The organism is Alcanivorax sp. (assembly GCF_040118815.1).
In the GTDB taxonomy this organism is placed as follows: Bacteria; Pseudomonadota; Gammaproteobacteria; order Pseudomonadales; family Alcanivoracaceae; genus Alcanivorax.
In genome coordinates this window covers 57,672-115,342 of record NZ_JBEDTC010000021.1, presented here as the reverse complement: position 1 = coordinate 115,342, position 57,671 = coordinate 57,672, and the positions used below count along the sequence as shown (strand labels likewise).

Sequence of the window (57,671 nt, the reverse complement as noted above, 5' to 3'; positions counted from 1 at the left end):
TTCCCGTCTGGCCTTGGTAGGGGGCGCCGTTCTGGCTCTGCAAGGCTGTGGTGTTATCTACAAAACCACTGGTGATGTCCTCATCAGTTTCGGGCGTGCCGAATTAGTGCCCTACATGATGACCTACGACGACGTACGCATGGCGTGCGTTACTGGCGAAGCACAAACCCCCTTGTTGATGTCTTTCCAACGCGTTGGCTCAACCCCCGAAAAACTGGGCACCATGGTCTTCACCACCGCTGGCACCTGCGCTGAACAAATCGCGATAGAAGCAGAGCTTCGTTATATGCGTTCAGTGAAAGACGGACGGGTCAGCGAAGCTCAAGATGCGCGTATCGAGCAAAAACGCTGGTCCGCCGTCGCCGCCCAGCGCCAATTCAAGGCATACAACCATATGGTTGAGTCCTTCGGTAACGTCAAGGACGGTGAATGCCCCAAAATGAAAACAGATTTCGACGAAATGGTGTGGATGGTTGGCAACATTTCTGGCGTTCAGGCCGTGCTAAACGATGGTGCTTCCGATGGTGCGGTAGGTGTGCCACGCGATATCGCTGCCAAAGTCGAGCGCAACATGAAGTGTCTGGATAATGACAAGTGGTGGGGTGTTCCACGCGGTACCCGTGCTGCCGTCTGGAACCTTCTGCCAATGCTGGCTCCACCTAACGCCGATGCGTGGGCAGAGCTTGAAGCGTCTGCCAAATCAGGCTTCGACAGCGGCATCCGCTTGGGCAGTGCCCTGTATGCCATGAGCGCGTTTAGCAAAGGCAATGACGAGCGCCTGCGTAAAGCTGTTCGAGACTACGCAGCCAACGACAACAACCTTGACCCTGACTACGCTCTCTTGGATGCCATTGCCGGCTTCATCATTCTGGGCATTTCAGACCGTGAATGGACCGAAAACACCGGTAAACGGACCCCGATTGGTGGCATTGGCACCTTCTGGGATGACCAATCCAAATCCGGCTCCTCTGTAAATATTGACGATTTGCTTTAAGCCTTTTGCGGCCTTCGGGCCGCTTTTTGATTCAGTTTAGAAGTAACCAGGAGACAATCATGCGCTACATTAAGGCGTTAACAGCCACCGCCACTGCCGTTCTGGCACTGACGCTAAACCCCGCCCAGGCTGCCGAGAAACGCACAATGTGCGTATTCGATATTATCGGCGCTAACGGCGACATTTATAACATCATGAAGGACTACAAGACCGCTGCCTTGGATTGGGGTGTCGATCTTGAGCTCAAGCCCTACACCGATGAAAAGATTGCCTCTGAAGACCTGAAGGCAGGGCAATGTGACGCGGCTGTATTGACGGGTATCCGTGGCCGTCAGTTCAACAAGTACACAGGCAGCATGGACTCCATTGGCGCCATCCCCAGCTATGACGCCATGCGCACCGTTATGACGGTACTCGCCAGCGGCAACCCGTCCATCAACGACAAGCTGGTTTCCGGCCCCTATGAAGTGGGCGGCATTGCACCTATGGGGGCGGCCTACCTGTTCGTGAAAGACCGCACCATCGATACCGTCGGCGAACTGTCCGGCAAGTCCATCGCGGTACTGGAATACGATACCGCGCAGGCGAACATGGCGTCCCGCGTGGGCATGTCCCCAGTAATGTCAGATATCACTAATTTCTCCGGGCGCTTCAACAACGGCTCCGTGGATATCTGCTTTGCACCGATTGCGGCCTACTCTGCCTTGGAACTGTATAAGGGCATGCAGCCAGACGGCGGCATCATTGATTACGTCCTCGGCCAACTGACGGCTCAAGTGATTCTGAAAAAGGACAAGTTTCCCGCCGACTTCGCCGCGCAATCGCGCACATACATGCTGGGCCAGTTTGACCGTGCCATGCGAGTGATTGAAAATGCCAACAATGAAGTAAACAAGAAGTGGTGGATTCGCATCCCTGAGGCCGACAAGCTTCGTTATGACGAAATGATGCGCGAAGCTCGCATCGCCCTCACCAAAGACGGCACTTACAGCAAAGACATGATGTCTCTGTTGCGCAAGGTACGCTGTAAGCATGAAGCCTCTCGCGCGGAATGCGTAAACCCTGTCGAATAAGCAGTTCTGTATGATCCAACGGGGCTAGCTTGGCCCCGTTTTCCCTAACAACCAGAGTTTCTGATACCCTATCTCCGGGTACCAGGTAAACAACACGTTTACACCGTTCTGGAAATGTGGGGGGTTAAGGCATTGATTCCTCTGATGCCCTCACCTCTATGGCTTTCTCAGCGGTAAAACAATAACCGGGTGCACAATGGATAAACCTTCTCTGACTGTTGCAAACCGTTCCATGGCGGAATGGTTATCCTCCCTTCCCACCCTGATTCTTCTTCTGCTGACTATTTTTCTGGCTTCCGGCGAAGTCATTCACTCTCAGCTTTTGAAAATCGGCGAAAATACCTGGGACGGCTACTACTTACTGCGTGGCGCGGGCATGGTGGAACAACCCACCTGTAATCGTGATCCAGACCTGGATCAGGAACTTGAAAAAGCCATCAAGCAGAAAAAACAGCAAATGGCTGACGACCCACTCGCAGGCATCTTCGGCACAGATGTCGATGAGACTGCGCTGCGCAAGTCGCTGGAATCGTCCAGGACGAACTGTCGCGGCAAGTGGGAGCGTTTCGAGCTTATTCAGGAGAAGGCCACCCCCGGTGTGATTGCCTTCCGGACCCTGGAAGGCGGCGTTGCCAAAGTGGTTACTACTCTGGGTAACTACAAACGCCTGCTGCTTTGCCTGTTGGTGATGATCTGTGCCGCGACTGCCACACTGACCCGCCATCATATTTCGCTGCGCCCGGCACACACTCGAAAAGATCACTTTGTGTCCAGCGTGGGGCAACTTGCCGCCAACGTCATGCTACTCATGTCTGCCTGGCTGTACCGGGGCGAAGAAGTCAGCGCCATGGCCGATGGCGTTCAGGTTAACCACTTCTACCTGCACCAGTTCTGGATAGGCGGCTTCCTGCTGCTATCTATGGCCGCCCTGTACCAGCTGGTCCGCCCGCCCAAAGATCTGCAAGAAGGCGGCACCTGGGGCAAGGCGATGCTGACCATTCCCCTGTACAGCTTCATGTGTCTTACCGCCGGTGCGCAGTTCATCAGCCAAGGCTACTACCACGGCATCAGCGTCTATCTCGGCATGATGATGGAGCTATCTACTCTGTTCCTGAGCCTGGCACTGTATATCTGGATTGGTATGTTGTTGCGCCAAACCAAAATGGCGCATCTGGTATTCGACGTGCTGCGCCCCTGGAAAATGTCCCCGGAACTGATGTGTTTCGTGGTGCTTGCCGTTGCTGCCGTTCCTACTGCCTATACGGGCGCATCCGGTATTTTCGTTATTGCTGCCGGTGCCACTATCTATAATGAGCTGGTTCGTGCTGGTGCTCGAAAGCAACTGGCCCTGGCGGCCACGGCCATGTCCGGTTCCATGGGTGTGGTGCTACGTCCCTGTCTTCTGGTGGTAATTATTGCTGCCCTGAACAACAGTGTGACCACCGACGAACTGTTCACCTCCGGCCTGAAGATCTTCGGCCTGTCGTTGTTCCTGTTCTTCATCTACAGCCAGTTCGCGCGTACTGCCCCGGCACGTATCGCACCTTTCTCAGAAGCCGTTCCGCAGAGCCTGAAACGCCTGCTTCCCCTGCTCCCCTATGTCATTCTTATGGGCACAGTGGTCGTGGTGTTCCGTGATCTGCTTGATACCCAGCTGAACGAGAACTACGCGCCGATCATTCTCCCGGTGATGCTGCTGAGCATCCTCGCGTATGAAAAGCTGAGCACCAAAAGCCTGCATTTTTTCTCTGTCATCCTGGTGCCACTGCTGGTGTATTCCTGCTACAACCTGTGGATTATCAACAGTGCACTGGATGCGGGTGCCATTCCTACCGGCACCTCAGCCGCCGATCTGGAAAGTCTGTTCTGGAGTCTCTTCTGGCGTAACGCCATTCTCGGTGCGGCCCTGATCGTGCATTACATGGTAAAAACACCGGATATGGATCCGCATTACCAGCCGGAACAAGGCGTGGGCGACAAGATGGAAAACTCCTTGCGCTTTGCCACCAACGAAACCACTGGTCACATTGGCGCACTGCTGATGCTGATGGCTCTGTCGGTTAGTGTCGGCGGCATCATTGAGCGCTCCGGTGTCATGGAAATGCTCCCAGAAACTTTCCCAAGTATCTGGCTGGCCATGACTCTGTTGGTGGTCACCATGGTCATTATCGGCATGATCATGGACCCCTACGGGGCGGTTATCCTGGTGAACGCCACCATTGCGCAAATTGCCTTTGATAACGGCATTGATCCATTGCACTTCTGGATGATCACCCTGGTGGCCTTTGAGCTGGGTTATCTGTCACCGCCTGTGGCGTTGAACCACTTGCTGACAAGGCAAGTCGTCGGCGACGAGGAAGTGGAATCGGCCAAGGTACCGGGCGGCAGTTTCTATCGCCGCTACGAGAAGTTCTTGCTGCCAATCGCGGTGATGCTGACTGCCCTGCTGATGGTGTCTTACCTGCCGCTGCTGTCAGACTCACTTCACGAGTTCCTGTTCCAGAAGATCCAGGCCGGCGCTCATTAACGCTAGCTGAAACCACTAAAAAAGGGCCCAGACGGGCCCTTTTTTAGTTTTAAATCATGCGAAACAAACGATACTGTTTTCCAGCACTGTGTTTCTGCCCAAGCAAGCAGTACCCCCCCACTTAACCCCCACAGACTATTTTCTTTACTCTTGCGGCTTTCTTCCCCCCCCCTAACACGGCCCCAAAACTCGACTGACTCGACAAGTCTCAACGCAATACCCAAGATCAGGGACCGAGCAATCATCTACCTGTGAGTAGTCAGTTTCCTATCGTCCCAAAATAACTGATAATGTAAGGTGCGTGTATCTGTCAGGGAGATAACTGATGAGCAAAACGCAGGAACCCCAAGCTTCACGGCAAACCGAACCGCTTCCTAAAACAGCCAAGCCCGCACTACTCTTCTTGTTGTTTCTGGCCGGAGTGGTTGCCACCATGGCCACCGCAGCTTACGTTGTTGACAGAATGATTTACGGGTAAGTCATATGGCTACAACAATGGACAACCGACGTCACCCACGGATCAGCCGGGAAGAGAACCTGTCTCTTACCTTGCTACCGGCCGGATCAAGCTCCGTTGACCCGGAAGATCGACTTTATTTAACCACTCACGACATTTCTTTGGCCGGCATCAGCGTAGAGCTTCCTGCACCAATCAAACCGAATACAGATGTGGAACTCTGGGTTGCCCTACTCGAAGGGCATGGCACCTACCATATTTATGGCACCATCGCTTGGTGCGCAGCACCGGAAGGCCACCTACTTGCCGGCGTCGCCTTGGATCTTGAACGGGCCGATGGACGCCTGTGGGCAGCGCATTTTGATACCAGCGGCTACTTTAGTGACTGACAACCTGTTTCAACGCGGTCAGCACTACCAGCAGTTTCGCCCCTCCTACCCCGACACCCTTTTTGAATGGCTCAGCGCCCAAAGCCCCACCACCGATATTGCTGTGGATGTGGGCTGTGGCAGCGGTCAGGCCAGCCGCGGCCTGGAGCCTCATTTTAAGCAAGTCATCGGCACCGATATCAGCTTCCGACAACTTCAGGCAGCACCGACTTCAGCCGCGGTATTCATAGCGTCCCAGGCACATCAACTTCCCCTGGCGGATGCCTGCGTGGACCTGATCACTGTCGCCCAGGCCTTTCACTGGTTCGATCAAACCGCGTTTTTTTCTGAAGCTGAGCGAATCCTGAAACCCGGCGGGGTGATGGCATTGGTCAGTTATGGTCTGTGTGATGTGAAGGGCCTAGAAGGTAAGGTCAGGGCATTCCATGATGGCGCCCTGGGCCCATGGTGGCCGGCGGAACGCGCCGATGTACTGGCTGGCCATCCACATGCGCAGCTGCATTGGCCAACCTTGCCCTTTGCGCAGACCACCATAAAACGGGAGTGGTCCGTAGAAGCGTTTATCGGTTATCTAGATACTTGGTCCGCGCTGGTGCGGGCCGCCAGAGCCGGGAAGCATCCGCTCGCCCCATTCAGTGAAGAATTACGCAAACAGTGGGGCCCGAACACTCGAACCGTGCACTGGCCTTTACGGGTGCGTGCCTGGCGAAAGCCGGGCGCCCAGTGAAAGATAATCGCAGCGGCAAGCCAGAACCGAATCAGAGTTCGTTGGGGAAATGTTCGGACAACAGGCCAGCCAGCCGATCCAGCCGCCGGCGCCGTTTGGCCATCCCGAATACGTTGAGAAGGCGGGTTGCCCAGGTCAACGCCGTTACCAGCGTATCGCCGCCGCGCCGGGGAATCACATGCACGTGCACGTGGGGCACATGCTGATTGGCTTCACGACCATCGTTGACCACCACGTTGTGCGCTTTGACCGCAAGACCGGCACGCTTCTGCGCCACAATAGTCCGCCGCGCCAGATCCATCAGATGGTGCGTCACGCCAGCGTCCAGCCCTTCCAGCAATGGGGCGTGCTGGCGCGGAATAACCAGGCAATGGGCTTCACGGATCGGGAAGAGATCCAGCATCACCAGGGCTTGCTCATCTTCGTAAACCACGCTGGCGGGCAACGTGCCCGCCTGGATCTGGCAGAAAATACACTGGCTCATTGCTGAACCGGCATGGCCGCTTGTTTGCGCCGCTGCCGCCACAGCTCAAATACCGCCACCACCAATGCCACCACCAGCATGGCCAACAAGGGGCCACCGGCGCGCCACAGGCTCACATCTTCCTGCGCCAGGCCATCGAACAGGCTGACCACCCAGGCCGGGGCCCATTCGTCATGCTGCGGAGAGACAGACCAGGGGGTCAACAACAGGGCCGTCAGCAAGGTACGCAGCGGCACCTTGCCCCAGGATGAAAGCGGCCGCGTCAGCCACCACCAGACAAACAATACGCCGATGCTACCGATCAGATAGGCGAACCAGCCCCATAGATATGCTTGTGTTGTCACAACTTCTCCTACTCGTGTGATTGAACCCACTGCCAGGCCCACGCCTGCATTCAGCCGATCCAGTGAACAATATGCTCTTCCCAATCGTCTTCCGGCACAAGTTGCTCGGACACCACGCGCCCGGCCACGCTGATTCCGGCCTGCTTCACGCTGTCTGCATCGCCGCTAAGGAGCGGGTGCCAGGCAGGCAAAGGCTGGCCATGGGCGCGCAGGCGATACGCACAGGTGGACGGTAACCAGTCCGTATCCCGGGCAATCGTTTCGGTCACCTGGATACAGTCAGGCACCCGTTCAAAACGCTCTTGATACACCCGACACTGGCATTTTTTGCTATCCAGAAAACGGCACGACAGATTGGTAAACGCCAACTCGCCGCTGTCTTCATCTTCCAGTTTGACCAAACAACAACGGCCACAGCCATCGCACAGCGCTTCCCACTCGCGGGCATTAAGCTCGCCCAGCGGCAGGGTCCAAAACTGCGCGCGCAGTGGCAGGCTCTCTTCAGGCATCACGTCCAGCCGGTTTATCCGGGTGGCCATCGGCCATAAACAGGTCTTCATCCGGCGGCGGCGGCATTTGCAGGTAAAAGCCCTGCTCACGAATCTTGCCCATCACCTGCGCCACATCCGCACGCGCCAGGGGCCGCTCCGGGTTAAGGATCATATCGGTCACATGCTCGGCATGACCAAACTGGCCCATCAATATGTCTGGCACTTCTTTCAGGCCTTTCTGACGATCCACATACAGGTACATGCCGCTTTTGCGACGACTCTTGTAGATCGAACAAAACAGCTTGCCTTTCAACACGCCCTCACTCACTACAACAACTCCAGCAGGGGTTGGGTGACGATCTCATTGCGCCACCCGGTCAACGGCTCCGGCACCCGGTCAGGGTGACGAATAAGGGCTTCCAGCCAGCGCCGACGCATCAAAACGTCGGGTTTCATGTCCATCTCTTCAGCAATTAGGCCCACCCGGTTGCGCAGGGTTTTAGCGAGTTTTTTCTCGGTCGCATCCGGCGGTCCCGGCAGCGGGTCCGGCGGGGTTTGTTGGCGCCCCTCGTCCATCAATGCCAACAGCGCATCGCCATCCCGGCGAATCTGTTTCGGGTGAAAGCCCAGATCCGCCAGCAACCCCCGATCGCTACGGTTGGCGCGAGCCAAATCCAGTAGCTGGGCATCTTTAAGCACAAAACTTTTCGGCAGGTTCCGCTCACGGGCCATGCGATCGCGCCAAGGCGCCAGGGCAGCCAGCACCGCCAGGCTTTTCCCCTCCAGCAGGCCAGCCCCCTTCACGTTGCGCCAGGCATCCTGTGCCGGTGTGACACTGCGGGCATGGTTCAGCAACCGCGCGCACTCTTCATCCCACCAAGATCGGCGGCCGAGTTTTTCGAGCCGTTCGGCAAGAATCGCCGCCACGTCCGGCAGGTATTTCACATCATCTTCGGCATAGTGGAGCTGCTCGTCACTTAACGGCCGTTTCAGCCAGTTGGTGCGCGTGGCCCCTTTAGGCAGGTCGACTCCCAGCAGCATCTGCACCACTTTCTGATAGCCCCATTGCATGTCTTCACCGGTCAGAGCCGCGGCAATCTGTGTGTCTTCGATGGCTGCCGGGTATTGGCCAGTAAAGGTGGCAATGGCCTCCAGATCTTCCGAGCAGGCGTGCATGACCAAGGTGTGCTGCTGGAATACCGGTGATAACGTGGGTCCAACCACCCGGGTGGTATCAATCAGGCGAATCTGTTCGCCGTCGTGCACTTGTACCAGCGCCAATTGCGGCCAGAAGGTGCGCTCGCGCATGAATTCCGTGTCCAGATACAACGGGGAGCCTGCTGCCAGCCCGCCCTGCCATTCGCTGATTGCCTGATTGTCCTCGCACCACAGATACGCCATTTTTTCGCCTTATCGGGGAAATGGGAAAGCCTTTGAAGGGGCTTTCGCAGGTCATCGCTGCCCATGAAAAGGGCGAAATAGCCTGCAAAAAAAGACACAGGCCTTGCCTCGCCGGCAGCGATAACAGAATTTGCGACGATTATACGGGCTGTGGCGCTCAATTTCCCGGCGCATTTCTGCTACTCTTTGCGCCGCATTGAAATCGCACAGGAATGACGCTAATGAGCACGAAACTGGTACTGGTCCGCCACGGCCAGAGCGTATGGAACAAGGAAAACCGCTTCACCGGCTGGAAAGATGTGGATCTCACCGAGCAAGGCCGCGAGGAAGCGCGCACTGCCGGCGTGCTACTGAAGGAAGCCGGCTTTGAGTTCGATGTGGCTTACACGTCGGTGCTCAAGCGCGCCGTGCGCACCCTGTGGAGCATCCTGGACAACATGGACCAGATGTGGATCCCGGTAATCCGTGACTATCGCCTGAACGAGCGCCACTACGGTGCCTTGCAGGGCCTGAACAAGGCGGAAACCGCCGCCAAGTACGGGGACGACCAGGTGCACATCTGGCGCCGTAGCTACGATACGCCACCGCCGAAAATGGAGCGGGACGACGAACGCTACGCCGGCAACTTCCGGGTGTACAAGGATCTGAGCGAAGCACAGATCCCCCTGTCAGAAAGCCTGAAAGACACCGTCGATCGCTTCGTGCCCTACTTCGAAAGCGAGATCAAGCCGCAAATTGAAGCCGGCAAACAGGTGCTAATCTGCGCCCACGGCAACAGCCTGCGCGCACTGGTGAAATACCTGGGCGACATTTCCGACGAGGAAATCGTCAAACTCAATATCCCCACCGGCGTGCCGATGGTCTATGAGCTGGACGACAACCTGAAGCCCATCAAGAACTACTACTTGGGTGACGCGGAAGAAGCGGCGAAAGCCGCGGAAGCAGTGGCCAATCAGGGTAAGGCATAAGGGCGCTAGACGCCTGACGCTAGAGGCCTGACAAAAAGCCCGCTCCGGGAAACTGGAGCGGGCTTTTTGTGTCCTTCGCATTTCACTGGCACGGTACCGGCCTGCTGTCTGCTGCCGTGGGAGCTTGCCTACAAGCGATATCATCGCCTACAAGGAGACAATCTACAGTTGTTGCGGTACCTCCCCATCGTCACCCTGATCCTGCCGCCCCGCTTCCCACGCCGAACGTAGCACCGAGTCCTCATAGGGGTTCGCCGCCCCCCACCAGTCGGTGAGCTGGCCGCGTTCATAGGCGACGTCCACAGTATCCTGTTCCGATGTCAGCGGCGCTCGCGAACGGGCCAGCCAGCGTGTGACCAGCCCTTTCACATCATTGGAGACCACCAACAGGCTGGGCACCAACAACAGGCTCACCAAGGTGGCAAACAGCACCCCAAACGCCAGTGATACCGCCATGGGGATCAGGAAGCGGGCTTGCACGCTGGTTTCCAGCATCAGCGGTGCGACACCGGCAAAAGTGGTAATGGACGTGAGCATCACTGGCCGCAGACGCCCGCTCACTCCCCCAATCACCGCATCGCGCAGTGCATACCCTTTTTCCTTGAGTTCATTAATGGCATCGAGCAATACCAGATTGTCATTCACCACCACCCCACTCACCGCGATGATCCCCACCAGTGACCACAGTGTCACGCTGTAGCCCAGCAAAAAATGCCCCATGAATGCCCCGACCAGACCAAACGGAATTGCGGCCATCACCAACAGGGGTTGGCCATAGCCCCCGAACAGAATGGTGAGCAGGAAAAAGATGGCCGCCAACGCAATCAAATAACTGATGGACAGATGTGACAGAAAATCCTTGATCGCCGCTTGCTTGCCCGCCACAGTCCAGCCGGCTTTATCGTCAGCCGCCATCATTGGATCCAGCAGTGATTGCCGCAGCTCGGCCATGACTAAAGCCGGAGACGTGGTGTGTTCATCCACAAAGGCACTCACCGTGGCACTGCGGCGCCCATCGTAATGGCTGATCATGGCCGGCGCCTGGCGGCGCGATAGTGAGGCTACAGCAGCGAGCACAGTCATTTCATCGTCCGCCAGTTGCACCGGCATCCGTTCCAAGTCGGTAATCTGACGGCTGTCGGCCTGGGCGAGACGCAACATCACCGGCACCTCCTGATCCTGTTCAAACCAGCGATCCAGCTCAATACCGTGGAACGCATTGCGAACCTGCGCGCCTACCTGCTCGGCCCGCAAACCGGCCCGCTCACCTTCATCGCGAAGCTTGATATCCACGATGGTGCGCTGCGCATGCAGGTTGTTGGCCACCTCGTGAACGCCCTCCATGCGCGTCAGTGCCAGCGCCGCCTGTTCACTCATGCGTTGGAGGGTGCCCAAGTCAGGGTGGAACAGATTGAGATGAATGTCCGGTTTCACCTGCATCAGGCTGGCATGGAACTTCACCGACAGCGCATCGGCAATGACACCGTGTTGATCACGCCATAAACGAGCGATTTCACGCGGCGGCAGGACACTGGTGTCGCCGCTGACCGCCAATGTCACCCGCACCCGATAACGGGCCCCCGGATCGCGGGCATTGGAGGTTTTCTGGCGCACCCCCTGCTCGGCAAACACCGCATCAATCTGAATCGGTGCATCGCTTTCATCGCCGCCCGACGCTTCCGCCAACTGCTGCGCCAGCCCATGGGCAGAATCTTCCAGCTCTCGCACTTCCCGGGCCAGGCGCGGATCACCGGTTCCCTGTGGGAACACCACTTCCGCCATTACCCGGTCTCCTTCCACCCGGGAAAAAAGCACCATGGTCAGCCAACCACTATTGACCAGCGCACAACAGAAAATGAACAAGCCCACGAACACCACCACCAACACATACCGCCAGTGCAGGCAGCCGCGCAGTATGGGCCGGGCTCGCCGGTCCAACCAACGCTCCAGGCCATCGTTGAGTCGCGTGGCCAGCTGTTCCGATTTCAGCCATAGCCCACGCGCCGGACGGTCGTGGCTCAAGTGGGCCGGCAAAATCCACAGGGACTCCACCAGCGACAGCAACAAGATGGTCATCGATACGATGGGGATGACCCGCATCAATGCCCCTTCCGGGCCAGGCAGGAACAGCAAGGGGGCAAAGGCAAAAAGCGTGGTCATTACCGCAAACAAAATCGGTTTCGCCACCCGTTGTGCCCCACTGATAGCGGCTTGCCTGCCGGTCAGCCCCTGGCGGCGCTGGTGGTCGATGCTTTCGCCCACGATCACCGCATCATCCACCACAATCCCCAGCACCAGAATAAACGCGAACAGGGAAATCGTGTTGAAGGACTCGCCAAGCAACGGCAGCATGGCGCAGGCGCCGAGCATGCACACGGGGATCCCCAGCGCGACCCAGCCCGCCAACCGCAGCGTCAGGAAGATGGCCAGCATAAATGTCAGCAGTACCAGGCCTTGCAAGGCATTACGCCAAAGCAGGTTCGAGCGCTCACTGAACTGGCGAGCATCGTCACTCCACACCTGCAAGCCAACACCGGGAGGCAGATCCGCCTTAGCCAGGTAGTCACGTACAGCCCCGGCCACATCCAGCACGTTCTGATCGCCAACCCGGTACACATCCAATGCCACCGCCGGTTTGCCATCCAGCCAGGCGGCCTGGGTGTCTCGGGAAAAACCGTCCTGCACCTGCGCCACATCGCCCAGGCTCAACAAGTCCCCCTGCTCCGACTGGCGGATCACCAGTTGCTCATACGCCCGGGCATCACCGGGTTGCTCGCCGGTCTGCAGCAGCCAGTCGCCCTTGTCGCTGCGCAACACACCGCCGGCGATGCGCTGCACACTCTGGCTGGCTGCAGCCGCAATACCATCCAGCGTCAGCTCGTAGCGATACAGGTCATCACGGGAGACCAGCACCGCCATTTCCCTTTCTGGCAGGTTTTCGATATCCACGCTGGAAATGGCATCGTGATTGAGCAGCTGGCGACGAACCCGGTTGCCCAGCTGATACAGGTCCGTGCGCGACAGCGAGCCACTGAGCAGCAACCGCACCACCCGATTGCGAACAATCAGTTCCTGTACACGGGGACTGGCCGCACCCTGGGGAAGATTTTCCAAGGCATCCAACCGTGTGCGTATTTGTTCGAGCACATCGCCGGTATCGTGACCTTCCAAGACATCCAGCTGTACTGTGCACAGACCTTCGCGAGACTCGCTGATCAGCTCGGTGCCACCCTCCACATCGTCAATCGCCGTCTCCACCGGTGTGCACACCAATGACTCCACCGTTTCCGGCGTGGCTTGCGGGTAGGCCACATAGATGCCGATCCGATCAAGCGGCACATTGGGGAGGGTTTCCTGTCGGGTATGGGGAATCGAAAACAAGCCTGCCAGCAGCAGGGTTATCATCAACAAATTGGCCACCGCCCCATTACTGGCAAACCAGGCAATGGAACGATTCATGGAGTCTCCACGCTACGATGGGCCAGCTCGGCCTGACGCGGTTGCGGTTTAATACGCATGCCTTCCAGCAATTGCAGGTCGCCGGCCAGCACCACCTCGGCCTCGCTGGTTACGCCATCATGAAGATAGAGGTTTTCGCTATCCTGATGGAGAACGGATACTGACTGACGACGCAAACGCTGTTCATCGTCCAGCACCCAAACAGCCTGATCCCCTGCCTGGGCAGAACGGGGTAACACGGCCACCGCCGAGGTAGCCGCACCATGCAGCTCCGCCTGCACCAGCACGCCAGGTTCCAACGGTAAGGCTTGGCCCGCATTGGAAACCTGCACAATCAGGTACATCATCTGGTTGCGGTTGAGGCCGCCTTCCCGGCGCACAACCTTGCCCTGCCAATGCCCGTCTCGGCCCGCAAAACGACCGCTAAGACGCACGCTGACAGCTTCAAGGGTCGTATCATCACCGGGCACAATACCCAGCAACGCCAGCCAGTCATCGCGTACCGGCAAACGAATTTCCACCTGGTCTTCCTGATACAGCTGGGCCAGCTTGCTGCCAGCCTGCACATGCTGCCCGGCCATCACCTGCACCGCTTTCAAGCGTCCACTGATGGGGGCCCGCAGTTCGGTTTGCTCTTGGTTACGCTGTGCCTGACGCAAGCCTGCCTGGGCAGCGCTGAGGCGACTTAGCGCTTCATCCAGTTGCGGCTCGAAACGTCCCAACGCCGAGGCGCGCCCAGAGGCACCTGACACTCGCGCTTTGGCTCGTGTTTCCGCCAAATGCAGGCGCGCCGCGTGTACATTGTTTTGCCGCGAGGTGACTTCCAGCGCAAAGGGCTCCGGGTCCAGCTGCAGTAACAGCTCCCCGGCATTCACGCGCCCGCCATCGGCAAATGCTGCTGACACCTGCTGGATTCGACCGGATACCTCAAGACTCAGCGGCAGTTCATGACGTGCCCTGACCTGCCCCTGACTCAACACCGGGATCACCACATCACGCCAGTCCACCTTTACGGTATCCAACGCCAGCACATTCACCTGGGCTTTGATTGGTGGCGCCGCCGGTGGTATCCGATAGAGAGACCAAACCGCCAGCGCCATCGCCACGATGGCAAGTATCGCCACCAATGCCCGCAAGCTAAAAAAACGAAAAACGGCAGGCCCGCTCATTCAGCCACTCCCAGTCCATTAACCCAGTGTTGCAAGCAGCGTTCAGCCTCGCTTTGCTGCGCCCCCAGGGAAGGATGGAGTTTCAACGCCAGACTCATGCATCCATTGACCACAATTACACCATTCGCCACCGGGTGGGTGGGGCTGCCCGGCCCGCAACAGGCAAACACGGTATCGTCGTTCATGCCCGCCGAGGCAAAGTTCATCTGCCATTCGCCCAGACTGGAAAACGACCCCAAATGCTGAGGGCCGTTCAACAATCTTTCGCACAACCAATTCACACCACGCTGGCCAATCCAGCGGCCAATGCGAGCAAGATGCCAATAGCGCCAATGCACATTCGCCTTGAGATGAGCACGGATGGAACGGTCGATACGCTCCGGCTTATCGTCCTCGGCAACCGTCATATAGAAAGCGCTGGATAGATTCATCTCCGGCTGGGGGCCCGCCAGGCTATTGCGCATGTTCACCGGGAAACACCAACTCCCTGGCTGACCTGTCTCTAACAGGGTCGCGGAGATAGACCGATGCAGAGCAAGTAACAAGAGGCTGTTCACCGACACTTTCTGCTCGGCAGCGCGCTGATAAAGCGCTTTCGTTTGCTCGAGGCTCAGCCACTGCACCACCGGCTCACGATGGTCTTTGCCAGAAATCGATTGCTGCCGCCACTGTGGCGTTGCCGCCTGACGTGATTCCGGCGACCCCTGCCAACGGCGCCAAAACCCGGGAGCCTTACGTTGACGGGATGACGCTGTTTGTGGCGACTGCATACCCAATTGGCGAGCCGATACTTGAATCCCAGCGGCGCCATCGTAATGCCGGTGACGCAGGGCCACGGTACGTCGATCGCCGCTGGCAGGATTGATGAACATGAACTCGATCCGGTCATCCACGCCCAAGCGAGCGCGGGCCCGGTACCACATACCGATATAATCCGTCGACGTTGCCATCACAGTCTGGCGATCTCCACGTACCATGGCCGATGGCTGTCCAGCTGCTCGCGGGGGTCGCCATCATAGCTCACCAAAAAATGTTCACTTAGCAGCAGTCGGCGTCGGTAACGGGCGGCAACGCGGGCCAATGGATCATTGGCGAAGAAGCCACATACCAGTGCGTCGTACTGGCCATGGAAATGGCTGACCGCATAATCCAGCAATAACTGCAGCCATTCCGGGTCGTCATTTTCCACCGCCACGCTGTGCAGCGTCAGGTAGGACAACACCCCCCCTGGTGGCGGCAGACGCATTCCGCCGCGCAACATGCTGTGGGAGTTATACAGGTGTCGCAACAACCCCATGCCGCGGCTATAGCCCAGCACCCGAGTCTGCTTGATGGCTTTCTGATCCCAAAAACCCACCACCCCCTTGAGCTCGTCGCCGATCCACAAACAAAGAAAGTTATTGGGTCCCAAGCCGTAGCAATAGTCGTCGCCTTGCAGACGATCCACATCCCAGCATGGGAAAAACTGTTTCTGTTGGCCGACTTTCTTTAGCAGTGCCGCAATGGCGGGGAGATCTTCCGCGCAGCTTTGACGTACCGACACTTCCGACGGCGGTTTTACCCGCCGGGAACGGGTATAGAGCATACTGGTTTCAATGGTTCCTGCCGGGTAATACACCGGCAAACCGGCACGGCCACTGGCCACCGTAGACAGAGAAGCGTCGTTGCCCCTGAGCACCGTGGTTTGCATCCATTCGCCTTCCGCCAGCTGCTTGCGCAGATGCCGAAACATGCGATGCAGAATCATGCCATTTCTGAATTCCGGCGCGATGCGCAGATCATGGGCATAACGAATGGGACGCACCTGGCCATTAATCCAGAGATTACGCCAACCCACGTTATAGACTGCCCCCACGGTTCCCTGGGCATCACGGGGTTCTGCCACCCATACATCAGGTTGCTCACAGGTTACCCGTGCGCCACGAAAATAATCCGGCTGACGTTCGAAATTCAGGGTAATCATCCCCTGCTGGGGTGTCCCCTGCAGCAACGACAAAATGGCATCATTGTCGGCGTCACAGGCAGGCCGAATCTGATAGCTCACAGCGCCGGTTCCCTGTCTGCTACCGCAGGGACTTTCGTCAATGCGGACAACCACGACGGCAATGGCCCAGGCCAGTATTGCAGGGACTCCATCTTGATATTGCCTTCGATCATGCCGCGCTCTCGGCACTGCTGCAGATAGCGCTCGCGCATGCCCGGATGCACAACACATCGCAGCGGCTCAAGCTGACCCAGATTGCGGGCCAGTTGGTAGTGGAAATGCTGTTGCAGCTGGTCTTCCACTTTTTCGGCAATCGTCCCAGGCCGGTCCGCCTGCCCTTCCAGCAACAATAGATAACCCGGTTTCCCCTGCCCGGCATCATCCACCGCCACAGTACACACCGGCGTTACCGCATCTGGTAGTGACAGCGACGCAATCGCGGTATCCAGTGCCGGAGCAGTGAGCTTCTCCCCCACAAGGTCAGTGGTGCCGGCACGCCCCAGGAAAGTCAGCACAGGCACCCCCTGGTTGAAACCATCCACTCGTACCAAGTCTTTCAGTCGGTAACGCAATAACCCGCTACCGGTGCTCAGCAAAGGCATTACCTCCTGGCCGATCTCCAACTCCCAAGGGGCATAGACACAACCGTCGTCCGGATTCTGGAATTCATACACATGGCTTTGGTAGGCAAGGGTGTGCCGGCCCTGATATGGGATCGTTACCACCCCTTCTGTGGCCCACAAGCCCTTACCCTGAAAGCTCGCCTGGGGAAGAAGCTCGTGGAGCTGTTTCGCCCACGGGCCGGAAGCGGCGGTGTCCCATGCACTGACCAACGCCAGCGATGGCCAAAGCGCCCGAAAGAAATCCGGGTTCAAGGCGCCATCCCATTCGCGCAGCATCGCCGCCGCCTTTGGCGACTTGGGGCAGCCGGGATTTTTCACCCCCGCCATGCGCTGCCCCCACTGGCCACTGGCAAGCACATCAGCCAGTTCTTCCCGCCAGCGCGCCATGTCTTTCAGCATTCCCAACCCAAAGGTAGGACTCCAGATAGACATCATCGAAAGCGATGGGTCCGCCGCCAGCCAGGCAAGGGTCGCAAACAGGGAATCATCGGAGGTTCGAGCCAAAGACACATTCTGCGGCACCGCTTGCGTCGCCCCTGCCAGTAGCCGTTTACCCAACGACATGAGCTGCAGATCATCGTTGATCTCCTCGCTCATACTTTCCCGCAATGAGGTGGGCACCCAGGACATGGACCAGTAATGGCGCCCTTTTAACAGGCGCGGAAATTGCCTGTAAAGGTCGACCACCCAAGGGCTAATCGCGTTATCCAGCTCCCCAAGAAACTGTTTGGTATAAGGGACCCATTTAATTGCCGACGTCGATCCGCTGGTTGGCTGGAAGCGACTAACCGGGGAGCGACTTAACCCCTGCTCGCCCAGAGTACGCTGCCCTTCAATGGCCTGACGCCAGTGATCGTAATCGGTCACCGGTTGCGTTGACGTAAATTTTTCCCAACTCATCCCTGCCAGCAAACCCGTCTGCTGGGCCATTGGCGTACCCGCCACCTGACTCAAAAGCCGGGACAGGTTTTCCCGCTGGACCTGTTGCAGGGACTGGCGCGAGGAGGCAAAGCGGCGTTCACCGGAACCGGTGGCCAGCTTCAATAATCGATGACCGAACATTAATACCCCATTGATCCTAGTTATTGGCCGCTATAGCAGGCACCGGCGTCCTTCGCTGCTTTCTTCGCAACTTACCCAGAAGCGCAAAAGGGTATTTAAAAATGAGGGCATAGCTGACTTCACCGATGCAGGGCAATTCCGTGCCCCGCTCCCAGGAGGGGTTTCGCTTCTCGAAAAAATGAATCTTGTCATTCTGGGCGCGCATTTCATCGGAAATAGTCGCCACATTGGATTTCAGGTGAGTATAACCCTCGCCAAAATCCAGAATGCGTTTATTTGAGCAATAATAGGGTTTGAAAAGCTGATCACAGTAGTTGTCTACCAGACCCTCAAGCCTTTCACAGTGGCTCGTGGAATTCGGGTAATAGTTATAAAAATTATTCGCCATCAATAAGTAGGTTTTGTAGCCCTTGGAGATTAACAACCAGAACATGGGCCGGAAGGGATGGCGCAACTTTTCACGAATAAGACGCAGGAAGAAAGCCACTTGAAGTGCTTTACTGCCCCAGTACTCCTGCTCAATGATCGTATCCCCGCTAAAAATCCCTTTGACGGTTTTGTTTCCTGCACGAAGGTCCAAGGTTTTCATGGTAGAGAAACCGACAATCCTTTTTGAGGCCCGATCCTCAACCAGCAACACCCCATTTTTTTCCGACAAGTCATCACAAAATAGTTCAAGACCAACATTGTCGTAGTACCCTGAATACACCTCATACATTCGCCGTATCATTGGTACTGATACTTTAGAGATAGGAACATAGCGCGCTTTCAATCTGTGACTCTTTTCCCTTTGCATTACGGCACCCCCTGTTTATTCTTGATGTGAAAGCCGGCGCAATCATGGCCAGCAATGCTCACTGGCTTAATAGTAAAAACGGCCATTTTTTTGTTAAAAATGGCAAAATCTTTTTTACTTATCGCTAAGGTGTTTTTTTTGTGAAATGCCTTTATGCAACTTTGAATCATTTGCCCTGTTGTTAATCGAAAATGAACCCATGAAAAACCAGGGACGAGCTTTAGACGTTCCTCTCGTTTCCTCTCATTACGGTCGACATTATTTACGATTCGTACAAACTCACGGAATAACTGGCACGTCAGTGCTCGAAAATTCCGGCCTTGATTTGAATACCGTGAACGATCCGGACACCCAAATGACCATTCGCCAGGTCTGTCACGTTCTGCGCAAGGGCAGCATTCTGCTAAACGATGTCACCGCGGGATTTCGATTTGGTCAGCAACTGGATCTTCACGGCCACGGCATTTTAGGGTTCGCCCTGCTGCGACAACATGACCCTCGAAAGCTGGCAAGAATGGTCGTCCAGTACCTTCGCGTGTCCATTCCTCTCATGGATATGGATATTCAGTTCACTGGCGACATCATTACTATCGGTCTGAGTGACGCTTGGGATTACGCAGAACTAAGACCGACCATTATCAGCATCTACATGGGCAGCATTTATTCACTGGGCACGCAAATTTGCCGGGATTTCACCTTTGAATGTGATTTCCCTTGCCCGGACAAATCACTCAGCTGGAACAAGCTAGCTGACAATGTGGCCATTCATTTCAATCGCCCGACTAACCGAATTGTCATGTCGATCTCGCCGCATCAGCCCAGAATCGATGATGCCAGCATGGCCAACTTTCTCGCCACCGCCCGCTCCCGAAAACAGCTGGATACAAACGACAGCCTGCGAGTAGTCAACCTGGTCAGGCAGTCGATCCTCAATGACCCTGGGCGCAACAGCTCTTTGGAAATCATCGCTGAGAAGCTGGACATGAGCCCCCGCTCATTACGCCGGCATCTATCCGTGGCTGGAACCGCGTTCAGTGGTATTCGCAACAAGGTGCGGGAAACCTTTGCCACCCGATACCTGAAAGAAACCTGCATGTCCCTGGAAAAAATTGCCAGCCTGCTTGGTTACAGCGATCCATCCAGCTTCAGCAAGGCCTACCGAAACTGGACCGGGCGCAACCCGGGAGACGTTCGTCGCCAACATCGCGCCTGACTCAAGCCCTGATTGACCCGAACGCCTTTAAGCACGACATTAAAGGCATTGCGCTCTCGCACGACGTCCCTAGTATCGAAATGACTGCCCATCAGCAGAGATACCAGCAATAACAAACAGGAACCCACTGATGAAGAAGCTGTTTACCGCCGTTCTGGCCATTTGTGCTTTATCTGTGCCGTTTACCACACAGGCAGAGACCATTAAACGCAAAATCTGCGTATTCGATATTGTCGGTAATGTAGGCCCGGTAATGGGCGCCATGAAGGACTGGAAAGCCGCCGCGCTGGATTGGGGCCTGGAAACCGAGCTGGTGCCCTACACCAACGAAGCCATTGCTGCTGAAGATTTGAAGGCCGGTGTATGTGATGCTTCATTGATTACCGGCATCCGCGGCCGGGCATTCAACAAGTACGCCGGCACCGTCGATTCTATTGGCGCCATCCCTTCCATGGATCACATGAAAGTAGTTTTACAGGTTCTCTCCCATCCCCAGAGCGCAGACAAACTGTCACAGGGTTCGTATCAGATCATGGGGATTGCACCCGCCGGTGCTGCGTATGTGTTCGTGAACGACCGCCAGGTCAACTCACTGGCCAAGGCCGCCGGCAAGAAGGTCGCCGTGCTGGAATATGATGAAACCCAGGCCAAACTGGTTTCCCAGGTCGGTGCCACACCCGTTGCTTCGGACATCACCAATTTTTCCACCAAATTCAACAATGGCGTAGTGGACGTGATTGCCGCGCCACTGATCGCCTACAACGCGCTGGAGCTGTACAAGGGCCTGAGCCCTGACGGTGGCATCATCAACTATCCGCTGGCCCAACTGACCATTCAGCTGATCGCCAAAAAAGACAGGTTCCCTGCGGACATGGCGCAAAAATCCCGGGAGTATTTCTACAAAAACCTGCACCGCATTACCGATCAACTGGACAAAGAAGCCGAGCAGGTAGCCGAACACTGGTGGGTAGAAATTCCCGACGCAGACAAGGCCGAGTACGAAGTGATGATGCAGGAAGCCCGCAATCAGCTCCGCGATGAAGGCTACTACGACCAGAACATGCTGACCCTGCTGCGCAAGGTTCGCTGCAAGATGGAACCGGCACGGGCGGAGTGCACTTAAAGGGAGACGCACCACGCTGCATGCATCACGCAAGGCACGCTTAACAACAAAGAGGCCGCGCCCAAACTCATGGACGCGGCCTCTTGCGTTTCAGATTGCGACACTCTCGGTCCGCGCTGTTGCGTGCAGCATGAAGCGTGTCGCGTCTCTTAAAGTCCCATCTGTTTGGCAATCACCTCATTCATGATTTCATGGGTGCCGCCGCCGATGGAGAGAATGCGGTTGTCGCGGTACAGGCGTTCGACAATCGTGCCGCGCATGTAACCGCTGCCGCCGAAGAGCTGCACCGCATCATAGGTCACCCGATCGGCACAGCGAGTGGCCACATTCTTCGCCATGGACACATCCAGCACGCAGTTTTCACCGGCCGCGATCTGAGCCGCCACCCGGTAGGTAAACTCGGTGCTGGCTTTTACGTCCGTGGCCATTTCCGCCAGCTTGTGGCGAGTGACTTGGAACCCGGCAAGGGGGCGGCCAAAGGCTTCCCTCTCCTTCACATATTTCATGGCTTCATCCAGCGCCAACTGAGCGGTGCTGTTAGCTGTCACAGCCAGGATCAAACGCTCCATCTGGAAGTTACTCATGATGCAGTAGAAGCCACCATTTTCTGGTCCAATCAGGTTTTCCGCCGGCACTCGGCAATCTTCGAAGAACAGCTCAGCGGTATCCGACGCCCACCAACCCATTTTTTTCAACTTGCGGCCCACCGTAAAGCCTGGTGTGCCCTTCTCGATCAGCAGCAAACTGATACCGCCGTACCCCTTATCCCCGGTGCGCACCGCCACGGTGTAATAGTCCGCACGCACACCACTGGTGATAAAGGTCTTGGCACCGTTCACCACATAATGGTCGCCCTCTCGCACCGCACGAGTTTGCAGGTTCGCCACGTCAGAGCCGCCATTGGGCTCAGTGATCGCCAGAGCGGAGATTTTGTCACCATTGATCACCTCGGGAATAACCCGCTGTTTCATGACATCACTGCCCCACTTCCAGACCGGCGGCAGCCCAATATCCAGTGAGCCCAGGCTTGCGCAAAGCCCGCCCGACGAGCAGCGCACCAGCTCTTCGCAGGCGGCAATCTTCATAAAGACATCTTCGCCCGTCCCGCCAAATTCTTCCGGGGCGTTGATGCCAAGAATGCCCGCATTCGCCGCCGTCTTGTACAACTCGCGGGGAAACTCCCCGGCCTCTTCCCAATCATCCACCGCCGGGAGAATTTCTCGTTCGACGAATTTTCGGACGGTATCGCGCACCATCTGGTGGGTTTCATTGAAATAGTTCAGGGCGCTCACAGGGCCTCCTTTCGTTCGTTAATTGCGCTCAACCTAGCGCTTGCTTGGTTGATAACATAGCATGAATTCACAGCAGGCTTCACGCGACACGCACAAAACGAAAAATACGGAAAGATGACTCGTCAAAGCAAAAAGGTGAAACGGCCAATCCGGCGGCCAGACAGCGGGTTGGCCGGAGAACCGGGGGAAGGGTTCTCCTGAAGAAACGGCGTCGTTAGAGAGTTATCGTGTCGTGCGACACTTCGACCTTGCTGCACTCATTCGAACGGTCGGCGCCCCTTGAGCGCCTGGGCCAGGGTGGCACCATCCACGAATTCCAGCTCACCGCCCATGGGCACACCCTGGGCGATACGGCTAACCCCGACCCCGGCATCTTGCGCCAGATCCAGCACATAATGTGCGGTCGCTTCGCCTTCCACAGTGGTGCCGGTGGCCAGAATTAACTCGCTGATCTGCCCTTCATTAAGGCGTTGCTCAAGCACATCCAGCCCCAACTCACGGGGTCCCACGCCATCCAGTGGCGAAAGCTCCCCCATCAGCACGAAGTACTGACCCCGGTATTCGCCGGACTGCTCAAACGCCAGCACATCCCCGGGGGTCGCAACGATGCAAACCAGTGAGGCATCGCGACGCGGATCATCGCAGACAGGGCAAAGTTCTGCTTCAGCATAGTTCCGGCACCGCTGGCAATGCTGCACGCCGTCCATGGCAGCATGGAGCGCATCGCCCAACCGGCGACCCGATTCGCGCCCGCGGTCCAGCAGCGCATAGGCCATGCGCTGGGCAGAACGGGGGCCCACTCCGGGCAGACAGGTAAAAGCATTAATCAGCTGGTCGACCAGCGGTGCGTGTTTCACAGTCTCAGTATCTCGTCGCTGGCTTACGGCTTGAAACCTGGCGGAAAGGGAAAGCCCCCCGCCATGTTCTGCATATTATCCTGCTGCTGTTTTTCCACCCGGCGCACCGCATCATTCACGGCGGCAGCCAGCAGGTCTTCCAGCAGTTCCTTGTCTTCACTCATCAGGCTGGTATCAATATCCACGCCTTTCACATCGTGCCGACCATTCATGGTGACTTTCACCAGGCCCGCCCCAGACTCGCCAACCACTTCCGTATTGGCCGCCTCGTCCTGCATTTTCTTCATTTTCTCCTGCATGGCCTGGGCCTGCTGCATGAGATTGTTAATATCAAAATCCATTGTTTGCTCCACTAACAACGCATCAGGCTGCACGCTTCACGCAACACGGTAAAAAGACAAAAGCGGTTTACCGTGTTGCCTGTTGCATGCCGCGTGCAGCGTTTATTATTCCACTATCTCTTTGGGGGTGACGCTCTCTTCGTCCAATCGCCCCGCAAAGGTTGTGACCAACTGCTGCACCACCGGGTCGGCGTGCAGGGTGTCCTTGGCCTGGACCAACAGTTCCTGCCGGCGGGCTTCGGCCATCAGCTCCGGGGTCGCCCCCGGCTGCTGTTCAAATTCCACCTGAACCTGAATCCGACGCTGGAAGTAATTACCCAGCGCACCGCTCAACTCCTCCAACCGCTCCCGGTTAACCAACACTTGATGCCCGGGGCTGATCCGCAACGTCCAGACACTTTCCTCTCGGCTGATCAGCACCGCATTGCGAGCGATATTGCGCACCGTGCCATCCACATCCAGGCGCAGCAGCAGCGCTGCCCACCAAGTGGCCACTTCCGCCTCATCCGTCGGCTCCGCCAGCGGTGCCAGACTTTCTTCCGGCTCAGGCTCTGGTTCCGGAACAGGTTCTGACTCACTCTGCGGCTGCACAGCAGCCACTGGCGATGTCTCGGCAGCGGGCTCAGTTTGCCGCGCGTCCACCTGGGCCAACGCAGCAGAGGCCGAAGGGGCTGACGAAGAGGATGCCGGGCTCTCATCCCAGGGCGGAGGATCATCCGTAGGCGCAGGAGCTGCCGCCGCCTCAACGGGGGCCACTTGCGTGGCTGGCACGGGCGCAGCCGGGGCCTGCTCAGGGGCCGAAGCCACAGCGGGGGTAGACGCAACAGGAGCAGGCGGAGGCGCAGCGGCAGGCGTACTGTTCAGCAGCGCACGCAAATCCGGCTTACCGCCGGGCTCTGCCGACGGCGCAGCCGCTTCAGGCTTTTTTGCGGAGGGGCTGTCCCCCTGCACCAGCACGCCCTTGGGCGTAAACAACACCATTCGCAGCAGCAGCATTTCCAACGCGGCACGGCTATCCGGTGCATCCTGCAGATCACGGCGGCCACGCAGGGCCACGTCGTAATACAGCTGAATTTGTTCTGCGGTCAGTGCCGCGGCCAACTGTTGCTGGGTCTCGTCATAACTGCCGGGCACCGCTTGGCACACCGCCAACTGATGAAGCTGGCTGATCAATTCATCCAACAGCGCCAGTTCGCCGGGGCAATGCTCACTGACCGCCGCCAGCGCCTGCAGCACGCCGCCGGGCTCCTGTTCCGCCAGCGCCACCAGCAAGGTCAGCACGTGGTTACGATCCACCGTGCCCAGCATGGCATTCACCGCCTCGCTGCTAAGCTGCTCACTACCGAAGGCAATCGCCTGGTCCGTCAGGCTCAACGCATCGCGCATGGAGCCCTGAGCCGCTTTGCCCAACGACAGCAGCGCCGGGTCTTCGTAGCGGATCATTTCCTTGTCGAGCAGGGCTTTCAGGTGCCCGGCGATCTGCTCAGCGGGCAACGCCTTGAGGCTGAACTGCAAACAACGGGACAGCACGGTCACCGGCAGTTTTTGCGGATCGGTGGTGGCCAGCAGGAATTTCACATGGGGAGGCGGCTCTTCCAGGGTTTTCAGCAACGCATTAAAGGAATGCGCCGAGAGCATGTGCACCTCATCGATCAGGTACACCTTGTAGCGACCCCGGGTCGGTGCGTACTGCACGTTGTCGAGCAGTTCGCGGGTGTCTTCCACCTTGGTGCGGCTGGCCGCATCCACTTCGATCAAATCCACGAAGCGGCCGTCGGTAATTTCCTGACAGGTAGGGCAAACACCACACGGGCGAGCACTGACGCCCTGCTCACAGTTCAGGCAACGAGACAGAATACGGGCAATGGTGGTTTTCCCCACCCCGCGCGTCCCGGTGAACAGGTAAGCATGGTGCAGTCGATCCTGATCCAGGGCATGCATCAGGGCCCGCGAAACGTGCTCCTGCCCCACCAGTTCATCGAAGGTGCGAGGGCGGTATTTACGGGCAAGAACCTGATAACTCATAGCACTCCAGCGGCAATCATGGCCACCAATACAAAAGGTTTGGAATCAGAGCGCTTATGCTATCGAAGTTCCCGAAGGGAGGACAGTGCGAGAAGCGTGTTACGTGAAAGCGGGAGAGGTGTAGCGAGGAGAAGTTAGAGCGGTCTTCCCGCCAGCCGCACCCCGGCACACAAGTCCACTGCTACCGTTGCTCCCTTCCGGGCCTGGCGGGGTTCGCAGTTTATCGTTGCGGGGGGACCGACGGGTCGACCATAACGCGCTTCGGGCATGGCAGCCGCGAAACGAGCGCGCATTGTGGCGAATGCCTCACGCTATTGCAAGAGGACCGCAGGGCCTGGGCAATCAGCTGGCTAAACCTTGAACAGACTGGCCCCAAACAGGCCGCAGGGCTACACTCAAAGTAACTGGGCAGGGGCGTGCAAACGCCCTGCCCGGCCTATCAGCGGACAGGGAGGCAGCATGGACAATCATCCCGTTATTCGCATTGCCATTAATGGTTTCGGCCGCATAGGCCGTTGCCTGGTTCGGGCCCTGAGCGAGCATCCGGCACGGGATCGCTTTGAGCTGGTCGCCATCAATGACCTGGCCGATTTCAACGTACTTGCCCATCTGCTGGCGTTCGACACCACCCACGGCCGCTGGCCTTATTCTGTCCATTATGACGGCGACGCTATGGAGATTGATGGCCGCCGGGTGCCCTGCTTCGCCACCGCCGACCTGAATCAATTGCCCTGGGCTGAACAGGGCGTGGATCTGGTGCTGGAATGCAGCGGGCGCTACAAACAGCGTGCTCAGCTCCAGGGCCATTTGGACGCCGGCGCCCGCCGCGTGCTGGTGAGTTACCCGGTAGACGATGCCGACGCCATGGTGGTGTACGGCGTCAATCACGGCCTGCTTGACGATAACCAGCAGATAGTCTCCAACGCCTCCTGCACCACCAACTGCCTGGCGCCACTAGTGGATGTGCTCGACCGCGCCTTTACCGTCAAACAGGGGTTGATGACGACGATCCACAGCTACACCAACGACCAGAACTTGGTGGACAAGGCCCACGGGGATTTACTGCGGGCCCGTGCCGCCGCCGTCAACATGATTCCTACCGGCACAGGGGCCGCAAAGGCGGTAGGCAAAGTGCTTCCGCATCTGGCCGGGCGACTGGACGGTATGGCAGTGCGCGTCCCCACGCTGAATGTGTCGCTGGTAGATGTGACGCTACTGCTGGAGCAGCCCGCCACAGTGGAGGCCGTCCATGAGAGCCTGAGCAATGCGGCCCATGGAGACTTGCAGGGGGTGTTGGCGATGAATCATCTGGCCCTGGTGTCCAGCGACTTCAACCATCTGCCCTACTCCTGCGTGGTGGATACCAACCACACACGAATACTGGGCCCACAACTGAAGCTGCTGGCCTGGTACGACAACGAATGGGGCTTCAGCCACCGCATGCTGGATGTGGCAGCGCATTGGATGGAAGAGCTGGCGCCTGACGCCTGACAGTGTAAAGGCCACTGTTCGCGTCAAGCGCCTTGGCGGTTATTGCTTTGTCCGGCGCCGACCATCACGCGTCCTGCCTCTGGCCTGCGGCGCTCAGTCAATCAAATGGGCTGAAATGCTCTTCCCGGCCGGCTTCTTGCGCTTCGTGACGGTGGCCATTCATGACTTTTTCCACCTTGGTGGCCTGCAGGTCGTCATCCGCATCCACCATCATCAGGTAATCGCCCTGCTCCACGCGGTCCAGATACGGAGACAGGTGATGGTTGGTAGACGAAACACCACGCAGGCCGCCCAGCCAGGCGCCGAAACAGGTGCCGAACAAGGTCATACCAATGATGGCGCCGCTATCCAGGTTGGTTCCCCAGGGGTCGGCACCTGCCAGCAAAAAGCCACCGAACAAGCCCGCGGCCATACCGATAATGGCGCCGAGAAAGCCCGAATGCATGATATCGGTTTCTTCCCAGGTGGTGGTGCCGTGCACATGGGCCTGGGCGATGGCCATGGTGTCGGTACCCATGACATGCAGGCGGTTTTCACCGATCCCTGCCTGGCGCAGTTCCCCGGTGATGCCCTGAACGGACGCGAGTGATTTGGTGAAATAGTAGAGTCGTTTCATTGCTGCCTCTCCCTGTGGCAAACAAATGGCGAACAATCGGTCGCTGAGTGCGTGTAGTACGCGAACCGTACGTGCGCCAATCTTCCTGACCGGCCGTGTTTCTAAAGACTGCTCACCGCCGTGATCAGATCCTTTTGTGATGACAACGCCAGCCGGTTGTTCCATCCCGCCATATTGCGTCGCCCTTGTCTTTGCCACCTCCGAAACTAACAAAAAGGGGCCATACCGGCCCCTTTACTGTGTCACAAAAACCGCGTCACAAACTGTGAGCGATTAATTACTTTTTGTAGGTGTCGGCGCGCCGTCAACCGGGATCACACGGGGCTTTTTCTCTTCCGGCACCACGCGGCTCAATGTCACGGTGAGCAGGCCATCCTCCAGGCCCGCCGATTCCACTTCCACGTGGTCGGCCAGCTTAAAAGTGCGCTCAAAAGCGCGGCGAGCAATACCCCGGTGCAACCAGGTACGCTCATTGTCACCTTCGGCTTTCAGGTTGCCGCGAATGCGCAATTCATTTTCCTGCACAGTGATATCCAGATCGCTGCGCGCAAAGCCGGCCATGGCCATGACAATCCGGTAGCGGCCATCACTTTCACGGATGATGTCGTATGGGGGGTAGCCATTCGACTGGTCCGCACGCAACGCTGCGTCCAGCAGTTCATCGAAACGATCGAAACCCACAGAATGGCGAAACAACGGGGCAAGGGAAAATCCGGTATTCATCACATTATCCTCATTCCAATCTCACCAGCAGACCCCGCAGGCATCCGCTGGAAAACGGTTTAAAAACGTTGCTGTGACGCAGAGCCGCAGGCAGTTATAAGACTGCCTGCAGACTCCAACCGGCCAGTTGTCACTGGATAAGAAAATGGGGGTCTGCAAACCGCTTTCAAGGGGCGGGACGCATTTTTACTGTGGCAGCCTGGGGGGAGAGCGTGAAAGGCTCAGGAGCCCCGGTCGCCATTGTGGTTGCGGTCACGGAAAGGGTCGTGCTTTTTCCCTCAAACATGACCGGCACTCGCACACAAACCCGCTCCCCGGCAGTCACTGGCCAGGCCGGGCTTTTACCGCTCTGCCATTGTTCGCTGTTGCCAGAACAGTCGCGATCCATCAGCAGGCTGCGCACCGCAGGGTGGCCACTGGCGAACTGCACCTGCCCGGTCAGGCTGGCACGGTATTCAAAGCGCAGCACCGTGGTGCTGCCCGCCTCCAAAAGCTGATCGTTGGGCCCCTGCCAAACAGGGTCAGACACCACCCCCAGTAACAGCGGCCCGGAATGTTGATCCGGCACTGCACGCAGCCCCCAGCGCAGTGTTTCAGCGTGATGCTCGCCTGCCTGGCCATTAAGGCGTGGCAATTGCGGGGCGTGCCAACGTTCGGGCAGGGGCAGAGTCAGGATCAGCGACTGCCCCTGACTGCGCGCTTCGGAAAGCCGGAACTGGAAGTCTCCCCCTTCAGCCGTGGCGATGCTGCCGGGCCCACTACCGACGCCCGCCAGACTCACAGGCCAGCCGATCAAACGGCGCTCACCCGGATCCGGTTGACCATTAAATGCCAGAGCGGGCTGCCCCGCGCCATTGTCCTCAAAGATTTGCCCGGTGATCCAGTGGCCCGCCGGCCGGCAGCGATAACCTGACGCCACACCCGCTACGGGCAACACGTCAAATCCCGACCTGACGCCATCGCGGGCGGCCAATCGCTGACCTGCACCGCCGTCGCCACCGAGTCCGCCGCCGGCGCCACCGATTTGCTCAATCCTTGCCGGCATATTTGTTGCATTGGGCGTATCCAGCCAGAGCGTTCCGCCAGCCCCTCCGCCACCGCCAATAGCTTCAGCTCCGCTTGTGTCTGTGATCGCCTCGCCCGGCAAACCGCGCATATCCAGCAGGCCATCCCCCACCACCCGCGCAGCCCGAATCACCAGCAGGCCGCCACCCTGGCCACCGTTGCCTCCCTGACCACTGCGCCGGGCAGCCGCCCCGCCACCGCCGCCGAGTATCCAGCCCGTTTGTGCCTGATGGCCGCCCTCACCGCCACCTTGCGCCGGGGCGCCGCGTTCACCGGCAGAACCATTGCCACCGCCACCGCCATTACCCAGTTGTCGGTGGACCAGATCCAGCCCGTTGCCCCCGCCGCCGGCATTGGCAGGCGCGCCCTTCGCCATGTCGCCTCGGGGGTAACCGATTTCCGCAGCGGGCCGTAACATCAAAGGGGTGCCTGCTATGCCTTCCCCCTTACTGCCATGGTGGCCATAGCCCACCGCCTGATCATCCGTACTGGGCGTTGCGTAGCGCCAGTCATCGGGCCGCCCCAGTGCTCCCTGCAACGACACCGCCAGCGCCCCGCGAAAGCCCGCCCCGCGCACCGACAGCGTGTGGCCATTGAGATCCAGCTGGCGACGCACATCTACCGCCAACACGCCACCGGTTGTCCCATCCCAAGGTAAGGCGGCGATATCCTGCTCTAAGGTCAAGCTGTCGAATTGTGGCACCCGCACCAGCTGCCATCGCCGGCGGCCCTGCTCATCGGTCGCCGTGGCATTCTCATAATGGTGAAGCAGCCCGCCCCCTGGCCCCGCACCGAAAATGCGCACTCTGGCGCCGTCCACTCGTTCGATACGCACCCATTCCTGAGCCCACGAGGCTGGCGCATCGGTACGCACCTGGCCGTAGGCGGGAGCATTGGCGGTATTGATGGGAGTGCCCTGGACTTGCATTAACAGGGCGAGGTCGCCGGACTGAAGATCAGCCCGACCACGGGAGTGGGTCAGCGTCAGAAAACGGGTGCCCGGGAGCAGCGCCTGGCTGTCCGGGCCGGAGAAATAACCATTGAGCAGACTACCGGCTACCATGGTGCCATCACGGCCCGATTCGGCACACAGCGCCGCTGCTACCGGATGCGGCAGTAGCAGGCAGGCCAGTATTAACGCGGCGGATCGAGCCAATCGGCGGTAGTGTTGTTGCAACGGAACCATCCGGCAATACTGTAGCGTTCCCGGGTAGCTGCCAAGACTTCGTGGGGGATTTTCTCACTGAGAAAAGCCACCAGCGTGCCCGCACGGGGTTCCACCTCCGTGGCTACACAGGTCGCATCCGCTTCCGGCCAAATACGCAGGCGCCCGCCCCACTCGCTTTGCCAGTTATCGTTAAGATAGAGCACCACTGACAGTAAGCGGCCGTTGTTGCCATTAAAGGCATCCACATGGCGTTGATAGAAATCCCCCGGCCCGTAAATGGCAAAATGGGATTCCAGCTCGAACAGGCCCATGAACAGCTCGCGATTGACTGCCAAACGCAGGTTTTCCAGCCCTTCAAACAACTGGCACTGCGCCAGCGAGTCGCCTTTCAGCCAGCAGGTGCGATCACTGCGAACGCGGGTATCTTTCTGGTGTTCCTGACGACGGCCAATGCCGGCCAGACGAAATTCACCGTGCTGGTCCTTGTAGCGTGCCTCCTCGCGCAAGGCTCGCACCAGCGCAGCCGGAAAGTATCCCGGCGCCACCGCGAAACCCTGCCGGGCCAAACCGTCAACCAGACCATCGAGTGGGCTGCCGCCCACACCGCCAAACAGATCCGCATTGTCATGCACGGCCGTGCCCTCTCGCGATTAGTGCAACGCCCCACCGGCGTCGGAATCAAAGTCGTCTGGCCATAACAGCCAGCCTTCCTCCTGGCACTCATCCAGCAACTGCGAGGTGGCATCCACCGTCGCCTGCACGAAATAGATGAACTGCTCGAAGGTTACCCCATTACGCCCCAGCAACAGGTCGCACACTACCAGGCGGGGCAGGGAGTCATCGTTCACATCCAAAAACAGCTTCACTGACGGATATGTCATATTCAGTCGGCTCAGTTCCGCCTGCACCGCAAACAGCGTTGCCGGGCGCACTTCCAGTTCACTGGTCAGCAAGATACCGTCGTCTTCCACAAACAACCGCGCATCCACCACCCCTTCACGGCCCTGCAATTCAGACAGGTGCAGCGCATGACAGTCCTCACAGATATAGTGCTGGATATTGGCCTGCTGCAACCAGCGTTTTACCTGGTCCGCATCCGCGTTCACGACGCCTAACATGACATTCTCCTCAGACCCGCTATCACGCAGGTTTCTTGCCGGCCGCGAATCATCTGCCATTCGCTGGAAAAAAGAAATAGCCACCCGACCGACACTTGGGGTCTTTCATCCCCGAATATCCACTGGGTAAGATGGGGCTTTCGTGCCCGATTGCCTGACAGGACTCAAAGAATGACAACTCCCCATGTGGCCTTCCGCTCCAGTAACAGCCTTCATCAGCGTACCGACGGCTTTATCCAGCGCATGAACGATGGTGCCAAGCGCCCGGAACCCAAGGAAATCGAGGCCATCATGGCCCAATTTATTGAAGAATCACTGGCCGCCTTAATCACCCGTGCGGCACAGGCCGCAGACCTGAGCCCCGGCATGTTCAAAGTGGTCAACATGACCTGCAACACCATCAGCAAGACCACCCACCTGGTGATCGGCCGCAGTGCAAAAAAAATGGACCTGACACAGAACCAGGCCGCCGCCGACTATATGGATCAGGTACGCCAGCCCGCCGCCGACGGTGATCACTGGTATGTGGCTTTCCCGGTCAGCGAGGCTCTCTGCGCCCAGTGCAAGGACGTCACCCGATTGTGCCAGGAGGGAGAAGCAGACAAGGCCCGCCGGGAACTGGCTGCCTACCTGCTCACGCTCACCGATGAAGCGATCGACTGGTACTTCCAGCGGCCCATGGCTCTGCTCGGATTCGGCCCGGTACTGCGCAAAGTCGCCAGCGTGGGCGTGGAAACCACCCGCAAGGCCAGCCGGAGCCTGATCAACAATCTGATCCCCAAGCTGGGGCCGGAGCAGCTGCTCGCCTCGGCGCAATATCAAGAAAGCATGTTGCTATCCTTTGCCCCTCGCACCCGCTGAGCCCCTGACGTTGCACTGACATGGAAGTGCAACGTCGTTTTCCTTTATCCGCTACACGGCCTACACAGTGCATCTCTTTTGATAACAAATACTTACACTTGCCGAGTCTTGTAGGGTAACTTCACCAAGTTTTTACAAAACTACTTATTCAACGGATTGCGCAGCAACTACACAGCTCTCTACTATCAAATTGGAATTACATCACAAAAAAACGAGGAGTGAGCCGTGTCTTTGCGCCATGCCATACTTGTCCTGTTACAAGACCAGGAAGCCAGCGGTTACGACCTCGCTCGCGAATTTGCCAACAGTATCGGGCTGGTATGGAACGCCACCCACCAACAGATTTATCTGGAGCTGGGGAAGCTCAACGATCAAAGCATGGTGAAATATCGCCATATCCCCCAAGACGGCAAACCGGACAAGAAACTGTACCGGATCACGGATGAAGGACGCGACGAGTTGATTCGCTGGCTACGCAAGCCTGCTGCACCCCCGCGCATCCGCGATGCCTTCATGGTCAAGATTGCTGGCGGGGATCTGTCCGACAGCGCGTCCATACTGCGCGAGCTGGACGACCAGGCCGACCTGCGCCGTGAACGGCTGAATACCTTCGAATCGCTAGCCAGCAAACTGGATGACACCAGCCAGGATCGTGACCTCTTTACCTACCTCACCCTGCGCCGAGGCATTCTTGACCAGCAAGCCTGGCTGCACTGGGCTGACGAGGTTCGCAGCGCCCTGAAAAAGCGTGAAGAACGGCCAGTATCGGTGCCTACATCGGTGTAATGACCCACAACGCAACAGACACCCTGATCCGCCAGCTCGACTGGCTGGTTCAGGCCCCTGCCCTGTTGCCCTGCTCCCCCTTTCAGGATGCCGGACACCTGCTGCAGCGAGAGCGGCAAGCAGATCCGGCATTGCTTTATCGCGCCGCCACCCAATTACAGACTCGCTCCGCCCCGCGCCGCCTGGGGCTAATTTTCGAGACGTGGGTCGCTGCGCTGGTGGATGCCAGCCCGGGCCTGGAACGTATTACCAGCAACCTGCCCATTCGCGAAGGCGGCCGCACCCTGGGCGAGCTGGATATGCTGGTGCGTGACCGGCTGAGCGGCGAACTGTGGCATTGGGAGTTGGCGCTCAAGTTCTACCTGGCCACCGCCGAGCAGTGGTACGGCCCCAATCGCCACGACACCCTGGCCCGCAAGGCCCACCATCTCTACCAGCAGCAACTGCCTCGCTCACAATCAGATGTTGCCCGCACCCAGCTGGCCGAACAGGGCTGGGAGGTGCACGGGCAAGCCCTGCTGACCCGTGGCAGGCTCTTCTATCATCGCGCCACCCCACCCGGCGATGTGAAACCAGGCCACGGGCACGAACGGGGGTGGTGGCGCACCACCGACGAGCTGGAGGACGGCCCTTGGTCAATCATTGAGCGCCCGTTCTGGCCCACGCCGTTTATGTCAGACAAAGGTACCCATTTCGTTGATCGCGCCACCGTGATTGACTATGTTGAAGGCCATTCACGCCCTCTCATGGTCACGGGTCCACACCATGACCAACCGGGTTTCATTGTTCCTGTCAGCTGGCCAACCCCATGAAATTTCAACAACAACCGCCGGCACTGGTGGATAACCAGGGTCAGGTCGCTTTCGGTGTGTTCCCGCAAACCGTAGCGAGCATTAACGGCCGCGAAGCCGATTACCGCACCCCCATGGGCAAGTCCGCCTCCGCCTTCGCCCGGCACTTTCATTACAAGCAGTTCCAGTATTTCGGGATTATCAGTGATGAACTTCTGGCCGGTTGCGCCTTTGCCCATACCGGCTACTTGGGCATGGCTTTTTTCTATTTGTTTGAGCCTCAAACCGGCGCCCTGCACGAATACACCTGGCGCTCGCCACTGGGCAAGGACCTGCGAATGTCCGCGTCACCGCAACATGGCGAAAGCGTATTCCGGCAAAAAAACGTGGATATCCGGCTGGGCTATCAGCAGGACGACCGGGGAGCATTGAGCAAAAGCCTGTCGATAAAACTGGATGAGCTGACACTGAATGCCCACATGGACGAAGGCCCGGCGTACCAGCCCATGTCCCTGTGCACCCGCACCGGTATTAATGGCTGGGTCTATGCCAACAAAGTGGCGGGGAAAGCCGTCACCGGTTCACTGCAGCGCCAGGGCAAGCACACCGACCTAAGCGCCCTCAACGCCAACGGGCACCATGATTTTTCTGCCGGTTATATGCGCCGCGAAACCTTCTGGAACTGGGCCTGCCTGTCCACCCGGGTTGGCGATACCCGGGTCGGGCTCAATCTATCCTGTGGTGTCAATGAGACAACCTTTTCCGAGAACTGCCTGTGGATCGATGATGTCATGGTCCCCACCGGCGGTGTGTTATTTGATTACAACCGTGACGAGCTGATGCAACCCTGGACAATTCGCAGCCTGTGCGGCCGGGTACACCTTCAGTTCACCCCCAATGGAAACCACAAAGAGCGCCTTAACCTGGGGCTCTTTGCCAGCAACTTCAATCAGCTGTTTGGCCACTTCGATGGCGAGCTCCGCCTGGATGACGGGCGCCGCCTGCCTATCGAACGCCACTACGGTTTTGTCGAGGAGCAGTACGCAAAATGGTAGATCAAAAACGCGATTCCAGCGCAGACACCGGCCAGCCCCCCGTACCGGAAAAGTTTAACGAAAAAATCCGCCGGGGCTACTTCTGGGTAGTGCAATACTGGCGCGAACTGTTCAATTTCAAGTTCGATAAATACATGATTATCCAGGTCATGCCGGGAGTTTACGGCATTGCACTGACCGCCATCGCCATCGGCCTACTGTATCTGTGCGTGGAAGCCTTTATGGCGTCGACTTGGCGCGGTATTTTTTACTTTTTCTTTGCCGCCCCACTGACCTTTCTGTTCGCAGCATCGATCCTGAGGGCACTACTGGAGTTCTACATGGTGGTGTTCAAAATCTCTGAGCATGTAGATGAATTGGTGGGCTTACGTGACACAGTAGATCGCTTGTCCGGCATCAGCGACAGCGTGGACGAAATGGTAGCTGTGACCCGGCGAATTCCTTTCTGGCGCGCTCTTTCAGGCGGCAGCCCCCCTCGCGCGCAAAGAAAAAAACCGGAAAAACACAATAAAAGCGACAATAAATAAAACACCGATAATGGCGGCAACTTAGCCGCCATTATCCACTCATCGTTAACATTAATTTTCCTGAGTAGCTTCCAGTGCTGTCAGCAGCAAGCGCTGAAAAATATGCTCACGCACTCCATCCGGGTCCGTCAGCGCCATACGATCCAATTGCGCCGCAAACTCGCTTGGGCTGCCTTCACTGAACAACGCTTTGCGGCCCAGTTTCAGATATTCCTTGTGACTGACTTTTTCTTTCAACCAGGTAAGGGCCGTCATTAAGCGCTGCTCTACCTCGGTGAAATCCGTGCCTAGAGGAAAAACCGGGAAGCTTTCGTTGCCGCACTGCTCTGCGATGTCATGGAGATGCTCCGGATTATTGCGACGGTGCGCCTCGGGGATCTGATAACCCTGGCGAAGTTTCCCCGCTGCCTGGGCCTGCTCCATCAGTTCTACCTGGAAACGGCTATCGGCCACGTTAAGCATAGCCATAACCACTTCTTCATCGGTTTTGCCACGCAGATCCGCGACGCCGTACTCAGTGATTACCATATCGCGCAGGTGCCGGGGAATGGTGTTGTGTCCATAACTGAACACAACATTGCTCATAGCCTCGCCGCCGCGTTCACGCCATGACCGCACCATCAGAATAGAACGAGCGCCCTCAAGCTCATGGGCCTGGCTGACAAAATTATACTGCCCACCCACACCACTGAGCACGCGGCCATCTTCAATCTGGTCCGAAGCCACAGCGCCCAACAAGGTAACCGTGAACGCGGTATTGATAAAACGCGCATCCTGACGCTGCAAACGGTTCAGCGTTTCATCCCCGTAAAGATGATTGATAAAACTAATGCGCGTCATGTTGATTCTGTCGCGTTCCTGATCCGTCATCTCCCGCAGACGAGCGTAGAAATCCCGGGGCCCCAGGAAAAAGCCACCGTGCATCACCACGCCACCGGCCAGGCTTTCGCCGAACACCGCCTTCAGGGCTTCACGGGTGGTGCGATCATCCAGGTCATTGGGCACGATCACGTCATGGGGCAGCTGCAGTTCGTCACCGTGTTTGCTAATACCGTCGCGAAAAATACCGAACCGTTTCAGGGTACGCAGCTGTGCCCGATCCAGTCGCCGGCTGATTGCCGACTGCTGGCGCAGGGCATCCAGCAATGCCAGCCCGGGCGTCGCAGGGTTATGCATTTCCAGGCGCTGCAGTGGTGCCCAGTCATATACCGGGCGGCGTATGATGCCGTCGTCGATCAAGGTCAGCAGGCCGTGGGTCATCATTTCGCTGCAACCGTAAAGGCCCTCACGAAAGACCCCGGTGCCCCCTTCCCGCTGAATCAAGGCGTCATGCTCCGGCGGCACATCCCAGGCTTTCAACGCACTCAAGTAACGGGGATTGTCCTGCTCGCGCAGACGCAGGTGATGCACAAGCGCATCGCCAAGGGCACCAATACCGATTTGCAGCGTGCCACCGTCACGCACCAGGGTACTGGCATGCAGGCCGACAAAATGGTCCTGAATATTCACCGGCATGTTCGGGGTGCTGAACAGCCGTGTGTGCCCTTCCGGGTCGTCCACCAGAATATCCATCTCCGGCAGCCAGTCATCCACCCGGGCATCGTTACCCATAAACGGCAAGTCCCGATGCACCTGGCCCACGGACACGATGGTTTCACCGGCTTCCTTGCGAGCCTTGAGCAAGGGCATCAGGTCGAGAGTGACTTCCGGGTTGCAGGAGAAACTGTACTCGTCGTTGCCGTCTACCTGCCGGTGAGCCAGCAATTGCGCCACCACATTCACGCCTCGGGCATTGAGGTCCCGGGCCACATGGGTGTAGTTACTGCTGATGTAATGTTGCTGGGCCACATCACTGCCCAGCATGCTGCCAGGCTGCACGAAAAACTCGAACACCCGAATATTGGCGGGCAGATTTCCGCGCTTTTGCGCCGCCAGATAGGTGAGCTCTTCGTAGTCACCGAAAAGCCGCTCAGCAAACGGATTAAGAAACCGTTTTTCCAGGTCGCTGCCGGCACCCGGCTTGCCCAGCGACAATCCCGTATAGATATCCAGACTCAAAGCTGCATCGGCTTCCACGCGGGCATAAAGTGCATTCACAAATCGATTGGGCTTACCCAGCCCCAACGGCATGGCGAGGCGAATCTCGCCGCCCGTGGCATCAATAACCCGGTCTACCGCCTGCTCTACCTGATTAATTCGATCCGTCACGAGCTCTCCTTGTCATTCTCTTCATGTAGTTAGCATTCACGCAATTTCAATGACTAGCGGCATTGGACACCAGCGTGACCAGCACCACACCCGCGATAATGAACCCCATGCCCAGCATGGCGGGAAAATCGGGCATTTGTTTAAAAAACACCGCGCCCACCAAGGCAATCAATACGATACCCACTCCCGCCCAGACCGCATAGGCTATTCCCATGGGTATAGTGCGCAAGGTCAGGGAAAGCGCATAAAACGCAATGCAATAGCCCACCACGGTCGTTACCGATGGCCACAGCCGAGTGAAGCCCTGGGACGCATTCAACGCTGACGTCGCGACCACTTCAGCCAGAATGGCAATGGACAAGTACAGGTAACCCATAAGAACTCCGTAACAATAGGCAAGGGCTGGCTATTAAACCGAACATTCAGACCGAAGGGGCTACCTGCAGCTGATTCAACAAGACCTGCCAGTGTGCCAGCTGTTGAGCCGCGAAGTCAGCGTCACGGTGACGAACAATCAGCACCAGGCGCGAGTCGGCGTCCTGATCCGGCCACTGGTTCTGTGGCGTCATCTCCGGTGCCTGTTGCGCCACCCACTGAACCAGCATGGGACCGTCCAGCCCGTTTACCTGCAACAGCGCTTTCACTCGCACCAACGCATCACCGCACTGCGCCTGCAATTGTTGTAACGCGGCCTGCCATAGCGGCCAGTCCAGGCCATGGGGCCAGCACAGCGAAGCGCTGAACAGATTATGGCGGGACGCATTCTGTCCGGCAGGAAGGGACGCAGCCGCCTGAACGGCGGGCGCGCTTTTTCCCACAGGGGCAAACAGGCCGGTCACCCGACAACGGCGCGGGAACGATTCATCGAGCAACGTTGCGTCAGGGCAGTCGCTATCCAGCCGGTATTGCCGCGCAGACGCATTCAGCTCATGCAGCTGCGCCTGTAATTCCTGTACAGCAGCGAGATCGGCATGCTCTGCCTTGGAAAGCAGCAGCACATCCGCGCCGTGGATTTGCTCCAGGACTTCCGGATGCCGGGCAATCGCATCGGCACCCGCGCGGGTATCGACCACGGTCAGCACCGACTGACAAACGAAGCGCTTTTTCAACCAGAGATCTTGATCGAGCGGCGCTACCACACCGAAGGGATCCGCCGCGCCGGTGGTTTCAATCACCACGGTAGTGAACGCAGGAATATCGCCATTCTTGCGAGCCATGAACAGGTTGCGCAGCGTGGTGGACAGGGAGCCCTGTATCACACAGCACAGGCAGCCTCCCGCCAACAACGACAGCGACACCCCTTCAGCACCGGTGAGATGCTGATCAATGCCGATATCACCCAACTCATTGATGATCAGGGCCACATCGTTGCGCTCGCTTAGCCAGCGATTGAGCAGTGTGGTCTTGCCACTGCCCAAAAAGCCGGTGAGTACCACCACCGGAATGCGTTCTTCCATGGCAATCAGCCCAGCGACCAGGGCAGCTGCTCACCGGCAAAAAACGGCACTACCGGCTCCCCGGCTGCTTCAATCACAGCAGGTACATCCCAGGGCTTGCGCAGCAAGGTCACAGTATCCGTGTGGCGTGGCAGGCGATAGAAGTCGGCGCCAAAATGGCAGGCAAAGCCTTCCAGCTTGTCCAGCGCATTGTGCTGCTCCAGAAAGGTGGCGTACAGCGGCAGAGCCGCTCGGGCCGAGTAACAGCCCGCGCAGCCACAGGCGGCTTCTTTCTTGTTACGGGCGTGCGGCGCAGAATCCGTGCCCAGGAAAAAACGGCTGTGGCCGTCGATCACCGCTTTCTGAATCGCTTCCTGGTGCTGGCGACGCTTGAGAATCGGCAGGCAGTAATTGTGCGGGCGCACACCGCCCACTAGCAGGTCGTTGCGGTTCATCAACAAATGCTGGGGCGTTACCGTCGCGGCGGTCAGCGCGTTGGCCTCACGGACAAAGTTGACGCCTTCTGACGTAGTCACGTGCTCAAAGACAATACGCAGAGCCGGAAACTGGCTGCGGATCGTGTTCAAGTACCGGTCGATGAAGACCTTTTCCCGATCAAAAATATCAATATCCGCATCGGTTACTTCACCGTGCACCAGCAACGGCACATCGTGCTTTTCCATGGCTTCGTACAAGTGGAAAATCTTACCCGGGTCGGAGACACCACTGTCCGAGTTGGTAGTAGCGCCCGCCGGGTAAAGCTTGAAGGCATGCACAAAATCGCTTTTGGCAGCGCGTTCCACTTCCTCCACCGGGGTGCTATCGGTGAGATACAGCACCATCAAAGGTTCAAAAGTTACCCCTGTCGGCACCTGGGCCATAATGCGTTCACGGTACTCTGCGGCCTGGGCCACGGTGTTCACCGGCGGGTTCAGATTGGGCATGACAATGGCGCGACCGAATACATTCGCCGTGGCCGGCACCGTCTCCGCCAGCAGATCACCATCGCGGAAATGCAGATGCCAGTCGTCAGGACGGGCAATGGTCAGGGTATCGGTCATGGGGTCACCTTTTTACCGTGAGAGTTCGTGGGGCGTTTCGGGGCCGTAGTGTAGCGTAAGTTTGAGGGCAGGCGGAGGTGGGAGCCAACCTGCTGGCAATTGCTGCCCAGACTGAACGATATTGCATGCAGGCAAACGCCCACAACAATATTCCCCAACGAAAAACGCCCCGCGATGCGGGGCGTTTTCGAATATGGCGGAGAGGGCGGGATTCGAACCCGCGATACAGTTTCCCGTATGGCTCCTTAGCAGGGAGCTGGTTTCAGCCACTCACCCACCTCTCCGGAATGCGGTACTGCTTGTGGTTTGGTGGTGAACGCTCTTAATCGGCGCTGTCACCAAACTCGCCGCGCATCATAACGATTTTGCGAACAAAATACAGCCCAAAAATCAGGCAGACTCGCTATCTGACGATTTTTCGTGCTGAATTCGCTGATAAATTTCTTCACGGTGCACGGCAACTTCTTTCGGCGCGTTCACACCGATACGGACCTGATTGCCTTTTACACCCAGAACAGTGACGGTAACTTCGTCACCCACCATCAGGGTCTCACCAACTCGACGCGTAAGAATTAACATAATGATCCCTCCTGGGGTCCTTTCATTTCCGTGAGCGCTTTCCGTACCTGAGGCTCACGGGTTGCCGTCCTTGACGACTCCTTGGTGCAGAGACCATTAACCCACCCCTGGCACGGGGCCGGTAGTATGCCTGAATCAGATTCTCAAGTCTTGCCGTGAGAGGGGCTAGACCAACCGGTCATCGCCCCATACCTACCTGATGGTATGCCGATCAGGTGCCGGGCTGATCCAGCTCGAACTCGGAGTGCAGGGCACGGACTGCCAGCTCCAGGTACTTCTCGGCAATGACCACAGACACCTTGATTTCGGAGGTGGAAATCATCTCGATGTTCACCCCTTCGTTAGCCAGGGCTTCGAACATCTTGGACGCCACACCCGCGTGAGAGCGCATACCCACACCCACCAGAGAGACCTTTGCGATCTTGTCGTCACCGATAATTTCCGGGTTACCCAGCTCTTCAGACGCGTTACGCAGGGCTTCCTGGGCGCGGGCGAAATCGTTGCGGTGCACAGTGAAGGTAAAATCGGCAGCGCCGTCTTTCCCCACGTTCTGCACGATCATGTCCACTTCGATGTTTTCTGCACTCACCGGGCCGAGGATCTTGTAGGCGATACCCGGAGTATCCGGGGCGCCACGCACGATGATCTTGGCTTCATCACGGGTAAAGGCAATTCCGGAGATTACCGGCTTTTCCATATCAACCTCGTCTTCGACGGAAATAAGAGTCCCAGGGCCATCCTGGAAACTGGACAAGACACGCAACGGCACATTGTATTTGCCGGCGAATTCCACAGCACGAATCTGCAGGACCTTGGAGCCCTGGCTGGCCATTTCCAGCATTTCCTCGAAAGTAATGCTGTCCAGGCGGCGGGCGTTATCTACTACCCGCGGGTCGGTGGTATAAACCCCGTCCACATCAGTGTAGATCTGGCACTCGTCCGCTTTTAGTGCGGCGGCAAGTGCTACGGCGGTGGTATCCGAACCGCCACGGCCCAGCGTGGTGATGTTGCCGTCGCCATCGACGCCCTGGAAACCGGCCACAACCACCACACTGCCGCCATCAAGATCGGCGCGCACTTTCTTGTCGTCGATCTCTTCGATACGGGCTTTGGAGTAAGAGTTGTCGGTGCGCAGGGGAATCTGGCTGCCGGTATAGGAGCGGGCGTTCAGGCCCTGCTTCTGCAGCGCCATGGACAGCAATGCAATGGTGACTTGCTCGCCGGTAGACACCAGCACGTCCATTTCCCGAGGAGAGGGCTTGTCGCTGACGCCGTTGGCCAGCTCGATCAGCCGGTTGGTTTCCCCGCTCATGGCGGATACCACGACGACCACCTGGTCACCCTGTTTATGGAAGCCTGCTACCTTCTCGGCAACGGCCTGGATGCGTTCGACCGTACCCACTGAGGTACCGCCGTATTTCTGCACGATAAGAGCCATAAAGTCGCTTTTTCTGCAAAAAAGAGCGCGCTACTTTAGCAGAAACGCGCCGGGATTTCATGTTCAGGTGGTATGGCGAATCAGATCTGCGACCCTTTCCGCCCCCAAAGTGGGTTTTTCAGGCCAAAAATATCCGCTATTTCCGGCCCAATTCCCTACTCAGCCACCCAGCCCTTTACACTTTCCAGCGCCCCGGGCAATGCAGCAGGATTATTGCCGCCCCCCTGGGCCATATCCGGGCGACCGCCGCCGCGACCGTCCACTTGCTCGGCCACGAACTTGAGCAGATCACCCGCTTTGTATCTGGCGGTCAGGTCCTTGGTGACCCCCGCCACCAACGCCACTTTATCGCCTTCCACTGCGGCCAGCAGAATCACCGCGGAACCCAGCTTGTCTTTCAGCTTGTCCATGGTAACCCGCAAGGTTTTGCTATCGGCGCCGTCGATTTGTGTCGCCAGTACCTTCACGCCATTAATGTCCTGCACATCACTGGTCAGGTCGCCGCCGGCGCCACTAGCCAGTTTTTGCTTAAGGCGTTCAATTTCTTTTTCCAGTTCACGCACTTTTTGCGCCTGGCTGCGCACCCGCTCGGCCGCATTGTCCGGTGAGCTTTTCACCGTGGCGGCGATATCGCTGAGCGCCCGTTCCTGCTGGCGCATCACCGCCAGAGCGTGCTCGCCGGTCACCGCTTCGATACGGCGCACGCCGGCGGCTGCAGAGGCTTCCAGGGTAATACGGAATAGTCCGATATCGCCGGTGCGGTTCACGTGCGTGCCGCCACACAGCTCCTTGGAGAAACCGTCACTGCCCATGCTCAGCACGCGCACCTGATCATCGTATTTCTCGCCGAACAGCGCCATGGCGCCTGCTTCACGCGCCGCGTCAATGTCCATCAATTCAGTGGTCACGGCGGTATTCGACAGAATCTGGCGATTCACCAGAATTTCTATCTGTTCGCGCTGGGCTTCACTGACGGCTTCGCCGTGGGAGAAGTCAAAGCGCAGATAGTCAGCAGCCACCAACGAGCCTTTCTGTTGCACATGTTCGCCCAGCACATCGCGTAGCGCCGCATGCATCAGGTGTGTAGCGGAATGGTTGCGCATCACCGCGCGGCGACGATCCACATCCACATAGGCCGATACCTTGCTGCCCACCGTCAGGCTGCCGCTTTCCAGCTTGCCCACATGCACGTGGGCCGCCTGGCGCTTGCGGGTATCGGTGACCAGGAAACGAGCTTCACTGTCATCGCCTCCCATCAGCGCGCCGGTATCGCCTACCTGACCGCCAGACTCCGCATAGAACGGGGTCTTGGCCAGCACCACCATGCCTTCTTCGCCGGCATTCAGGGACTCGACCGCTTCGCCATCCTTGTACAGGCCCACCACCGCATCGTCACCGGCCAGCTTCTCGTAGCCGGAGAAATCGGTCACCGCCTCGATATTCAGCCGGTCGCTGTAATCATTGCCGAAACTGCCGGCACTGCGCGCCCGTTCACGCTGGGCGTTCATGGCCTCTTCAAAGCCATCCATGTCCACAGTCAGATCACGCTCTCGGGCCACGTCGGCAGTCAGGTCCGGCGGGAAACCGTGAGTGTCGTACAGGTTAAACAGCACCTCACCGGGCAGTACCTTGCCATCGAGCTGGTCGATGGCACTTTCCAACACTTTCATGCCTGCCGCCAAGGTGCGGCCAAACTGCTCTTCTTCCGCCAACAAGGCTTTTTCGATGCGCGCTTGGTCACGGACCAGTTCCGGGTAGGCTTCGCCCATCTGCTCGACCAAAGCGACCACCAGCGTGGAGAAGAACGGCTTGTCTTGCCCCAGCTTGTGGCCATGGCGCAGGGCACGGCGAATGATACGGCGCAGCACATAACCGCGGCCTTCGTTGGACGGTATCACCCCGTCGCAGATCAGGAAGCTGGCTGAGCGAATATGGTCAGCAATTACGCGCAGGGACTTCTCTTCCAAATCGTCACAGCCAGTGGCCAAAGCCGCCGCTTTCAAGAGCGCCTGGAATAGGTCGATTTCGTAGTTGGAATGCACGCCCTGCAACACCGCCGCAATACGTTCCAGGCCCATGCCGGTATCCACACTGGGCTTGGGTAATGGCTGCAACTCGCCATCCGGCTGGCGATCGTACTGCATGAACACCAGGTTCCAAATCTCGATATAACGATCCAGATCTTCGCCCTCAGACCCGGGCGGGCCACCGGGCACATGCGCCCCATGGTCGTAGAAAATTTCCGAGCTTGGGCCGCAGGGGCCGGTGTCGCCCATCTGCCAGAAGTTATCTTCATCCAGCCGGGAGAAACGTTCGGCACTGACACCCATTTCCTTGAGCCAGATATCTGCCGCTTCATCGTCGGACACGTGCACCGTGACCCACAGACGATCTTCCGGCAGCCCCAGGGTGCCAGTCAGAAATTCCCAGGCAAACTTAATGGCTTCGCGCTTGAAATAGTCGCCGAAGCTGAAGTTCCCCAGCATCTCGAAGAAGGTGTGGTGGCGTGCCGTGTAGCCCACGTTCTCCAGATCATTGTGCTTGCCGCCGGCGCGGACACAACGCTGGGAACTGGTCGCACGGGTGTAATCCCGGGATTCACGGCCCAGAAACACATCCTTGAACTGGTTCATTCCCGCATTGGTAAACAACAACGTGGGGTCATTGTGAGGCACCAGCGAGGAGGACGGCACCTTGGTGTGCCCCTGGCTGGCGAAGTAGTCCAGAAAGGCCTGGCGTAGTTCAGCACTCTTCATAGGAGAAACAATCATTGGCTGGCTGTCAGAGAGGGCCGAGTATAGCGCCCTCAAGGCCCGGTTGCGATGGTTCATGAGCTGCGAGCTACCAGCTTCTAGCTATGAGACAAAAGAAGAGGCCACCTTCTGTTTTCGGGTTATTCTAGAAACTAGAAACTAGAAGCTCGCAGCTCGCAGCTCGTTTTTAGCCCTTGATCGCCGCCGCCAGACACACCGCCAGCACCATCACCAGCAGGATACGCTTGAGTACACGGGGGGAGACCTTGTGTGCAAAGCCCACCCCTAGCCGAACGCCGAGCAGACTGCCTGCCGCTACCACCAGGCCCAGCAGCCAGGCGACTTGCCCTCGGGCCACAAAAATCGCCAGTGCCAGCACAGTAAAACTGCCAGTGATCGCCAATTTCAGTGCATTGCTGCGCAGCAGATCGTAGTGCAACTGCCCCGCCAGTACCGCCAGCAGCACAAAGCCCACACCGGCCTGCACAAAACCGCCATACACGCCGGCCAGAAACAGGCCGAGCCACCCGGACAGGCTCGCGTTCGGGGATAGCGGGATAGCATCCGGCGACGGCGACATTTGCGCCGGACGCAGCACCATCAGCAAAGCCACCACCACCAGGGTCGTCAGCAGAACCGGTTTGAGGATGGTTTCCGGAAGAAACGCCGCAGCGCCGGCGCCCACCAGGGTGCCCAGCAGGCTCGGCACCAGAATCGCCGGCAAGGCGGCGAACGGCATGGAGCCCCGTTTGTTGAACTGGCGAACCGCTTCCGCACTCTGAATCAGTACCGCCACCCGCATGGTGCCGTTGGCCAGCGCAGCCCCCATACCGGTAAGCATCAGCAATGGCAGAATCAACAAGCCACCGCCACCCGCCAGGGTATTGATAAACCCCGCCAGCACACCGGCGCCCAGCAACGCTGCCACTAACCAGGGGTCTGATAGATATTCCATGGGGTTCCCAGTCCGGTTTCACAAAGCACAAGGATACCCTGACCCACCCGCCAGCAAAATGTGTTGAGGGCACAGGGGCTGTATACGAGTCTCACCCACCAAGCGCGCCGCAGGAGCGTCGCTGACGGCGCGATTCATGCCTGGATCAAGAACCGTTGCCGCACAGAGGGGGCAACGTTCGCGGAGTAAAACCCCACTCTTCCCCGGTGAGTTCTGACCCTGTGGAGTAAACGTGGTAAACAGCCTTTCCGGGTTCGGGGTATCGCGCCGCCAGCGACGCTCCTACAGCAAGGCGCCAGGGTAGCGGCAGGAATTATGTGTAGCCCGCTTCTTACGGGATTTATCGGAGCAAGCAGGGGTCAGTCCAGATCGTCCTCAGAAGAATCCAGCGCCGCAAAGCTCTGCTCGGCATCAAACCCCCGGCTTTGCAAAAACCGTAGCTGTTTGGCCTTTTCTTTCTGGTCAGCAGGGTAGTGCCGAAACCGCCGGGCTCGGACCTCTTTGGCCAAGGCAAACCAGTCTACCTCGGCATTCTCCAGTGCTTCGGCGATCCAGTCGTTCTCCACGCCTTTGAGCTGCAATTCCTGGCGAATGCGCAGGGCGCCCTGCCCTCGCTCAATGCGGGCACGCACAAAAAAACCGGCAAAGCGCCGGTCATCGATAAAGTCGTGTTCTTCGCACCAGGCGAGCACGGCAGCCAGCGCTGGCTGATCACCCAGCCGCTGCTGCAGCTTGGTGACCAGTTCACGTCGGGCATGATCGCGCCGGGCCAGCAGGGCAATCGCCCGCTGACGCAGCTCGGCCTCCGTCAGCGGCTCACTCATCGTCAGCGGCGGCATCCTCTGCTACTCGTCCTTCATCTGCTGCCGGCACTTCCGCGGTGGGGTCCGGCAGCAAGCGCGCACGAATTTGCGTCTCAACCTCTTCGGCAATGGCCGGGTTCTCGCGCAGGTACTCACAGGCGTTCTGCTTACCTTGGCCAATCTTGTCGCCCTTATAGGCATACCAAGCGCCCGATTTGTCGATCAAGCCCTGCTGAACACCCAAATCCAACACTTCGCCCATCTGGTTAATGCCCTGCCCATAAAGAATCTGGAACTCGGCCTGACGGAACGGCGGCGACACCTTGTTTTTGACCACTTTCACGCGGGTTTCGTTACCGGTGACTTCATCACCCTGCTTCACCGCACCAATACGGCGGATGTCCAAGCGTACCGAGGAATAGAATTTCAGCGCATTACCGCCGGTGGTGGTTTCCGGGCTGCCGAACATGACACCAATTTTCATACGGATCTGGTTAACAAACATCACCAGGGTATTGGCGTTTTTCACGTTACCGGTAATTTTGCGCAGCGCCTGGCTCATCAAGCGAGCCTGCAGGCCCACGTGGCTGTCACCCATTTCGCCTTCAATTTCGGCTTTCGGCACCAGTGCCGCCACAGAATCCACAATTATCACGTCCACGGCACCGGAGCGCACCAGCATGTCGGTGATTTCCAGCGCCTGCTCACCGGTGTCCGGCTGGGAGACGATCAAGTCGTCCACATTCACGCCCAGTTTTTCTGCGTAATCCGGGTCCAAGGCGTGCTCTGCGTCCACAAAGGCACAGGTAGCGCCTTTTTTCTGGGCCTGGGCGATCACGCTCAGGGTCAGGGTGGTTTTACCAGAGGACTCAGGGCCGTAGATCTCGACGATACGGCCCTTGGGCAGCCCGCCAATACCCAAAGCGATGTCCAGCCCCAGTGAGCCGGTGGAGATGGACGGCATGCGCTCGCGCTTGCGATCGCCCATGCGCATGACGGAACCTTTGCCGAATTGGCGCTCAATCTGTGACAGTGCGGCGGATAGCGCCTTACCTTTATCGCTCATTGTGACCCCTCTCCGTTTGCGGCGCGTCATTCATTGACGCCAACCGTATCTGATCTGTCTTATCTGGCCTTCCGGTCAGTGCTGACAATATGGACAGTATTATGAACAGCATTGGCTGTCCATTGCAACCACCCTGCTTCTGTCCAAATCACTGTTGCTGCCACCCCGCCTCGGCGGGGCAGCGATGAATAGCCCGATTGTGGCTACTTGAGGCGGGCATTCAAGCCCAGTATGGCTTCGTGGATGGTCTGCTGACGGACGGCGTTACGGTCACCGTCAAACTGGAAACGGCGGGCCTCGGCGTAACCCAGCTTCTGGCCCCAGGCAATCCAGACGGTACCCACCGGCTTGTCCGGGCTGCCCCCGTCGGGGCCGGCGATGCCAGTCACCGCCACACTGACGTGGGCGCGGGAATGGCTAATCGCGCCCCGAGCCATTTCCAACGCGGCCGCCTCGCTGACGGCCCCCGATGCCTCAAGGGTTGCCGGCTGCACGCCCAGCATCTCCTGCTTGGCCTCATTGGAGTACGTCACGAAGCCCCGATCAAACCACGCGGAGGCGCCGGCAATGCCGGTCAGGGTTTCTGCAATACCCCCACCGGTGCACGACTCTGCGGTGGTCAACATCAATCGCTGCTGGGCCAACGATTCGGCCAGGGCCTGTGCAGCAGTGAGAATATCGTCGTCCCAAATTGGCATGCGTGGCTAACCCAAATCTACGTTGTGATACACGTTCTGCACGTCGTCCAGATCATTCAGCATGGCCATGAATTTGTCGAACAACTCCATATCCTCTGCACCGATAGTTGTGTAGCTCTGCGGCACGAACTGAATCTCATCCACCTCGAATTCCAGCTCGCCGAAAGCCTCCGCCAGCGCCTGCTTGGCCTTGAAGTACTCAGTATTAGGGGTAAAAACCGTCAGCATGCCGTTATCATTTTCAATCTCACTGACATCCACATCCGCCTCCATCAACGCTTCCAGCACCCCGTCTTCATCTTCGTGGGCAAAAACGAAAATGGCCACATGGTCGAACATGTGACTCACCGTGCCCTGGGTACCGATCTTGCATTTGGTCTTGGTGAAGGCCATGCGCACGTCGCCAAAGGTACGGTTCGGATTATCCGTGAGGCATTCAATCAACGCCATGCTGCCACCGGGACCGTAGCCTTCGTAGCGGGCCGGCGAGTAATCCTCACCGCCACCACCTTTGGCCTTGTCCAGAGCCTTGTCGATGACATGACCGGGCACTTGATCTTTCTTGGCGCGATCGATCAGGCTGCGTAACGTCAGATTCGCCGAAGGGTCCAGACCACCGGATTTCGCGCTGACATAAATTTCCCGACCATAGCGACTGTAGACCTTGGCTTTCATATCCGAGGTTTTCGCCATGGATTCTTTGCGGTTTTGATAGGCGCGGCCCATAGGAATCTTGCTCCAGAGAATAGTAGCCGCTTAGTTTAGGGGCAGTTGCGGCGCCATCCAAGCACCCTGTGCGTGAGCCGTCTTACAAGGTATACAAAAGGAGGAGAGGGAAAGGTACGGCTAGAACAAGGAATCCAATACGCTACGAATCTCTGCGGATAACGCTTGCTGATCACGGGATTCACCCGCCATTTGGCGTTGCATCAAATAGCGAAAAACACCATCGACCACCGAATAATGCAGCGCACTAAAGGCGTCAGCATCTCTGCCAGCAAGGCACCAAGCTCGACTGACCACCTGTATCAGGGTTTCCTCGATCTCCATCACGCTTGTCCGAAACGCTGGATCAAATAACGCCTGATTGCGGATGTCATACCAAAGCCGATGCGTTGCCGCATCTTGGTAAATGGATTCAGCCAGAGCATCCGCAAAACGGGCAATCACCGCCTCCCTGTCACTGACACCTTGCAAGGCGTTTTCCACCAAGGCGGTGAAGTCAGCCTTGTAGGCAGACACGCAATAGGTAATCAGCTCGGCCTTGTCTTCAAAGTAGTAGTGAAGCATCCCCAGCGACAAATCCGCCTTGGCGGCAATATCTCGCAAGCTGGTATTGGCGTACCCCAACTCTTGCAGCGCCTGCTGGGCACTTTCCGCAATCATGGCCTTTTTCTCGCTACGCTTTTGCGCGTTTCGAGTCGCCCTTTTCTGTAGTTTTGCGGGTGCCGAAGCAGTCATAGCTGTCTCTGTATCCATATGATGAAGCGTTACCACGGGGCCAAAGCCCCGTGGCAAGCGCGCACCTTAGCCCAAAAGGGCATTGAGGAAAATACGAGGAAGCTTTAGCCAACCCGGCTGATACTGGAACAGGGTCAACAGGCGCCCCACTTCATGCTGACGACGATTGGTGATAAACCACGGCGGCCTCGGTAACAGGGTCGGACTACCGGCCATGGCGGAGCGCGGGAAGGGCCGAAACGGCGCCTCAACCACCGTGCGCTCCACACTTTCCAGCATAAATGTGTTGTGCACCGTACCGATGCCACTTTGTACATCGTCCAAAGTGTGACCAGGAAACGCGCCCCAGGGACAAGCAGTCATCAAGAAGCCCAACCCGGTCCACGCATTAATGGCGATCGTGCCGTAGCGCAATTCGCCAATCAATGCCTCGAAACGCTCACGGCCAATTTCCTTTACCGTCGACGGATGAATCACGATATTGGCACCAAGGGTTCCATGCAGGCTCTCATTGGCGAAGTCGATGGCGGCCTTCAGATACTGTTCGGCATCAGGCGCTTCCAGCTCATGGGTGGACAGTGCCGGGGCAAAAACCTCGTTCTCACAGAACCAGGGATCGTCTTCCAGTCGGGTAATCACCGCCGCTGGCGCCTTGCCTCGAGACACCGCAGACACGCTGTTGCCGTGCCCCCGGAACCTGTCCAGACGATCCTGGGCGCCGGGATAGTACGCCAGCCGCTGGGATTCCCCCATCACCTGCTGCAACTGCTTGAGCAGTGCCGCTCCCTGCTCCCAGCCTTTGGGCATAATCAACGCCTGGCAAGCAACACAGTTAAAGCCAGAGTTGTGCAGTTTCTGGGTGGCCAGGTGTTCTGCCTGAAAACGAATATCCGCAGCGGACCAGTTTCCGGGTACCACGATAGTTGGGCACACAGCCCCAAGCTCCGAAGTGATTCGCTTATCCACTCGAGGCGTTCCAGCTTCGCGGTTAGCACGCCCCTCCTCTCCTACACCCCAGATAATCGCGTCATGAGTAATCTCGGAACCGGTAATATGAATTTCTTCTACTAGCGGATGCTCGGTCAGCCAGGCTCCAACATCGCCAGCGCCTTTCACAATACGTAATGCATCACGATCGATCAGCGGGCGCAGGGCAGCACTCAAGTATTCAGCCAAATACTCATTCACCGGATTCATTTTCAGAATCACGACCTGATTTTCTACAAACAGTTTCTGGAAGGCATCTAATGGCGCAATGGCGGCAATATTACCGGCCCCCAATACCAGCGACACCTTACCCTTACGGCCCGCACGAGGCGTGTCATACAAGGTGGCCGCATTGGCAGGCAGGTTTTCTTCTGTGACGCCCGGCTGCATCCAGATTTCCGCCTTAACACCGGACAGCAACAGCCGATCCCAAATGGAGTGCGGCGTGACTTTCACAGCAGTTTGACCGGTCACCAGCTTGCGTTTTGGCAGGCTATTGAGAAACGCCTTACCATCCATTTCCGACAAGGTTTGCATCAAGCCATTACAGGCGCCCATAAGGGCATAGGGCCCGGACAACCACTCTTCACCCTGCAACGGCGAGTCAGCAGGAAGTTGCTTGGCACGTGTAGCCGCTGCCACCCAGCCTTCCGATACCTTAACCAGGGCATCCTTGATTTCTTGCAGGATGACCAGCCGCTCGGCAATGGTCGTTTGAGCCCATTGGTCTTTGGCTCCATCCAGAGCAGTCAATGCGGCCTGCGAAGGGGCGAAAATTTCGGGCGTATTTTGTTGTGCATCCATGTTATTCACCCTCCTTTAGCAACATATCACCGTATTGTTCGCGCAGGCGATTTTTCATCACTTTGCCTGTGGCTCCCAGCGGCAAAGCATCCACGAAAATCACCTTGTCGGGCACCTGCCAACTGGCAACCTTGCCGTCATAAAATTCGAGCAATTCTTTCTCGGTCACATTGACGCTCTCGTCACGAATAGCGACCAATATCGGGCGCTCATCCCACTTGGGGTGACGAGCCGCAATGGCTGCAGCATTGGCAATAGCAGGATGAGCAATAGCAATATTTTCCAGCTCCACTGTGGAAATCCATTCCCCGCCAGACTTGATAATATCTTTGGATCGGTCACGAATAATCATGAAGCCGTCGGCATCCACAGTGGCCACATCGCCGGTATCAAACCAGCCATCATCAGTGAGTGCGGTCTGGTTTTTCCCGAAATAACTTTCCACAATCCAATGGCCGCGGATCTGCAGATCCCCCTGGGTTTTCCCATCGCGGGGAAGGCGTTGCCCGTTTTCATCCATCAGACGCAGGCTGACACCATAAGGCGGCCGCCCCTGCCCCTCGCGCAGTTGCGCTTTCTCGTCGTCACTTAAAGAGTCATGTTTTTGTAGCAGCTGGTTGACCGTGCCCAACGGTGACGTCTCCGTCATACCCCAGGCGTGAATCAACTCAACGTCGTACTTATCGCGGAATTCACGCAGCATAGATGGCGGCAGCGCCGAGCCCCCCACCACGGTACGCACCAGGTGGTCCAATTTTTTTCCAGTCCGGGAAAGGGCTTCGAGCAGCCCCATCCAGATGGTGGGAACGCCCAGGGCCAGAGTGACTTTTTGATCATTGAGCAGCGTCACCAGGCTATCGCCATCCAAATTCGGCCCGGGCAATACCAGCTTGGCTCCGACTGCGGCGGCAATATAAGGGACGCCCCATGCGTTGACATGAAACATGGGAACCACCGGCAAAACGGTATCACGTGCTGCAATGGCAATGCCGTCAGGCTGGTTGCCCGCCAGCGAATGCAACACCAGTGAACGGTGAGAATACTGAACGCCTTTGGGGTTGCCGGTGGTTCCGGAGGTGTAACACAGGGCGGCGGGTGCGTTTTCATCCAGCTCCGGCCAGCCACTCACCGGCTCGACTTCCTCAAGCAACTCATCATAAAACTTTAGCCCGTCTAGCATGGCTTCCGCTTCCGCATCGCGGCCGCCCATCAAGACGAAGTGTTTAATGTTAGTCAACTTCGGCTTGAGGCTGGCGATGGCGGGCAAAAAGGTGCGATCAAGAAACAACACTTGATCATTCGCATCTTCCACAATAAAGGTGAGCTGGTCCGGATGAAGGCGCGGATTAATGGTATGGGTAATGCGTCCACTGGATGCCACGCCGTAGTAAATTTCCAAATGACGGCGGTTATTCCAGGCGATGGTAGCGCAGCGGCTACCTGGCTCCACGCCCAGCTTTTCCAGCACAGCGGCAAGACGACGGGCATTGTGTGCAACAACACCCCAATTGTGGGTTTCCACATCACCACTGGTTTCCACCGACACCACTTCGGTATCGGAGTGATAATCCATTGCATGGTCAATCAATGAGCCCACTGTCAGGGCCTGGTACATCATGGTTCCATTCATGTTCGCATTCATATTGTTCTCCTTAGTGGTTGGCCGCGTCAGCAAGAATCATATCCACCGCTTTTTCAGCAATCATTATGGTAGGGGCATTGGTGTTACCACTGGTCAAGGTTGGCATCACAGAGGCATCCACCACACGCAGCCCTTCCATTCCATGAACCTTTAACTGTGGGTCGACCACGGCCATGTCATCTACGCCCATTTTGCAGGTACCGATGGGATGGTAAATGGTGTCCGATCGAGAACGTATGTGAGCCTCCCACTCTTTGTCGCTAAGCCCATCGCGGATTCCAAACAGCTCCTGGTCGCGGTATTTGGCCAACGGCTCCCCCTCCAGGATTTCTCGGGTCATTTTTGCACCCTTGATGGTGGTTTCCAGATCACGGGGATCGGACAGGAATTTGGGATCGATTCCAGGATCAGCCAAAGGATCCGCACTCTTCAGAAACACCTGCCCACGTGAATACGGATTCACCGCGCAAACGTGGCAGCTGAAGCCATGACCAAGGTGCAGCTTGCGTGCATGGTCGTCGACAACGGAAATGACAAAGTGAAGCTGAATATCCGGCCTGGAGAGCGATTCATCGGTTTTCAGGAAGGCCGCCCCTTCAGCAAAGGGCGTAGCGATCATGCCAGTGCCATCTTTCTTCCACTGCATAATGTGTTTCATCAGATTGACCGTACCCACCGCACCAATCCCGAAGTTGTCAGTGTCCTTGCTCTTGTAGGCCAAAATGAAGTCCAGATGATCCTGCAGGTTCTGCCCCACCCCGGGTAGCTCGTGGACCATATCAATACCATGGGGGGTAATATCTTCGAGGCGACCAACGCCGGATAGCTGTAGCAATTGAGGGGAATTAAACGCTCCGCCACACAACAGCACCTCACGACTGGCTTGCACCACTGCATCTTCGCCCTTGCGCCGGTAACGAACACCTTTCGCCCGCTTGCCTTCGAACTCAATCCGAGTGGCATGAGCTCCCGTTAACACCGTCAAATTGTTGCGCTCCATCACCGGATGGAGAAACGCGGCCGCGGTCGAGCAGCGCTCACCGTTTTTGGGCTGACCGTGAAACTGGGTTACCTGGTATATCCCGACCCCTTCGTTGTCCCCGGTGTTGAAATCCGCCTGGCCGGCATAACCCGCCTGCCGGGCTGACTCGACAAAGGCATGGGTCATCGGTCGCGGGGTTTTTTGGTCACTAACGTGCAACGGACCATCACTGCCGTGGTATTCATTGCTGCCATTTTCATTGTTTTCCGACTTACGGAAATACGGCAACACCTGGTCCCAGGACCAGCCCTCACAGCCAAGCTCCGCCCAGCCGTCATAATCTTCCCGGTGGCCACGTACATACAGCATGGCATTGATGGCGCTGGAGCCGCCCAACGCCTTGCCCCGCGGCTGATAACCCAGACGCCCGTTGAGCCCTGGCTGAGCTTCGGTATTGAACGCCCAGTTACTGATCTTGCCGTGCCCCGGCATCATGGCCACCACCCCCGCCGGGGCGCGAATCAAAATATGGTCTCCATTCCCACCGGCCTCAAGCAGGCATACAGAAACAGAAGGGTTCTCACTAAGACGGGTAGCCAATACAGCTCCCGCAGAACCGCCACCGACGATGACGTAATCGAATTTCATTGTGCTCTCCCGGATTATTCTTTTGCTGTTATTTCTGGTCTTTCTCAAAGGGCCTCGCAGGCCTAAATCGAGTCAATCACTTAATCTGGTCAACTGTCCAGTTTTAATCAGCAGCGCTATTGATGAAGTTTTGTAACTGCGCGATTTCTGTATACCGCTGACAAACGTCAGGAGGAAAAGACGGCGAGAAAGCTGCCAGGAAGAAATGAGGGGAACGTCGGGAAGAACACCCCGCTCGCCTGATTATTCAGCGCCATAGGGGACTCTGCAAAACAACACAGGAAACAAGGAATCCCCATGCCTGCGAAAATAACGTATCCTTTTTCGCCATAAATAAAACCAAAAAGGACTTAATCGTGCACACCCTTTATCGCATTGCGTTGGCTGCGCCTCTTCTCCTTAGCCCATTGGCACAAGCTTCCAACACCTTCGATTACGTCGACATTGGCTACTCCAGGCAGAACACAGACTATTCCGGTTTTGGCGACAGCAGCTCGGGCACCGTAAAGGCCAGTGTCTCTGCCTTTAACTGGTTCCACGCCCGTGGCCGTTACAATGCGGGCAATGTCCGGTTGCCGGAAAAAAACGCACAGCAAGAATCCTGGTCGGTGATTGGCTTGGGGATTCACTATCCATTCAACGCCAAAACATCCATTTTCGCGGGCTCAGACCACAACAAACTTGAGCTACAAAACGGCTCTATCGACCGCGGCTGGTACCACCACATCGGCCTCAGACATGAATTCAATGAAAAATGGCAGATTGGACTTGAGCTCGGCGAATCCGATGTGCTGTTCCGCGACACCGCCTCGCTTATTGAAGCCATTTATAAAGTCACCCCGCAAGTTGGGCTTTCTGCCACCCTGCGCGATTACGATGACCTGGACCTAACTGAATACGAGGTTGGTGTGCGCTGGTTCTTCCGGGACTAAACGCGGCAAGGTCAGTATCACTGCTGAGTGGCGCCTATTCCCGTTGGCGGCCACTCAGCCGCAAGTGCTGCAGGCGCAATCCCTATCATCGCAAAACAGCTACCGAATTAGTTCTCCAGTTCCGCCAGTGACTCTTCTAAGTAATCCAGGAAACGCTGGATATGCGGCAGTGTATCGCGGCAGCCGATAACGCCGAATTCCAGGCTGTCCTTGTAGCTGACCACGGTAATGTTCAGCGCATAGCCATGCAGTACCAGCGATACAGGATAAGAAGCCAACATTTCGGCACCGTTGAGATACAGCGGATCTTTGGGCCCAGGAACGTTGGAAATCACCAGATTGAACATGGGACTTACCCGCCCGGACAATCCGGTCACCTGACCAAGCGACAACGGCACATTCGTGAGTACGGTATAGACATCGATCTCGGATTTCTGCATATCGCCAAGCCGGGATTTCACCCCTTTCATGGAGTCCTGAATAGCCGCCAGCCGGTTCAGAGGCTCCGCGATATGCGTTCCCAGGCTGACCTGCACGGTGGTAATAGCATTACCACCGTCGCCCGCCTGGTCCGCACTTCGCAGCGACACCGGCACCTGAGCCACCAGTGGCTGATCCGGTAACGCTTCCTGACTCAACAGGTAACGCCGCAGAGCCCCACCACACATGGCCAGAAAAATGTCGTTCACCGTGCCGCCATGCTGTTTTCCCGCGGCCTTGATCCGTGGCAGCGACCAGGATTGAGCGGCAAAGCGCCGGGCACCGGTTACCCGTCGGTTGAGCTGGGTTTTGGGCGCCCGGTAGATGGTCTTCACATTGCCATCCTTCGGCTGGCGCAGCAGGTCCACCAACTGGCCGCTGCCCCGGCGCAGATTATTTACCGTGCCTTTCATTCCGGTAGCCACAGCCGGAGCGCCACTACTTTTTCTCGGCTTCTTCTCCGCATCCCATTCACCAGACCAAGGCGCCGGCAAACGGTCTTCGGCGCTGGTGGCCAGTCGTGACTGCATCAGGTGCATCCCGGCCACTCCATCCACCATGGAATGGTGCATCTTGGTGTAGAGGGCGAAGCGGTTCCCTTCCAGCCCTTCAATCAGGTAGCTCTCCCACAACGGACGGCTGGGATCCAGACGTTGAGCGTGCAACCGTGAGACCAGTGCCAGCAACTCACGCACTCGCCCCGGGCGCGGCAACGCGGAATGCCGCACGTGGTAATCA

The 57,671-nt window shown here is 57.6% G+C and carries 53 protein-coding genes, 1 tRNA gene and 1 other RNA gene (2 of these 55 cut by a window edge); 16 read left to right on the top strand and 39 right to left on the bottom strand.

Going from position 1 to position 57,671, the window contains the following annotated elements; all coding sequences use genetic code 11:
* From ABNH18_RS15865 to ABNH18_RS15840, 6 genes are all read left to right on the top strand, one after another.
* Nucleotides 1-994: the 3' portion of a hypothetical protein gene (locus tag ABNH18_RS15865; protein ID WP_349383765.1), read on the top strand. 35 nt of this gene lie to the left of the window's left edge; only the last 994 of its 1,029 coding nucleotides appear in the window; its start codon lies off the left edge, out of view; it ends in the stop codon at nucleotides 992-994.
* A 59-nt stretch (nucleotides 995-1,053) separates the two neighbouring features.
* The gene (locus tag ABNH18_RS15860; RefSeq protein ID WP_349383764.1) at nucleotides 1,054-2,067 is read left to right on the top strand and encodes a putative solute-binding protein; all 1,014 of its coding nucleotides are present in this window, start codon (nucleotides 1,054-1,056) and stop codon (nucleotides 2,065-2,067) included.
* Nucleotides 2,068-2,263: 196 nt separating this feature from the next.
* On the top strand, nucleotides 2,264-4,594 hold the full coding sequence (locus tag ABNH18_RS15855) for a TRAP transporter large permease subunit (protein ID WP_349383763.1): 2,331 nt from the start codon (nucleotides 2,264-2,266) through the stop codon (nucleotides 4,592-4,594).
* Nucleotides 4,595-4,919: 325 nt separating this feature from the next.
* Nucleotides 4,920-5,072 carry a hypothetical protein gene (locus tag ABNH18_RS15850; protein WP_349383762.1) on the top strand — a complete coding sequence of 51 codons (153 nt, stop codon included), beginning with the start codon at nucleotides 4,920-4,922 and terminating at the stop codon, nucleotides 5,070-5,072.
* Nucleotides 5,073-5,089: 17 nt separating this feature from the next.
* Nucleotides 5,090-5,440, top strand: a complete 351-nt coding sequence (locus ABNH18_RS15845; protein ID WP_349383761.1) for a PilZ domain-containing protein — start codon at nucleotides 5,090-5,092, stop codon at nucleotides 5,438-5,440.
* On the top strand, nucleotides 5,433-6,167 hold the full coding sequence (locus ABNH18_RS15840; protein ID WP_349383760.1) for a class I SAM-dependent methyltransferase: 735 nt from the start codon (nucleotides 5,433-5,435) through the stop codon (nucleotides 6,165-6,167). The genes ABNH18_RS15845 and ABNH18_RS15840 overlap by 8 nt, the downstream gene beginning before the upstream one ends.
* A 31-nt stretch (nucleotides 6,168-6,198) precedes the next feature.
* Here the strand turns inward: ABNH18_RS15840 and ABNH18_RS15835 are convergent, their stop codons facing one another.
* Genes ABNH18_RS15835 through rnd form a run of 5 tightly spaced genes read right to left on the bottom strand, consistent with a single transcriptional unit; the run spans nucleotide 6,199 to nucleotide 8,887 of the window.
* A complete protein-coding gene (locus ABNH18_RS15835; RefSeq protein ID WP_349383759.1) occupies nucleotides 6,199-6,651 on the bottom strand; it encodes an HIT family protein in 453 nt (150 codons plus the stop codon).
* Complete coding sequence (locus ABNH18_RS15830) at nucleotides 6,648-6,995, bottom strand: hypothetical protein (RefSeq protein ID WP_349383758.1); 348 nt, start codon at nucleotides 6,993-6,995, stop codon at nucleotides 6,648-6,650. The genes ABNH18_RS15835 and ABNH18_RS15830 overlap by 4 nt, the downstream gene beginning before the upstream one ends.
* Before the next feature lie 50 nt (nucleotides 6,996-7,045).
* The gene (locus ABNH18_RS15825) at nucleotides 7,046-7,534 is read right to left on the bottom strand and encodes a YcgN family cysteine cluster protein (RefSeq protein WP_349383757.1); all 489 of its coding nucleotides are present in this window, start codon (nucleotides 7,532-7,534) and stop codon (nucleotides 7,046-7,048) included.
* Nucleotides 7,497-7,814: a YcgL domain-containing protein gene (locus tag ABNH18_RS15820; protein ID WP_349383756.1), complete on the bottom strand. Its 318-nt coding sequence runs from the start codon at nucleotides 7,812-7,814 to the stop codon at nucleotides 7,497-7,499. Before ABNH18_RS15820 ends, ABNH18_RS15825 begins: the two co-directional genes overlap by 38 nt.
* Nucleotides 7,814-8,887 carry a ribonuclease D gene (gene rnd / locus ABNH18_RS15815; protein ID WP_349383755.1) on the bottom strand — a complete coding sequence of 358 codons (1,074 nt, stop codon included), beginning with the start codon at nucleotides 8,885-8,887 and terminating at the stop codon, nucleotides 7,814-7,816. The genes ABNH18_RS15820 and rnd overlap by 1 nt, the downstream gene beginning before the upstream one ends.
* A 221-nt stretch (nucleotides 8,888-9,108) precedes the next feature.
* Here rnd and gpmA point away from each other — a divergent pair, with 221 nt between their 5' ends.
* The gene (gene gpmA, locus ABNH18_RS15810) at nucleotides 9,109-9,855 is read left to right on the top strand and encodes a 2,3-diphosphoglycerate-dependent phosphoglycerate mutase (protein WP_349383754.1); all 747 of its coding nucleotides are present in this window, start codon (nucleotides 9,109-9,111) and stop codon (nucleotides 9,853-9,855) included.
* A 162-nt stretch (nucleotides 9,856-10,017) separates the two neighbouring features.
* On the opposite strand, the gene ABNH18_RS15805 is transcribed toward gpmA, so the two are convergent.
* The 6 genes from ABNH18_RS15805 to ABNH18_RS15780 are packed head-to-tail and all read right to left on the bottom strand — an operon-like array spanning nucleotide 10,018 to nucleotide 18,924.
* On the bottom strand, nucleotides 10,018-13,314 hold the full coding sequence (locus tag ABNH18_RS15805) for an efflux RND transporter permease subunit (RefSeq protein WP_349383753.1): 3,297 nt from the start codon (nucleotides 13,312-13,314) through the stop codon (nucleotides 10,018-10,020).
* On the bottom strand, nucleotides 13,311-14,483 hold the full coding sequence (locus ABNH18_RS15800; RefSeq protein WP_349383752.1) for an efflux RND transporter periplasmic adaptor subunit: 1,173 nt from the start codon (nucleotides 14,481-14,483) through the stop codon (nucleotides 13,311-13,313). Before ABNH18_RS15800 ends, ABNH18_RS15805 begins: the two co-directional genes overlap by 4 nt.
* Entirely contained in the window at nucleotides 14,480-15,433 is a 954-nt protein-coding gene (locus ABNH18_RS15795; protein ID WP_349383751.1) for a hypothetical protein, read from the bottom strand. Before ABNH18_RS15795 ends, ABNH18_RS15800 begins: the two co-directional genes overlap by 4 nt.
* The gene (locus ABNH18_RS15790) at nucleotides 15,433-16,527 is read right to left on the bottom strand and encodes a GNAT family N-acetyltransferase (protein WP_349383750.1); all 1,095 of its coding nucleotides are present in this window, start codon (nucleotides 16,525-16,527) and stop codon (nucleotides 15,433-15,435) included. The genes ABNH18_RS15795 and ABNH18_RS15790 overlap by 1 nt, the downstream gene beginning before the upstream one ends.
* Complete coding sequence (locus tag ABNH18_RS15785; protein ID WP_349383749.1) at nucleotides 16,524-18,152, bottom strand: GH3 family acyl-acid amido synthetase; 1,629 nt, start codon at nucleotides 18,150-18,152, stop codon at nucleotides 16,524-16,526. Before ABNH18_RS15785 ends, ABNH18_RS15790 begins: the two co-directional genes overlap by 4 nt.
* Before the next feature lie 16 nt (nucleotides 18,153-18,168).
* Nucleotides 18,169-18,924 carry a hypothetical protein gene (locus ABNH18_RS15780; RefSeq protein WP_349383748.1) on the bottom strand — a complete coding sequence of 252 codons (756 nt, stop codon included), beginning with the start codon at nucleotides 18,922-18,924 and terminating at the stop codon, nucleotides 18,169-18,171.
* A gap of 169 nt (nucleotides 18,925-19,093) precedes the next feature.
* On the opposite strand from ABNH18_RS15780, the gene ABNH18_RS15775 reads away from it, so the two are divergent.
* Nucleotides 19,094-20,161 (top strand): helix-turn-helix domain-containing protein, encoded by a 1,068-nt coding sequence (locus ABNH18_RS15775; RefSeq protein ID WP_349383747.1) that lies wholly within the window; start codon nucleotides 19,094-19,096, stop codon nucleotides 20,159-20,161.
* 130 nt (nucleotides 20,162-20,291) lie between these two features.
* Nucleotides 20,292-21,284, top strand: a complete 993-nt coding sequence (locus tag ABNH18_RS15770; RefSeq protein WP_349383746.1) for a putative solute-binding protein — start codon at nucleotides 20,292-20,294, stop codon at nucleotides 21,282-21,284.
* Nucleotides 21,285-21,433: 149 nt separating this feature from the next.
* Here the strand turns inward: ABNH18_RS15770 and ABNH18_RS15765 are convergent, their stop codons facing one another.
* From ABNH18_RS15765 to ffs, 5 genes are all read right to left on the bottom strand, one after another.
* The gene (locus tag ABNH18_RS15765) at nucleotides 21,434-22,576 is read right to left on the bottom strand and encodes an acyl-CoA dehydrogenase family protein (RefSeq protein ID WP_349383745.1); all 1,143 of its coding nucleotides are present in this window, start codon (nucleotides 22,574-22,576) and stop codon (nucleotides 21,434-21,436) included.
* Nucleotides 22,577-22,833: 257 nt separating this feature from the next.
* Nucleotides 22,834-23,433: a recombination mediator RecR gene (recR, locus tag ABNH18_RS15760; protein WP_290494209.1), complete on the bottom strand. Its 600-nt coding sequence runs from the start codon at nucleotides 23,431-23,433 to the stop codon at nucleotides 22,834-22,836.
* 23 nt (nucleotides 23,434-23,456) lie between these two features.
* On the bottom strand, nucleotides 23,457-23,774 hold the full coding sequence (locus tag ABNH18_RS15755; protein ID WP_349383744.1) for a YbaB/EbfC family nucleoid-associated protein: 318 nt from the start codon (nucleotides 23,772-23,774) through the stop codon (nucleotides 23,457-23,459).
* Between the two features lie 105 nt (nucleotides 23,775-23,879).
* Nucleotides 23,880-25,799 (bottom strand): DNA polymerase III subunit gamma/tau, encoded by a 1,920-nt coding sequence (gene dnaX, locus ABNH18_RS15750; RefSeq protein ID WP_349383743.1) that lies wholly within the window; start codon nucleotides 25,797-25,799, stop codon nucleotides 23,880-23,882.
* A gap of 146 nt (nucleotides 25,800-25,945) precedes the next feature.
* An RNA gene (gene ffs, locus ABNH18_RS15745) (signal recognition particle sRNA small type) lies at nucleotides 25,946-26,042 on the bottom strand.
* 216 nt (nucleotides 26,043-26,258) lie between these two features.
* Here ffs and gap point away from each other — a divergent pair.
* Nucleotides 26,259-27,290 carry a type I glyceraldehyde-3-phosphate dehydrogenase gene (gene gap / locus ABNH18_RS15740; RefSeq protein ID WP_349383742.1) on the top strand — a complete coding sequence of 344 codons (1,032 nt, stop codon included), beginning with the start codon at nucleotides 26,259-26,261 and terminating at the stop codon, nucleotides 27,288-27,290.
* A gap of 97 nt (nucleotides 27,291-27,387) precedes the next feature.
* Here gap and ABNH18_RS15735 read toward each other — a convergent pair whose 3' ends face one another.
* From ABNH18_RS15735 to ABNH18_RS15715, 5 genes are all read right to left on the bottom strand, one after another.
* Nucleotides 27,388-27,906 carry a hypothetical protein gene (locus ABNH18_RS15735; RefSeq protein WP_349383741.1) on the bottom strand — a complete coding sequence of 173 codons (519 nt, stop codon included), beginning with the start codon at nucleotides 27,904-27,906 and terminating at the stop codon, nucleotides 27,388-27,390.
* A gap of 273 nt (nucleotides 27,907-28,179) precedes the next feature.
* The gene (locus ABNH18_RS15730) at nucleotides 28,180-28,629 is read right to left on the bottom strand and encodes an Hsp20 family protein (protein ID WP_349383740.1); all 450 of its coding nucleotides are present in this window, start codon (nucleotides 28,627-28,629) and stop codon (nucleotides 28,180-28,182) included.
* Nucleotides 28,630-28,795: 166 nt separating this feature from the next.
* Complete coding sequence (locus ABNH18_RS15725; RefSeq protein WP_349383739.1) at nucleotides 28,796-30,880, bottom strand: hypothetical protein; 2,085 nt, start codon at nucleotides 30,878-30,880, stop codon at nucleotides 28,796-28,798.
* Entirely contained in the window at nucleotides 30,829-31,494 is a 666-nt protein-coding gene (locus tag ABNH18_RS15720) for a 2OG-Fe(II) oxygenase (protein WP_349383738.1), read from the bottom strand. Before ABNH18_RS15720 ends, ABNH18_RS15725 begins: the two co-directional genes overlap by 52 nt.
* Nucleotides 31,495-31,512: 18 nt before the next feature.
* The gene (locus ABNH18_RS15715; RefSeq protein ID WP_349383737.1) at nucleotides 31,513-31,980 is read right to left on the bottom strand and encodes a YbjN domain-containing protein; all 468 of its coding nucleotides are present in this window, start codon (nucleotides 31,978-31,980) and stop codon (nucleotides 31,513-31,515) included.
* A gap of 171 nt (nucleotides 31,981-32,151) precedes the next feature.
* Between ABNH18_RS15715 and ABNH18_RS15710 the strand changes: the two genes are divergently transcribed.
* The 5 genes from ABNH18_RS15710 to ABNH18_RS15690 all read left to right on the top strand — a co-directional run bounded on the left by ABNH18_RS15710 (nucleotide 32,152) and on the right by ABNH18_RS15690 (nucleotide 36,000).
* Nucleotides 32,152-32,841, top strand: a complete 690-nt coding sequence (locus ABNH18_RS15710; protein WP_349383736.1) for a hypothetical protein — start codon at nucleotides 32,152-32,154, stop codon at nucleotides 32,839-32,841.
* Nucleotides 32,842-33,066: 225 nt separating this feature from the next.
* On the top strand, nucleotides 33,067-33,627 hold the full coding sequence (locus ABNH18_RS15705; protein ID WP_349383735.1) for a PadR family transcriptional regulator: 561 nt from the start codon (nucleotides 33,067-33,069) through the stop codon (nucleotides 33,625-33,627).
* Nucleotides 33,627-34,439 carry a DUF1853 family protein gene (locus ABNH18_RS15700; RefSeq protein WP_349383734.1) on the top strand — a complete coding sequence of 271 codons (813 nt, stop codon included), beginning with the start codon at nucleotides 33,627-33,629 and terminating at the stop codon, nucleotides 34,437-34,439. The genes ABNH18_RS15705 and ABNH18_RS15700 overlap by 1 nt, the downstream gene beginning before the upstream one ends.
* On the top strand, nucleotides 34,436-35,473 hold the full coding sequence (locus ABNH18_RS15695; RefSeq protein ID WP_349383733.1) for a DUF2804 domain-containing protein: 1,038 nt from the start codon (nucleotides 34,436-34,438) through the stop codon (nucleotides 35,471-35,473). Before ABNH18_RS15700 ends, ABNH18_RS15695 begins: the two co-directional genes overlap by 4 nt.
* Entirely contained in the window at nucleotides 35,467-36,000 is a 534-nt protein-coding gene (locus ABNH18_RS15690) for a DUF4282 domain-containing protein (protein WP_349383732.1), read from the top strand. The genes ABNH18_RS15695 and ABNH18_RS15690 overlap by 7 nt, the downstream gene beginning before the upstream one ends.
* Before the next feature lie 51 nt (nucleotides 36,001-36,051).
* On the opposite strand, the gene ABNH18_RS15685 is transcribed toward ABNH18_RS15690, so the two are convergent.
* The 17 genes from ABNH18_RS15685 to ABNH18_RS15605 all read right to left on the bottom strand — a co-directional run bounded on the left by ABNH18_RS15685 (nucleotide 36,052) and on the right by ABNH18_RS15605 (nucleotide 55,521).
* The gene (locus ABNH18_RS15685; RefSeq protein ID WP_349383731.1) at nucleotides 36,052-38,208 is read right to left on the bottom strand and encodes an acetyl-CoA hydrolase/transferase C-terminal domain-containing protein; all 2,157 of its coding nucleotides are present in this window, start codon (nucleotides 38,206-38,208) and stop codon (nucleotides 36,052-36,054) included.
* Between the two features lie 46 nt (nucleotides 38,209-38,254).
* A complete protein-coding gene (locus tag ABNH18_RS15680; RefSeq protein ID WP_349383730.1) occupies nucleotides 38,255-38,584 on the bottom strand; it encodes a DMT family transporter in 330 nt (109 codons plus the stop codon).
* 46 nt (nucleotides 38,585-38,630) lie between these two features.
* Nucleotides 38,631-39,665: a CobW family GTP-binding protein gene (locus ABNH18_RS15675; protein WP_349383729.1), complete on the bottom strand. Its 1,035-nt coding sequence runs from the start codon at nucleotides 39,663-39,665 to the stop codon at nucleotides 38,631-38,633.
* 5 nt (nucleotides 39,666-39,670) lie between these two features.
* Nucleotides 39,671-40,705, bottom strand: coding sequence for a dihydroorotase (gene pyrC, locus ABNH18_RS15670; RefSeq protein WP_349383728.1), 1,035 nt, complete (start codon nucleotides 40,703-40,705; stop codon nucleotides 39,671-39,673).
* Between the two features lie 194 nt (nucleotides 40,706-40,899).
* Nucleotides 40,900-40,989 (bottom strand) — tRNA-Ser (locus tag ABNH18_RS15665).
* 106 nt (nucleotides 40,990-41,095) lie between these two features.
* The gene (csrA, locus tag ABNH18_RS15660) at nucleotides 41,096-41,284 is read right to left on the bottom strand and encodes a carbon storage regulator CsrA (RefSeq protein ID WP_035229872.1); all 189 of its coding nucleotides are present in this window, start codon (nucleotides 41,282-41,284) and stop codon (nucleotides 41,096-41,098) included.
* Nucleotides 41,285-41,495: 211 nt separating this feature from the next.
* Nucleotides 41,496-42,722 (bottom strand): aspartate kinase, encoded by a 1,227-nt coding sequence (locus ABNH18_RS15655; protein ID WP_349383727.1) that lies wholly within the window; start codon nucleotides 42,720-42,722, stop codon nucleotides 41,496-41,498.
* 155 nt (nucleotides 42,723-42,877) lie between these two features.
* The gene (alaS, locus tag ABNH18_RS15650) at nucleotides 42,878-45,478 is read right to left on the bottom strand and encodes an alanine--tRNA ligase (protein WP_349383726.1); all 2,601 of its coding nucleotides are present in this window, start codon (nucleotides 45,476-45,478) and stop codon (nucleotides 42,878-42,880) included.
* A gap of 184 nt (nucleotides 45,479-45,662) precedes the next feature.
* The gene (locus ABNH18_RS15645; protein WP_349383725.1) at nucleotides 45,663-46,430 is read right to left on the bottom strand and encodes a sulfite exporter TauE/SafE family protein; all 768 of its coding nucleotides are present in this window, start codon (nucleotides 46,428-46,430) and stop codon (nucleotides 45,663-45,665) included.
* A 359-nt stretch (nucleotides 46,431-46,789) separates the two neighbouring features.
* A complete protein-coding gene (locus ABNH18_RS15640) occupies nucleotides 46,790-47,269 on the bottom strand; it encodes a regulatory protein RecX (protein WP_349383724.1) in 480 nt (159 codons plus the stop codon).
* Nucleotides 47,247-48,299, bottom strand: coding sequence for a recombinase RecA (gene recA, locus ABNH18_RS15635; RefSeq protein WP_349383723.1), 1,053 nt, complete (start codon nucleotides 48,297-48,299; stop codon nucleotides 47,247-47,249). The genes ABNH18_RS15640 and recA overlap by 23 nt, the downstream gene beginning before the upstream one ends.
* Before the next feature lie 203 nt (nucleotides 48,300-48,502).
* Nucleotides 48,503-48,997: a CinA family protein gene (locus ABNH18_RS15630; protein ID WP_349383722.1), complete on the bottom strand. Its 495-nt coding sequence runs from the start codon at nucleotides 48,995-48,997 to the stop codon at nucleotides 48,503-48,505.
* Nucleotides 48,998-49,003: 6 nt separating this feature from the next.
* The gene (locus ABNH18_RS15625; protein ID WP_349383721.1) at nucleotides 49,004-49,723 is read right to left on the bottom strand and encodes a YebC/PmpR family DNA-binding transcriptional regulator; all 720 of its coding nucleotides are present in this window, start codon (nucleotides 49,721-49,723) and stop codon (nucleotides 49,004-49,006) included.
* Nucleotides 49,724-49,843: 120 nt separating this feature from the next.
* Entirely contained in the window at nucleotides 49,844-50,383 is a 540-nt protein-coding gene (locus ABNH18_RS15620) for a TetR/AcrR family transcriptional regulator (protein WP_349383720.1), read from the bottom strand.
* Nucleotides 50,384-50,524: 141 nt separating this feature from the next.
* Complete coding sequence (locus tag ABNH18_RS15615) at nucleotides 50,525-52,249, bottom strand: aldehyde dehydrogenase family protein (protein WP_349383719.1); 1,725 nt, start codon at nucleotides 52,247-52,249, stop codon at nucleotides 50,525-50,527.
* Nucleotide 52,250: 1 nt separating this feature from the next.
* Entirely contained in the window at nucleotides 52,251-53,891 is a 1,641-nt protein-coding gene (locus tag ABNH18_RS15610) for a long-chain fatty acid--CoA ligase (RefSeq protein ID WP_349383718.1), read from the bottom strand.
* A gap of 10 nt (nucleotides 53,892-53,901) precedes the next feature.
* The gene (locus tag ABNH18_RS15605) at nucleotides 53,902-55,521 is read right to left on the bottom strand and encodes a GMC family oxidoreductase (RefSeq protein WP_349383717.1); all 1,620 of its coding nucleotides are present in this window, start codon (nucleotides 55,519-55,521) and stop codon (nucleotides 53,902-53,904) included.
* Between the two features lie 356 nt (nucleotides 55,522-55,877).
* Here ABNH18_RS15605 and ABNH18_RS15600 point away from each other — a divergent pair, with 356 nt between their 5' ends.
* The gene (locus ABNH18_RS15600; protein WP_349383716.1) at nucleotides 55,878-56,453 is read left to right on the top strand and encodes a hypothetical protein; all 576 of its coding nucleotides are present in this window, start codon (nucleotides 55,878-55,880) and stop codon (nucleotides 56,451-56,453) included.
* Nucleotides 56,454-56,560: 107 nt separating this feature from the next.
* On the opposite strand, the gene ABNH18_RS15595 is transcribed toward ABNH18_RS15600, so the two are convergent.
* Nucleotides 56,561-57,671, bottom strand: partial view of a WS/DGAT/MGAT family O-acyltransferase gene (locus ABNH18_RS15595; protein ID WP_349383715.1) — the 3' portion only. It continues 245 nt past the right edge of the window; only the last 1,111 of its 1,356 coding nucleotides appear in the window; its start codon lies off the right edge, out of view — the gene reads right to left on this strand; its stop codon occupies nucleotides 56,561-56,563.

Coding starts and splice junctions, on each gene's coding strand:
- ABNH18_RS15860 (WP_349383764.1), top strand. CDS start 1,054: ATGCGCTACATTAAGGCGTTAACAGCCACCGCCACTGCCGTTCTGGCA.
- ABNH18_RS15855 (WP_349383763.1), top strand. CDS start 2,264: ATGGATAAACCTTCTCTGACTGTTGCAAACCGTTCCATGGCGGAATGG.
- ABNH18_RS15850 (WP_349383762.1), top strand. CDS start 4,920: ATGAGCAAAACGCAGGAACCCCAAGCTTCACGGCAAACCGAACCGCTT.
- ABNH18_RS15845 (WP_349383761.1), top strand. CDS start 5,090: ATGGACAACCGACGTCACCCACGGATCAGCCGGGAAGAGAACCTGTCT.
- ABNH18_RS15835 (WP_349383759.1), bottom strand. CDS start 6,651: ATGAGCCAGTGTATTTTCTGCCAGATCCAGGCGGGCACGTTGCCCGCC.
- ABNH18_RS15825 (WP_349383757.1), bottom strand. CDS start 7,534: ATGGCCACCCGGATAAACCGGCTGGACGTGATGCCTGAAGAGAGCCTG.
- rnd (WP_349383755.1), bottom strand. CDS start 8,887: ATGGCGTATCTGTGGTGCGAGGACAATCAGGCAATCAGCGAATGGCAG.
- gpmA (WP_349383754.1), top strand. CDS start 9,109: ATGAGCACGAAACTGGTACTGGTCCGCCACGGCCAGAGCGTATGGAAC.
- ABNH18_RS15805 (WP_349383753.1), bottom strand. CDS start 13,314: ATGAATCGTTCCATTGCCTGGTTTGCCAGTAATGGGGCGGTGGCCAAT.
- ABNH18_RS15800 (WP_349383752.1), bottom strand. CDS start 14,483: ATGAGCGGGCCTGCCGTTTTTCGTTTTTTTAGCTTGCGGGCATTGGTG.
- ABNH18_RS15795 (WP_349383751.1), bottom strand. CDS start 15,433: ATGGCAACGTCGACGGATTATATCGGTATGTGGTACCGGGCCCGCGCT.
- ABNH18_RS15785 (WP_349383749.1), bottom strand. CDS start 18,152: ATGTTCGGTCATCGATTATTGAAGCTGGCCACCGGTTCCGGTGAACGC.
- ABNH18_RS15775 (WP_349383747.1), top strand. CDS start 19,094: ATGCCTTTATGCAACTTTGAATCATTTGCCCTGTTGTTAATCGAAAAT.
- ABNH18_RS15770 (WP_349383746.1), top strand. CDS start 20,292: ATGAAGAAGCTGTTTACCGCCGTTCTGGCCATTTGTGCTTTATCTGTG.
- ABNH18_RS15755 (WP_349383744.1), bottom strand. CDS start 23,774: ATGGATTTTGATATTAACAATCTCATGCAGCAGGCCCAGGCCATGCAG.
- dnaX (WP_349383743.1), bottom strand. CDS start 25,799: ATGAGTTATCAGGTTCTTGCCCGTAAATACCGCCCTCGCACCTTCGAT.
- gap (WP_349383742.1), top strand. CDS start 26,259: ATGGACAATCATCCCGTTATTCGCATTGCCATTAATGGTTTCGGCCGC.
- ABNH18_RS15735 (WP_349383741.1), bottom strand. CDS start 27,906: ATGAAACGACTCTACTATTTCACCAAATCACTCGCGTCCGTTCAGGGC.
- ABNH18_RS15730 (WP_349383740.1), bottom strand. CDS start 28,629: ATGAATACCGGATTTTCCCTTGCCCCGTTGTTTCGCCATTCTGTGGGT.
- ABNH18_RS15725 (WP_349383739.1), bottom strand. CDS start 30,880: ATGGTTCCGTTGCAACAACACTACCGCCGATTGGCTCGATCCGCCGCG.
- ABNH18_RS15715 (WP_349383737.1), bottom strand. CDS start 31,980: ATGTTAGGCGTCGTGAACGCGGATGCGGACCAGGTAAAACGCTGGTTG.
- ABNH18_RS15710 (WP_349383736.1), top strand. CDS start 32,152: ATGACAACTCCCCATGTGGCCTTCCGCTCCAGTAACAGCCTTCATCAG.
- ABNH18_RS15700 (WP_349383734.1), top strand. CDS start 33,627: ATGACCCACAACGCAACAGACACCCTGATCCGCCAGCTCGACTGGCTG.
- ABNH18_RS15695 (WP_349383733.1), top strand. CDS start 34,436: ATGAAATTTCAACAACAACCGCCGGCACTGGTGGATAACCAGGGTCAG.
- ABNH18_RS15690 (WP_349383732.1), top strand. CDS start 35,467: ATGGTAGATCAAAAACGCGATTCCAGCGCAGACACCGGCCAGCCCCCC.
- ABNH18_RS15680 (WP_349383730.1), bottom strand. CDS start 38,584: ATGGGTTACCTGTACTTGTCCATTGCCATTCTGGCTGAAGTGGTCGCG.
- ABNH18_RS15675 (WP_349383729.1), bottom strand. CDS start 39,665: ATGGAAGAACGCATTCCGGTGGTGGTACTCACCGGCTTTTTGGGCAGT.
- pyrC (WP_349383728.1), bottom strand. CDS start 40,705: ATGACCGATACCCTGACCATTGCCCGTCCTGACGACTGGCATCTGCAT.
- csrA (WP_035229872.1), bottom strand. CDS start 41,284: ATGTTAATTCTTACGCGTCGAGTTGGTGAGACCCTGATGGTGGGTGAC.
- ABNH18_RS15655 (WP_349383727.1), bottom strand. CDS start 42,722: ATGGCTCTTATCGTGCAGAAATACGGCGGTACCTCAGTGGGTACGGTC.
- alaS (WP_349383726.1), bottom strand. CDS start 45,478: ATGAAGAGTGCTGAACTACGCCAGGCCTTTCTGGACTACTTCGCCAGC.
- ABNH18_RS15645 (WP_349383725.1), bottom strand. CDS start 46,430: ATGGAATATCTATCAGACCCCTGGTTAGTGGCAGCGTTGCTGGGCGCC.
- ABNH18_RS15640 (WP_349383724.1), bottom strand. CDS start 47,269: ATGCCGCCGCTGACGATGAGTGAGCCGCTGACGGAGGCCGAGCTGCGT.
- recA (WP_349383723.1), bottom strand. CDS start 48,299: ATGAGCGATAAAGGTAAGGCGCTATCCGCCGCACTGTCACAGATTGAG.
- ABNH18_RS15630 (WP_349383722.1), bottom strand. CDS start 48,997: ATGCCAATTTGGGACGACGATATTCTCACTGCTGCACAGGCCCTGGCC.
- ABNH18_RS15625 (WP_349383721.1), bottom strand. CDS start 49,723: ATGGGCCGCGCCTATCAAAACCGCAAAGAATCCATGGCGAAAACCTCG.
- ABNH18_RS15620 (WP_349383720.1), bottom strand. CDS start 50,383: ATGATTGCGGAAAGTGCCCAGCAGGCGCTGCAAGAGTTGGGGTACGCC.
- ABNH18_RS15615 (WP_349383719.1), bottom strand. CDS start 52,249: ATGGATGCACAACAAAATACGCCCGAAATTTTCGCCCCTTCGCAGGCC.
- ABNH18_RS15610 (WP_349383718.1), bottom strand. CDS start 53,891: ATGAATGCGAACATGAATGGAACCATGATGTACCAGGCCCTGACAGTG.
- ABNH18_RS15605 (WP_349383717.1), bottom strand. CDS start 55,521: ATGAAATTCGATTACGTCATCGTCGGTGGCGGTTCTGCGGGAGCTGTA.